This is a genomic window from Cytobacillus spartinae (assembly GCF_042865285.1).
GTDB classification, from domain to species: Bacteria; Bacillota; Bacilli; order Bacillales; family Cytobacillaceae; genus Robertmurraya_A; species Robertmurraya_A spartinae.
This window is the reverse complement of record NZ_JBIACK010000009.1, coordinates 1-57671: the sequence shown is the minus strand read 5'-3', so window position 1 is coordinate 57671 and position 57671 is coordinate 1. Positions and strand designations below refer to the sequence as shown.

60 protein-coding genes, 1 other RNA gene and 1 pseudogene (1 of these 62 running past the window's edge) are annotated in these 57671 nt (G+C 37.2%); 12 read left to right on the top strand and 50 right to left on the bottom strand.

Annotation, left to right across the window (positions count from 1 at the left end):
- A protein-coding gene (locus ACFYKX_RS17020; protein ID WP_389362270.1) for a spore coat protein crosses the window boundary here: on the top strand, positions 1 to 160 show its final stretch. Its footprint begins 188 nt before the window's first position; 160 of the gene's 348 nt are visible here — the last part of the coding sequence; the start codon falls outside the window, past its left edge; it ends in the stop codon at positions 158 to 160.
- A gap of 55 nt (positions 161 to 215) precedes the next feature.
- On the opposite strand, the gene ACFYKX_RS17015 is transcribed toward ACFYKX_RS17020, so the two are convergent.
- The 6 genes from ACFYKX_RS17015 to ACFYKX_RS16990 all read right to left on the bottom strand — a co-directional run bounded on the left by ACFYKX_RS17015 (position 216) and on the right by ACFYKX_RS16990 (position 5565).
- Complete coding sequence (locus tag ACFYKX_RS17015; RefSeq protein ID WP_389362269.1) at positions 216 to 470, bottom strand: YusU family protein; 255 nt, start codon at positions 468 to 470, stop codon at positions 216 to 218.
- Complete coding sequence (locus ACFYKX_RS17010; protein ID WP_389362268.1) at positions 460 to 1254, bottom strand: IucA/IucC family C-terminal-domain containing protein; 795 nt, start codon at positions 1252 to 1254, stop codon at positions 460 to 462. Before ACFYKX_RS17010 ends, ACFYKX_RS17015 begins: the two co-directional genes overlap by 11 nt.
- Positions 1247 to 2059: an ABC transporter ATP-binding protein gene (locus ACFYKX_RS17005; protein WP_389362267.1), complete on the bottom strand. Its 813-nt coding sequence runs from the start codon at positions 2057 to 2059 to the stop codon at positions 1247 to 1249. The genes ACFYKX_RS17010 and ACFYKX_RS17005 overlap by 8 nt, the downstream gene beginning before the upstream one ends.
- Positions 2060 to 2785: 726 nt before the next feature.
- Positions 2786 to 3964 (bottom strand): FtsW/RodA/SpoVE family cell cycle protein, encoded by a 1179-nt coding sequence (locus ACFYKX_RS17000; protein ID WP_389362266.1) that lies wholly within the window; start codon positions 3962 to 3964, stop codon positions 2786 to 2788.
- Positions 3965 to 4322: 358 nt separating this feature from the next.
- The gene (tsaA, locus tag ACFYKX_RS16995) at positions 4323 to 4787 is read right to left on the bottom strand and encodes a tRNA (N6-threonylcarbamoyladenosine(37)-N6)-methyltransferase TrmO (RefSeq protein WP_389362265.1); all 465 of its coding nucleotides are present in this window, start codon (positions 4785 to 4787) and stop codon (positions 4323 to 4325) included.
- Positions 4788 to 4797: 10 nt separating this feature from the next.
- Positions 4798 to 5565, bottom strand: coding sequence for a DUF4931 domain-containing protein (locus tag ACFYKX_RS16990; RefSeq protein WP_389362264.1), 768 nt, complete (start codon positions 5563 to 5565; stop codon positions 4798 to 4800).
- 349 nt (positions 5566 to 5914) lie between these two features.
- On the opposite strand from ACFYKX_RS16990, the gene ACFYKX_RS16985 reads away from it, so the two are divergent.
- The 4 genes from ACFYKX_RS16985 to ACFYKX_RS16970 all read left to right on the top strand — a co-directional run bounded on the left by ACFYKX_RS16985 (position 5915) and on the right by ACFYKX_RS16970 (position 9260).
- Positions 5915 to 6829 (top strand): substrate-binding domain-containing protein, encoded by a 915-nt coding sequence (locus tag ACFYKX_RS16985; RefSeq protein WP_389362263.1) that lies wholly within the window; start codon positions 5915 to 5917, stop codon positions 6827 to 6829.
- A gap of 40 nt (positions 6830 to 6869) precedes the next feature.
- On the top strand, positions 6870 to 7751 hold the full coding sequence (locus tag ACFYKX_RS16980) for a substrate-binding domain-containing protein (RefSeq protein WP_389362262.1): 882 nt from the start codon (positions 6870 to 6872) through the stop codon (positions 7749 to 7751).
- 82 nt (positions 7752 to 7833) lie between these two features.
- On the top strand, positions 7834 to 8532 hold the full coding sequence (locus tag ACFYKX_RS16975; protein WP_389362261.1) for an ABC transporter permease: 699 nt from the start codon (positions 7834 to 7836) through the stop codon (positions 8530 to 8532).
- Entirely contained in the window at positions 8529 to 9260 is a 732-nt protein-coding gene (locus ACFYKX_RS16970; protein WP_389362260.1) for an ABC transporter ATP-binding protein, read from the top strand. The genes ACFYKX_RS16975 and ACFYKX_RS16970 overlap by 4 nt, the downstream gene beginning before the upstream one ends.
- A 142-nt stretch (positions 9261 to 9402) precedes the next feature.
- Here the strand turns inward: ACFYKX_RS16970 and ACFYKX_RS16965 are convergent, their stop codons facing one another.
- The 3 genes from ACFYKX_RS16965 to ACFYKX_RS16955 all read right to left on the bottom strand — a co-directional run bounded on the left by ACFYKX_RS16965 (position 9403) and on the right by ACFYKX_RS16955 (position 10953).
- Positions 9403 to 9894, bottom strand: a complete 492-nt coding sequence (locus ACFYKX_RS16965; protein WP_389362259.1) for a spore coat protein — start codon at positions 9892 to 9894, stop codon at positions 9403 to 9405.
- 21 nt (positions 9895 to 9915) lie between these two features.
- On the bottom strand, positions 9916 to 10194 hold the full coding sequence (locus tag ACFYKX_RS16960) for a hypothetical protein (protein ID WP_389362258.1): 279 nt from the start codon (positions 10192 to 10194) through the stop codon (positions 9916 to 9918).
- A 282-nt stretch (positions 10195 to 10476) separates the two neighbouring features.
- On the bottom strand, positions 10477 to 10953 hold the full coding sequence (locus ACFYKX_RS16955; RefSeq protein WP_389362257.1) for a GNAT family N-acetyltransferase: 477 nt from the start codon (positions 10951 to 10953) through the stop codon (positions 10477 to 10479).
- Positions 10954 to 11161: 208 nt separating this feature from the next.
- Here ACFYKX_RS16955 and spoIIP point away from each other — a divergent pair, with 208 nt between their 5' ends.
- The 3 genes from spoIIP (at position 11162) to ACFYKX_RS16940 (ending at position 13311) form a co-directional block, all read left to right on the top strand.
- On the top strand, positions 11162 to 12298 hold the full coding sequence (gene spoIIP / locus ACFYKX_RS16950; RefSeq protein WP_389362256.1) for a stage II sporulation protein P: 1137 nt from the start codon (positions 11162 to 11164) through the stop codon (positions 12296 to 12298).
- Positions 12291 to 12485 carry a hypothetical protein gene (locus tag ACFYKX_RS16945; protein ID WP_389362255.1) on the top strand — a complete coding sequence of 65 codons (195 nt, stop codon included), beginning with the start codon at positions 12291 to 12293 and terminating at the stop codon, positions 12483 to 12485. The genes spoIIP and ACFYKX_RS16945 overlap by 8 nt, the downstream gene beginning before the upstream one ends.
- Positions 12486 to 12561: 76 nt before the next feature.
- A complete protein-coding gene (locus tag ACFYKX_RS16940; protein ID WP_389362254.1) occupies positions 12562 to 13311 on the top strand; it encodes a (S)-benzoin forming benzil reductase in 750 nt (249 codons plus the stop codon).
- Positions 13312 to 13359: 48 nt separating this feature from the next.
- Here the strand turns inward: ACFYKX_RS16940 and ACFYKX_RS16935 are convergent, their stop codons facing one another.
- Positions 13360 to 13995, bottom strand: a complete 636-nt coding sequence (locus tag ACFYKX_RS16935) for a histidine kinase (RefSeq protein ID WP_389362253.1) — start codon at positions 13993 to 13995, stop codon at positions 13360 to 13362.
- Positions 13996 to 14266: 271 nt separating this feature from the next.
- On the opposite strand from ACFYKX_RS16935, the gene ACFYKX_RS16930 reads away from it, so the two are divergent.
- The 3 genes from ACFYKX_RS16930 (at position 14267) to ACFYKX_RS16920 (ending at position 16078) form a co-directional block, all read left to right on the top strand.
- Complete coding sequence (locus ACFYKX_RS16930; protein ID WP_389362252.1) at positions 14267 to 14413, top strand: hypothetical protein; 147 nt, start codon at positions 14267 to 14269, stop codon at positions 14411 to 14413.
- 367 nt (positions 14414 to 14780) lie between these two features.
- Positions 14781 to 15215 (top strand): MarR family winged helix-turn-helix transcriptional regulator, encoded by a 435-nt coding sequence (locus tag ACFYKX_RS16925; protein WP_389362251.1) that lies wholly within the window; start codon positions 14781 to 14783, stop codon positions 15213 to 15215.
- 2 nt (positions 15216 to 15217) lie between these two features.
- The gene (locus ACFYKX_RS16920; protein WP_389362250.1) at positions 15218 to 16078 is read left to right on the top strand and encodes an SDR family oxidoreductase; all 861 of its coding nucleotides are present in this window, start codon (positions 15218 to 15220) and stop codon (positions 16076 to 16078) included.
- A 46-nt stretch (positions 16079 to 16124) separates the two neighbouring features.
- On the opposite strand, the gene ACFYKX_RS16915 is transcribed toward ACFYKX_RS16920, so the two are convergent.
- The 32 genes and pseudogenes from ACFYKX_RS16915 to secG form a co-directional block, all read right to left on the bottom strand.
- Positions 16125 to 17492, bottom strand: coding sequence for an alpha/beta hydrolase family protein (locus tag ACFYKX_RS16915; protein WP_389362249.1), 1368 nt, complete (start codon positions 17490 to 17492; stop codon positions 16125 to 16127).
- A gap of 159 nt (positions 17493 to 17651) precedes the next feature.
- Positions 17652 to 18290, bottom strand: a complete 639-nt coding sequence (locus ACFYKX_RS16910; RefSeq protein WP_389362248.1) for a response regulator — start codon at positions 18288 to 18290, stop codon at positions 17652 to 17654.
- On the bottom strand, positions 18277 to 19470 hold the full coding sequence (locus ACFYKX_RS16905; RefSeq protein WP_389362247.1) for a histidine kinase: 1194 nt from the start codon (positions 19468 to 19470) through the stop codon (positions 18277 to 18279). The genes ACFYKX_RS16910 and ACFYKX_RS16905 overlap by 14 nt, the downstream gene beginning before the upstream one ends.
- A gap of 145 nt (positions 19471 to 19615) precedes the next feature.
- Complete coding sequence (locus ACFYKX_RS16900) at positions 19616 to 20098, bottom strand: GNAT family N-acetyltransferase (protein WP_389362246.1); 483 nt, start codon at positions 20096 to 20098, stop codon at positions 19616 to 19618.
- 23 nt (positions 20099 to 20121) lie between these two features.
- Entirely contained in the window at positions 20122 to 20667 is a 546-nt protein-coding gene (locus tag ACFYKX_RS16895) for a GNAT family N-acetyltransferase (RefSeq protein ID WP_389362245.1), read from the bottom strand.
- A 16-nt stretch (positions 20668 to 20683) separates the two neighbouring features.
- Complete coding sequence (locus ACFYKX_RS16890; protein WP_389362244.1) at positions 20684 to 21844, bottom strand: acyltransferase family protein; 1161 nt, start codon at positions 21842 to 21844, stop codon at positions 20684 to 20686.
- A 19-nt stretch (positions 21845 to 21863) separates the two neighbouring features.
- Entirely contained in the window at positions 21864 to 22289 is a 426-nt protein-coding gene (locus ACFYKX_RS16885) for an ASCH domain-containing protein (RefSeq protein ID WP_389362243.1), read from the bottom strand.
- A gap of 59 nt (positions 22290 to 22348) precedes the next feature.
- Positions 22349 to 23797, bottom strand: coding sequence for a serine hydrolase domain-containing protein (locus ACFYKX_RS16880; RefSeq protein WP_389362242.1), 1449 nt, complete (start codon positions 23795 to 23797; stop codon positions 22349 to 22351).
- A gap of 175 nt (positions 23798 to 23972) precedes the next feature.
- On the bottom strand, positions 23973 to 24923 hold the full coding sequence (locus tag ACFYKX_RS16875; RefSeq protein WP_389362241.1) for a DMT family transporter: 951 nt from the start codon (positions 24921 to 24923) through the stop codon (positions 23973 to 23975).
- A gap of 455 nt (positions 24924 to 25378) precedes the next feature.
- Positions 25379 to 25996, bottom strand: a complete 618-nt coding sequence (locus ACFYKX_RS16870) for a class I SAM-dependent methyltransferase (RefSeq protein ID WP_389362240.1) — start codon at positions 25994 to 25996, stop codon at positions 25379 to 25381.
- Between the two features lie 140 nt (positions 25997 to 26136).
- Complete coding sequence (locus ACFYKX_RS16865) at positions 26137 to 26478, bottom strand: cupin domain-containing protein (protein ID WP_389362239.1); 342 nt, start codon at positions 26476 to 26478, stop codon at positions 26137 to 26139.
- Positions 26479 to 26737: 259 nt separating this feature from the next.
- A complete protein-coding gene (locus ACFYKX_RS16860) occupies positions 26738 to 28087 on the bottom strand; it encodes an MATE family efflux transporter (RefSeq protein WP_389362238.1) in 1350 nt (449 codons plus the stop codon).
- Between the two features lie 18 nt (positions 28088 to 28105).
- Positions 28106 to 28876 (bottom strand): ABC transporter ATP-binding protein, encoded by a 771-nt coding sequence (locus ACFYKX_RS16855; RefSeq protein ID WP_389362237.1) that lies wholly within the window; start codon positions 28874 to 28876, stop codon positions 28106 to 28108.
- Entirely contained in the window at positions 28873 to 29691 is an 819-nt protein-coding gene (locus tag ACFYKX_RS16850) for an ABC transporter ATP-binding protein (protein ID WP_389362236.1), read from the bottom strand. The genes ACFYKX_RS16855 and ACFYKX_RS16850 overlap by 4 nt, the downstream gene beginning before the upstream one ends.
- Positions 29688 to 30539, bottom strand: a complete 852-nt coding sequence (gene nikC, locus ACFYKX_RS16845; protein ID WP_389362235.1) for a nickel transporter permease — start codon at positions 30537 to 30539, stop codon at positions 29688 to 29690. The genes ACFYKX_RS16850 and nikC overlap by 4 nt, the downstream gene beginning before the upstream one ends.
- A complete protein-coding gene (nikB, locus tag ACFYKX_RS16840) occupies positions 30536 to 31486 on the bottom strand; it encodes a nickel ABC transporter permease (RefSeq protein WP_389362234.1) in 951 nt (316 codons plus the stop codon). The genes nikC and nikB overlap by 4 nt, the downstream gene beginning before the upstream one ends.
- 82 nt (positions 31487 to 31568) lie before the next feature.
- Positions 31569 to 33116 (bottom strand): nickel ABC transporter substrate-binding protein, encoded by a 1548-nt coding sequence (gene nikA, locus ACFYKX_RS16835; RefSeq protein ID WP_389362233.1) that lies wholly within the window; start codon positions 33114 to 33116, stop codon positions 31569 to 31571.
- 26 nt (positions 33117 to 33142) lie between these two features.
- Positions 33143 to 34006, bottom strand: coding sequence for a DMT family transporter (locus ACFYKX_RS16830; protein ID WP_389362232.1), 864 nt, complete (start codon positions 34004 to 34006; stop codon positions 33143 to 33145).
- A gap of 319 nt (positions 34007 to 34325) precedes the next feature.
- Entirely contained in the window at positions 34326 to 34697 is a 372-nt protein-coding gene (locus ACFYKX_RS16825) for a YunG family protein (protein WP_389362420.1), read from the bottom strand.
- Positions 34698 to 34796: 99 nt separating this feature from the next.
- A pseudogene (locus ACFYKX_RS16820) lies at positions 34797 to 35198 on the bottom strand (GNAT family N-acetyltransferase); the annotation flags it as partial.
- A gap of 84 nt (positions 35199 to 35282) precedes the next feature.
- On the bottom strand, positions 35283 to 35627 hold the full coding sequence (locus ACFYKX_RS16815) for a DJ-1/PfpI family protein (RefSeq protein WP_389362231.1): 345 nt from the start codon (positions 35625 to 35627) through the stop codon (positions 35283 to 35285).
- Between the two features lie 186 nt (positions 35628 to 35813).
- A complete protein-coding gene (locus ACFYKX_RS16810) occupies positions 35814 to 37775 on the bottom strand; it encodes an ABC transporter permease subunit (protein WP_389362230.1) in 1962 nt (653 codons plus the stop codon).
- 360 nt (positions 37776 to 38135) lie between these two features.
- Entirely contained in the window at positions 38136 to 38705 is a 570-nt protein-coding gene (locus ACFYKX_RS16805) for a TetR/AcrR family transcriptional regulator (RefSeq protein ID WP_389362229.1), read from the bottom strand.
- 23 nt (positions 38706 to 38728) lie between these two features.
- Positions 38729 to 39355 (bottom strand): HAD hydrolase-like protein, encoded by a 627-nt coding sequence (locus tag ACFYKX_RS16800; protein WP_389362228.1) that lies wholly within the window; start codon positions 39353 to 39355, stop codon positions 38729 to 38731.
- 303 nt (positions 39356 to 39658) lie between these two features.
- The gene (locus tag ACFYKX_RS16795) at positions 39659 to 40552 is read right to left on the bottom strand and encodes an ROK family protein (protein ID WP_389362227.1); all 894 of its coding nucleotides are present in this window, start codon (positions 40550 to 40552) and stop codon (positions 39659 to 39661) included.
- 117 nt (positions 40553 to 40669) lie between these two features.
- Positions 40670 to 40981 carry a hypothetical protein gene (locus ACFYKX_RS16790; protein WP_389362226.1) on the bottom strand — a complete coding sequence of 104 codons (312 nt, stop codon included), beginning with the start codon at positions 40979 to 40981 and terminating at the stop codon, positions 40670 to 40672.
- A 317-nt stretch (positions 40982 to 41298) separates the two neighbouring features.
- A complete protein-coding gene (locus tag ACFYKX_RS16785; RefSeq protein WP_389362225.1) occupies positions 41299 to 41817 on the bottom strand; it encodes a DoxX family protein in 519 nt (172 codons plus the stop codon).
- A 391-nt stretch (positions 41818 to 42208) separates the two neighbouring features.
- Positions 42209 to 42569, bottom strand: a transfer-messenger RNA (tmRNA) gene (ssrA, locus tag ACFYKX_RS16780).
- A gap of 184 nt (positions 42570 to 42753) precedes the next feature.
- Positions 42754 to 43221 (bottom strand): SsrA-binding protein SmpB, encoded by a 468-nt coding sequence (gene smpB, locus ACFYKX_RS16775; RefSeq protein WP_389362224.1) that lies wholly within the window; start codon positions 43219 to 43221, stop codon positions 42754 to 42756.
- Positions 43222 to 43412: 191 nt separating this feature from the next.
- Positions 43413 to 45758, bottom strand: a complete 2346-nt coding sequence (gene rnr, locus ACFYKX_RS16770) for a ribonuclease R (RefSeq protein WP_389362223.1) — start codon at positions 45756 to 45758, stop codon at positions 43413 to 43415.
- 96 nt (positions 45759 to 45854) lie between these two features.
- Entirely contained in the window at positions 45855 to 46601 is a 747-nt protein-coding gene (locus ACFYKX_RS16765) for an alpha/beta hydrolase (protein ID WP_389362222.1), read from the bottom strand.
- 163 nt (positions 46602 to 46764) lie between these two features.
- Positions 46765 to 46995, bottom strand: a complete 231-nt coding sequence (secG, locus tag ACFYKX_RS16760; protein WP_389362221.1) for a preprotein translocase subunit SecG — start codon at positions 46993 to 46995, stop codon at positions 46765 to 46767.
- A gap of 146 nt (positions 46996 to 47141) precedes the next feature.
- Between secG and ACFYKX_RS16755 the strand changes: the two genes are divergently transcribed.
- Positions 47142 to 48119, top strand: coding sequence for a nuclease-related domain-containing protein (locus ACFYKX_RS16755; RefSeq protein WP_389362220.1), 978 nt, complete (start codon positions 47142 to 47144; stop codon positions 48117 to 48119).
- A 216-nt stretch (positions 48120 to 48335) separates the two neighbouring features.
- Here the strand turns inward: ACFYKX_RS16755 and eno are convergent, their stop codons facing one another.
- The 8 genes from eno to rpoN all read right to left on the bottom strand — a co-directional run bounded on the left by eno (position 48336) and on the right by rpoN (position 57398).
- A complete protein-coding gene (eno, locus tag ACFYKX_RS16750) occupies positions 48336 to 49631 on the bottom strand; it encodes a phosphopyruvate hydratase (protein ID WP_389362219.1) in 1296 nt (431 codons plus the stop codon).
- A 26-nt stretch (positions 49632 to 49657) separates the two neighbouring features.
- Positions 49658 to 51193: a 2,3-bisphosphoglycerate-independent phosphoglycerate mutase gene (gene gpmI, locus ACFYKX_RS16745; RefSeq protein ID WP_389362218.1), complete on the bottom strand. Its 1536-nt coding sequence runs from the start codon at positions 51191 to 51193 to the stop codon at positions 49658 to 49660.
- Positions 51186 to 51947, bottom strand: coding sequence for a triose-phosphate isomerase (gene tpiA / locus ACFYKX_RS16740; RefSeq protein ID WP_389362217.1), 762 nt, complete (start codon positions 51945 to 51947; stop codon positions 51186 to 51188). Before tpiA ends, gpmI begins: the two co-directional genes overlap by 8 nt.
- A gap of 99 nt (positions 51948 to 52046) precedes the next feature.
- A complete protein-coding gene (locus tag ACFYKX_RS16735) occupies positions 52047 to 53231 on the bottom strand; it encodes a phosphoglycerate kinase (RefSeq protein WP_389362216.1) in 1185 nt (394 codons plus the stop codon).
- Between the two features lie 320 nt (positions 53232 to 53551).
- Positions 53552 to 54559, bottom strand: coding sequence for a type I glyceraldehyde-3-phosphate dehydrogenase (gap, locus tag ACFYKX_RS16730; RefSeq protein ID WP_389362215.1), 1008 nt, complete (start codon positions 54557 to 54559; stop codon positions 53552 to 53554).
- A 47-nt stretch (positions 54560 to 54606) separates the two neighbouring features.
- Positions 54607 to 55626, bottom strand: coding sequence for a sugar-binding transcriptional regulator (locus ACFYKX_RS16725; RefSeq protein ID WP_389362214.1), 1020 nt, complete (start codon positions 55624 to 55626; stop codon positions 54607 to 54609).
- Positions 55627 to 55751: 125 nt separating this feature from the next.
- Entirely contained in the window at positions 55752 to 56003 is a 252-nt protein-coding gene (locus ACFYKX_RS16720) for a glutaredoxin family protein (RefSeq protein WP_389362213.1), read from the bottom strand.
- A 63-nt stretch (positions 56004 to 56066) separates the two neighbouring features.
- Entirely contained in the window at positions 56067 to 57398 is a 1332-nt protein-coding gene (gene rpoN / locus ACFYKX_RS16715) for an RNA polymerase factor sigma-54 (RefSeq protein ID WP_389362212.1), read from the bottom strand.
- Positions 57399 to 57671: the final 273 nt, after the last annotated feature.

Below are 57671 nucleotides of genomic sequence, written 5' to 3'. Positions count from 1 at the left end.
GACACAAAACGCTCAAAGAGATTTTTATAATCTAATGTTTCAAAAAGGATGGTACTCTATTGAGCCTGCTGAACAACAAAAATTGCAACAAACATATCAGCAATTTCAGGGGTACTCTTCGCAATTCCCTTACAATAATGGGAATAAACCTATTCAGTAGATAGCCAAAAAAACAAAAAGCCGTTTTGACGTATTTACAATCAAAACGGCTTTTTTTATTCTTTTTTACTAGCTAACCGGTGCTTTTCGTTAAGTTCCTTAATTTCCATTATTAACCTTTTCATTTCCTCTTTTGCATCGGGATATTCCTCGTTCCAATGTTTTGCTAAAGGTGGCATAGACTTGCTTATATGGGTATATAGTGACCAAATCTTCACCTTTTCCACTAGTTCAGGGTCTGTCTCGCCGATGAGCAGTTCTGAATATTTAGTAAGCAAACCTTCAAATTGAGATAGAAATTTATCCTCCAATGGTCACACCTCCTCTTTTCGGTATGTTGCACGTTTGAGGACAAATTTTACATTTGTCTGAACTTCCCTCTAACATATACGAAAAACAGCAGGATGTTCTCACTCGGACTTCCTCTTGAAGATGCTCAACATAACTTTTCTGATGGAAGTGCCTTTTTAAAGGATTGTTATGATATTTTCCAAACAAACATCCAGGAGCTTCATTCATTATATAGTGAAAATCTTCAGAAGCCCTATTCTTCAGTTCGTCATCGTCAACTTGAGTAAATACACTTTCATACAGCCAAAAGATATAGATGGCTATATTTTCCCACATGATTAGCTTGGATTGTTTTGTATGCAAAGATAATGCGCTAAGCACTATGGATAAATGGTTTGAGAAGAGGTTTTGTAAGCATCGGTCTCTCCATTCGTTCCTTTCACCCATCATAGCCTCTACTTCCGCCTTTTTAAAATAGAAGGACGGAAGCCAGTGTTCATCGTCTTCTTTTGTCTGAAGGGATATACGATCAATCGATATATCTAAGCTTTTATTCCACTTGGTCATGCTATATAAATAAATAACTGCTAAAAAGGCATACCTCTTTACAAAAATAGAAGCTGTCACTTTTAAGTTTGGAGACCCTATTACTTTTGACAGTTCTTCCATATAGTTCAGTAAACTTTGCTCATCTTTCAAAAGCTCTACCAACTCAATTGTGCTGTCGGTTGGTTTACTCTTATTTGAGAACCTGTAGTTACTTAACTGTTCAGTTTCCTCATTAGTAAGTAGAATCTTAGGCATTAGCCAGACCTGCCTGTTTAATAATACATCTTCCTTTTCCATAAGGGATACATAATGGCGTTCCAAAAAGTGGATCCATAGTTACTTCACAATCCATTCCGAAAACGTTTTTAACAAGGCTACAGTTAATTACATATTCCGGTTTACCTTGTGCAAATACTTTTTTATCTTTAACTGCAACAATATTATGAGCATAGCGGCAAGCTAGATTAAGATCATGGAGAACCATTACAATTGTTCTTTTTTCCGTTTCGTTCAGTTCAAATAGAAGATCTAATATCTCGATTTGATGCGTCATATCGAGATATGTAGTCGGCTCATCTAAAAGAACAATATCGGTATCTTGGGCTAATGTCATAGCGATCCAAGCTCTTTGTCGCTGTCCGCCTGACAAAGAATCTACTGGGCGGTCCTTTAACGCTTCAATACCGGTAGCTTTTAAAGCATTATTTACTTTCTCTTCGTCTTCTTCCGACCACTGCTTAAGCCATGTTTGATAAGGATAACGCCCTTGTTTGACAAGTTGTAAAACCGTTAATCCTTCTGGAGCTACAGGCGATTGAGGCAGGATTGCCATCTGTTTTGCCACTTCTTTCGTAGGCATTTTAGCAATCGCTTTACCTTCTAGTAAAACGGCTCCTGACTTCGGTTTCAGCAATCGAGCAATAGAACGAAGAAGTGTCGATTTACCACACCCATTCCCTCCAATAAAAACAGTGATTTCTCCCTTTGGTATTTGCAGATCTAGTTGATCAATTATGAGAGAATCCCCGTAAGCAAGACTTAAATTTTGCGCTTCGATCATGTTTGACCGCCCCTTTTTCAATATTTAACCAATACCCCTATTTATCGTTCGATTCTTCTTTGCACTGTTAATTGTTAGACATTGATTTTGTTACAGGCACCTGCTTCCTTGGTGAGACCAGTAACTAGCATCAATGCTTCTCTTATGTTAAGGATTAAAATCATTTTTTGTATAAAAAGCCTATAATTCAGGATAAATAATTTCATATTTATACTTATAGTTACTAAGGCATATGCTAGTTTCATGACCATTAAAAGGTAGTTGACTAAGAAGAGGTCATAAAAAATAAACTAAACCAATCATGATTTAGCATTTTATTTTAGTCTATAAAATGAATGAACTACTGTCAATGAGTTTGAAAATCATTTTCATTAGTATTTGCTACCGTTCACAATTTAGTCATTGAATATGAAAATCAATATCAATTAGTGTTGACAAAAAGAGCAAATAAACTTATGATTAAGTTGTACTTGAAAATGATTATCATTCTTCATTGAGTGATAACTACCTAAATTGTGATTAATTTCCTAAATACAGATAAATGAAACATTGCTCTCTTTATTCCCCCTCTTTAATAAAGCGAGCATCCCTCATCCCCTAAAAAAGGAACCTGCTGGTACGGCAGGTTCCTTTTTTTGTTCTATTTAAATATTGACCTCACTAGGCTATCAAATCTAAAAGAAGCAAAGAATTTTCCCTGCTTCCGGTATTTATATCCCTTCTCCCTTAATCATCACTTGAAAACATATATTTCTTATGATGATATCGGATAGAGAAAATCAAGCTTATCGCTAACATATTCCCCATTAAAGAACTTCCACCATAACTGATAAATGGTAACGGGATCCCTGTGATTGGAAGAAGTCCCACTGTCATACCGATATTTTGAAAAACGTGGAACGTAAGCATACTTATAACACCTACACAAATATACGTATAAAAGTCGTTTTTTGTCTCCATTCCCACCTTTGTAATATGGTAGATCAGTAAGAAGAATAAACTAATTAAAATACTAGCCCCGATAAACCCAAATTCTTCTCCAACAATACTGAAGATGAAGTCTGTATGACTTTCTGGTAAATATACCTCTCTTGTCCCATATCCTTTTCCAGTTGTCTCACCAGAACCTATAGCCAATAGGGAACGCGTTAGCTGATACCCCGCTGAACTCTGATAATTATAGGGATCAAGCCAAGAATAAATTCTCCCGAACTGATATTCCTTTACACCAAGGAGCTTTTCCAATATATCTGGGTGCCAAAGAACAAAATAAAAAATCATTCCAATGAAAGAAACTCCAGCTCCGAAAATGGGAAAAAGAATCTTCCATGATACTCCTGAAATAAAAATCATTCCAAGCATAATAGAAATATATACCAAGGAGGTTCCTAAGTCTGGTTGCTGCATAACTAGAACAAGAGGAACAAACGTAACTGCAATAATTTTTCCAAGTAGCCATAGATCAGTTTGGACTGTTTTTATTTGGTGCTTTTGATGATGATCCACAATGACTCGGGATATAGCTAATATAATAAATACCTTTACAAACTCAGCTGGTTGCAATGAGCCTATCCCTGGAGCGCGGAACCAGCTTTTTGCACCATTTATAACTGGAGCAATGCTAGTTGGAGCTACAATCAAGAATCCTAACAAAAATATGCCAAAACCGTATGCGTACCAGGAGAGTTTTTTTAGCTGATCCGAATCTAACGTAACTACGGCAACGATAATCCCTGTTCCAATGACATACCAAACGATTTGCTTAATAAGAAAGTTTTCACCATATTGACCAGTAGATTGCGCACTATAGATGGCGACACAACTTGTTAGAAACAGAAGTAAGAGAATTAAGATCAAACTAAAATCGACTCTAGATGTTGAAACATTGTTATTATTTGAAGTCATGCTCATTCTCCTTTGATGATCAGAAAAGCACAAGGTCCTGTTCAGCGACGACTTTAAGGGCAGGCACTGACTGAAATAAAGAGAACACGAAGAGTGTTTGCCTTATTGTACATGAAGTACATTTAGTCGCTGGGATCTTATGCTGGACAGTTATCTAACTTCAAAAGTTTATACCTTCTTAACTTGTCCAAAACGAAGATTGTGTACAATTCTTCATTATATTTTTATTGAGAACAAATCACAACTTTTCTGTGAAGAATGGGTATTATTACATGATGTTTTCCTTATTATGTATTCCACTTAGTACGATTTCAGTTAAGCTTAAAGAGTATTCTCCCCTTCAATTACCTTTCTACTATTAAAAATAGCCTTTCATTAATTCAGTAGCCCACTCAGGCTGTCGGACTTCTCCATTTGATCCAAACTCAGCCATATATGGTTTTATATCCAACACGGGAGTACCATCAATAGCATCTAAATTTTTTACAGTTAACGTTACGCCATTGATCTCTTCAATTTCACAAATGGTAATTCCAATTTGATTCGGTCTATTTTTTCCTCTTTGACTAAAAATTCCTACCTTCGGCCAATCAGGATTGTTTCTAGGATGCCTTGCTTTTGTCTCGATTTTTTCTTTATTAACATTATGCATATAAAATGTAACGATTACGTGAGAAAAGTCCTCTAATCCATATAGCGCTTCTTCAGTAAAAAGGGCTCGATCTAATTGAATAGAAGCTTTCTCCAGACTCCACTGATCATCCAACATCTCTTTTCGTGTACTTTTAACAAACCCTATTGGTGTCATAGAAATACTCATCATGAACCTCCTATTATAAATGACTAAAATACTTTTGAATGATATCCTTTTGCATCCATTCTAAGTTGTCCGGAATCTGCGGAATTGAATATCCCATATATATTGGCGTTGTTATGAAACGAGGAACAATTTTTGCATATATCTCATCGTTGATTTTGTAGAAGAACAGATTGTAGCTGTTACATCTAAATGGAAACTCATTTAATATGTAGTGTGCTGCCGCCTGTATATAAAGTGCGAACTGCTCAACCTCGTTCATTCCTGTCATTTTTACATTGAACTCATAGAACCCGATTTTCGGTTTCGTTGATAGGGTGAAAACAACATTGTTTTGCTCCGCGATTTTCAAACCTAGAAAGTGTTCCTCCGATACCTTATCCAAATAATCAATGTTATTTAAACCAATGATTTGCATGTGAGGATGAGCAAGAGTTCCTCCTGATAAAGGCCCATGGTTCTTAAAAAAAATAACAGATTTATATTTTCTGCTTTCTTCCATAGAAATCCAATGATTTAAACCAAAGGTTATTAATGTTACTAAATGCTCCCTCGTATAGAGTGAAAGTTCGCTTAGACAATCATCCGTTTCGATCAAAACGGTTTGAAATGTATTTTCTAATACTGGAAATTTATTTTTCAAGAGCATGATTGAGTCTTTGACATCAATAATATCGGTTAATTCCTCTCTTTTACAAAAAGGACAGCTTTGATCTTTATTTCGTATATTTTCAGGCTTTTTCACCCCGATTGCTGTGTTAAAAAAAAGATGGGTACTGTTCATGTAATCCCCCTAATTCATCATTTCCTAAATTTTACTCTAACTTTATTATTCAAAATATCTAAACGTTTTTCAATAAAATAATTTGCATTTATAAGCACGTCTCGACTCAATCAACATACCTAGACAGCTAGCTATCTCTCTACTATTTCAAGTTGGATATCGGACTATTTCTGTTTTAAAGATGAAGTTTGTACTGAAATTCTATTAACTCTTTGTTATCTTGTGTCGTAATTGTGACTTGGCTAAACGAAACTTAACAAAACTTAACGATATGTAACATAAATCACATTTAAAAAGGAGTAAATGATTTATTTTTAACTAGGATCCAAAAGTAAGGAGGACACAAAGCTTGAATGGATATACCTATACACCAGATGAAATTGCTAAACTATTTAAAATTTCAAAGCATACCGTATATGAGCTAATCAAACGAGGGGAACTACAAGCATTTAAGGTTGGAAATAAAATGCGTGTTGAGGAATCAGAAGTAGATCGCTTTAAACAGAACATGGTGAGCTCTCCATCTAAGAATTCCCCTAAAGTCCAAGTAAACCCGTCTTCATTACGTTTGTCAGGTAGCCATGACTTTCTTGTTGAATATTTAGTTAAGTATATTACAAAAGAAGCTGATATTCTTTCCATCCAACCCACATTTATTGGCAGCTTAGAGGGTTTAATGATGCTACATAGGGGTTCTGCTGATATAGCAGCCATTCACCTACTAGATCCCGCATCTCACGAATACAATCTCCCTTTTATTAAACAAATATTTGTGCACGAAAAAATTACAGTTATGCGCTTAGCTAACCGCGAACAAGGGTTAATTGTTGCCAAGGATAATCCCAAGCAGATTACGGGATTTAGGGACCTTATTCGAAAAGACATATGCTTTGTGAACCGACAAAAAGGATCTGGAACCCGCTTCTTATTAGATTCTTTGCTAGCCAAAGAAGGAGTTGGACCGGAATCAATAAAAGGGTATGAAGTAGAAGAATGGAACCACCTATCCACTGCTTCTTATATTAGCCGTGGGGACGCAGATATCGCATTTGGTATTCGCTCTGCAGCAAGCCAACTCAATTTAGATTTTATCCCTATTGCAACAGAGCAGTTTGATCTTGTTTTTCGGTGGACACCTCAAAATGAGAGCAATCTTCAGCATTTGATTGATATGATCCAACTTACGACCTTCAAAGATCATGTATTAAAGCTCGATGGTTATGATGCAAGTGAATTAGGAACTATTATTTATGAGCATAGATGATTACTAACTATTAGTAATTACATTCAGGGGGAACAAAAGTGTGAGAAAGAATAAACTACTATTTTCTAGTTTAATTGGACTCCTTTTTATATCTCTAGTTGCATGTTCAAGCACAGCACCTAGCACTAAAGTAGAGTCTACAAATAGTCAGTCTAAAGAAGAAAAAATGGAAGTAAAAGATTTAATTTTGGCAACAACAACGAGCACTCAAGATAGTGGATTACTAGATATACTTATTCCTTTGTTTGAAGATCAGCATCCATCTATAAATTTAAAGACGATTGCAGTTGGAACAGGTCAAGCTCTTGAAATGGGGACAAAAGGTGAAGCGGATGTATTACTTGTCCACGCACCAGCCACAGAGCAGGAAATTGTTGATAGTGGAGATGCCATAAATCGCAAGCGCGTTATGTACAACGACTTTATTATTGTTGGACCTAAAGCTGACCAAGCAGGAATTAAAGGCATGGAAGTAAATGTGGCTTTCCAAAAATTATTTGATGAGAATAGCGTATTCGTTTCAAGAGGAGATGATTCAGGAACTCATAAGAAAGAACTATCTATCTGGAAATCCTTAAACATTACTCCAACAGATAACACTTCATATGTTGAAACTGGTCAAGGAATGGGACCTACTCTTCAATTATCTGCTGAAAAACAAGGCTATGTTTTAACAGATAGAGCGACTTTCTTAGCACAAGAAAAGAATTTATCCGATATGGAAATTACCGTTGAGGGTGACGAGGCATTATTAAACATCTACCACGTGATGCAAGTAAACCCTGAGAAACACGATAAGGTCTATAGTGAAGGTGCTGAGCTTTTCGTAGAATTTATGGTGAACGAAGAAACACAAAAGGTGATTGAGAAGTTTGGTAAAGAAGAATACGGACAATCCTTATTCTTCCCTTATACAGAGTAGAAAATCGTACCACTACCTATGAAGGGTTCTTTCTTATAGCCGATTAGGATATGGAAGAACCCAACAGAAAGCTGGAGGAAGCATGGAGCTTTTAATAGATGGATTAAAAAGGGCAATATACATGATCGCAACTGGGGACAGCGAGATATTTCACGTGACTTGGCTTACGTTAAGAGTCTCGTTAACTGCTGTATTAATAAGTACACTCATTGGTCTACCTACTGGAATTTTCCTCGGTTTAAAAAGATTCCCTGGCAGAAGAATTCTTCTAGTATTTATTAATATTGGCATGGGACTTCCCCCCGTTGTGGCGGGCTTATGGATTACCATGTTGTTATGGCGATCTGGACCGTTAGGAGATCTCTCTCTATTATTTTCTCCCACAGCTATTGTCATGGCCCAAGTTCTTGTGTCTCTACCCATTGTAATCGGGTTAACAAGCTCAGCCTTTCAGCAAATTGACTCAAAAATGCTTCTTCAAATTAAAGCGCTTGGTGCAACAAAGGGGCAATCTATTCTTCTCTTACTAAAAGAAACACGAATCGCTATTCTGGCAGCCATTATTGCCGGTTTTGGAAGAGTGATAGCAGAGGTTGGAGCTGCCATGATGGTTGGTGGAAACATTCGTGGTGAAACAAGAATCCTGACTACGTCGATTGTAATGGAAGTATCAAAAGGGAATTTTGATATTGCATTAGCCCTGTCTTTTATATTAATGACTATTGCATTCCTTATCACATTTTGTTTAACGTTTTTACAGCAAAGGAATCGAAGAATATGAGTATATTAATGAGATTAGAAAACATAAAATACGATGTTAAAGACAAGAGAATCCTTTCAATCTCTTCCCTATGTATCCAGAAAGGTAATATAGTTGGTATAATGGGGCCAAATGGCGCTGGAAAAAGTACTCTATTAAAGCTTTTATCTTTTCTTGATCAGCCGAGTTCAGGAAATCTATTTTACGAAGAACGTGAAATTTCAATGAGGACCATTACCATTGAACAACGGAGAAAGTTCGCCATAGCGCTTCAACAATCACTGCTCCTTAATACGACTGTTTTTAATAATGTTGCAGTGGGCTTAAAGCTTCGTAAAGAGTCAAAAAAAGTGATTAAAGAAAAGGTCTCTCATTGGTTAGATGTCTTTAAAATTTCTCACCTGGCAAAAAAGCATGCTTACCACTTATCGGGCGGTGAAGCACAAAGAGTCAATCTAGCAAGAGCCATGGTATTACAACCAAAAGTACTATTTTTGGATGAGCCTTTTTCAGCACTAGATTTTCCGACCAAAATGAAATTACTAAAGGATTTGAAAAATATATTAAAAGACACCAGCACAACAACAGTGTTCGTAAGCCATGACTTAATGGAAATTAAATATTTAACAGACGAATTATTGATTGTTATGGATGGTGAAATAAAACAATCAGGCACTACCAAGGACGTTACACACTCCCCGAACCGTATAACCGCACCTTTTCTAAATGAATGGAACATTACAATTTAACATATGACTGAGAAAAATACAGAATATACTAGTTTTTATACAGAGAAAAAGTAGCATATAGGGCTCCCACCTATATGCTACTTTTATATTTAATAGGAGGTTAGGGTTGTTAGAAGTTTAACGTACTTGTTACTTTAAATCCTTACAGAATATCTACTTCAACCAGAAGTGCTAGCAATAGTTGAAGCAATAGTTGGATAGACACTGCTACATCAGTATCTGTTGTAGTGATATTAACATCACGAGAGTTCTCTACATAGATGCTCTGACGGTTAACTTGTTGAATTTGAGAATATTGTAGTAACTCTTGAGTTACCTTTTCAGCTTGATCACTATCAGCAATTGTAATATTTACTACTAGAGCAATTGCTACCTGTAGTGCAGCTTGTAATGATACAGCTACTTGTGTTTCAGTTGAAGTAACATTAATGTTTAAGCTATCTTTAATAACAATCTTTTCACTTGAGCGTTGTTCAATATCAGATACTTGATCTGCCTCTTGTACAATGTCAGCGTCATCACCCGTAAACGGGAAGTTACTTGCAGGGTCTAGTGCAGTCCATCTTCTGTGACAGTCAGTAGTTGTTCCAAACACTTCCCCTCTTGTTTCACAGCGGTTTTTTCCACTTAACATAAACGTATCTCTCCTTTTCACTTAATTTTTATTTTTGCCCAACTTATCTCTTAAAGTTGTGCGAACCTTCTTGGCCTTCTCTTCAGCTTCTTCCAAACTTTCTGCTGCTTCTTTCTTTGTTTTCTTCACAAATTCATTCACTTGCTCTTCTAAGTCATGGAATAACTTCTTAATCTTTTCTTTTTCTTCTGAAGAAAGATCTCTTAGTTTTAATCCTTTGTTTTTCTTAACTACATCCTTCACGTGTAGCCCAACAAGATTTTTCGATAACTCCCTTAGCTTATCGTTTAGTTCTCCCAACACCTTTCACCCCCTTGACTCTTATACTATTTACATATGATTTTAAATCTACTAGGTGAGGGCTATTCCCTAGTCTAGTAAGAAAAGGCATTTTCATCAGTAGATTCGCCCTGTAGCAAATCCCTAATTTATTGGCCTTTTTACTACTTTTATATGGGATAATTACTATAAAGTGAGGGCTTTTCCACTAATCTAGTTATAAAAAGGCGCATGTCCTAGTAGATTCGTCTAATTCCAAATAAAATAAAAAAAGTGCCACCATAAATGTGACACTTCCCCTTTTTAACTATTCTCAAATCTTTGTACAGACCTTCTTTTATCATCATAAAATTCACTGAACTGATTATTCGTATATTCCTTAATGACACTCCGCCAAAAAGCTTGGGCAGGATAGTTCGTTTCTGTTTGGGTAATCTGCCATTTTCCCTTGTATAAATTGAATGCCTCAGTGGCTGCTTTCTTTCCGAACCCTTTCCCATTGTATTTTTTTAAAATGAAGAACTGTTCAATGCAAAAGTTAAAATCTTGGTCATTCAGTTCCTTAACAATGACAAACCCAATAAGATGCTCGTTATGTTTAATAAAATATGAAGAATATTGAGGGTCTGTAACGTATTCATCTACCAAGGCAAAACCATATTTCCCTTCTTCATTTACATCTATGTCTAAATATGGGCTAAATTCATAGACATAGTATTCCAATAAATTTTCAAGCACTTGTCGTTTCGTTTCATCAATTTTTTCTAAATTCATATCCATAGGAATGCTCCTCTTTGTATTTAAAATAGTTCAACATTAACACTATCTTCGATGCAACATTCCAATTTCCTTTAATTTTACCCTCACAATGTCCCCCCTGTAAGGCGCTCTCTATAGGTTTTCACCTCACAAAGTTAGCTTATTTCATAAACCCTTGTCTTATTTTTATAACTAGGTTCATATATTTGTATTTATGGAGGGGGTTTATATGAGAAATATAAAAACACCTATTGTTTCTGTATGGCTTTATATAAATGGATGGTTCCTTAGCATTATAATGGCATTTGTTCTTGCTGGCGTAGTTAGTACTTACTCTACTCCTTTTACCTCTGATACGATCAAGCCGTTGATTAAGGATTTGGATGCAGGGGAATTATTTATAAACCTTTTAAGGTCAGAGAACCATTATTTTTATACAGCCGGTGAAGATACTGATATTTACACTTTTTCCGACCTTGCTCTGAAACTGGCAACTAACATCCAACCTACTGATACGAGAACTTTTCTGGGAAGTGAATTACCTGGTTTTTCTATTTTTGATACAGAGATTGTGGTAGCTGGAGAAGGAACTGATTTTACCACTTTACCAATTGAATCGGCACCCCCAATGGATGTGCTTTTGAAAGAAAGAGAAATTGCCAATGAAATGCTGAAGGAAGAGGAGGACGAAAGCTCACCTCCGATGGTAACAGGCAAAAAATCTGTGTTTATTTATCATACTCATAGTTCAGAAGCCTTTATCCCCCTGTTAAAGGGAGTAACAAAAGCGAACGAGGCATTTAGTACAAACGAGAAGGTAAATGTTGTTGCTGTTGGGAAGCGGTTGGCAACTGAGTTGAACAAACATGGGATTGGAGTAGAGCTCGATACAACAAATATGACGGAAGAGCTCCAGAAAAAGAGTTGGACGTATGGAAAGTCCTACTCAGCATCTCGAAGCATTGTCCAGGAAGCGATGGCGACAAACGAAGATCTCGATTTCTTAATTGATATTCATCGAGATGGTCAACGGAAAGATATCACGACGAAAATGATAAACGGAAAACCATTTGCTCGATTGTTTTTTATCGTTGGTGAAGAAAATAAAAACTACGAACAGAACCTGAAAATAGCCAGTGAACTTGAAGTGATGCTTGAACAGAGATATCCAGGGATTAGTAGAGGGGTTTTTGTAAAAGGAAAAAGTGAAGGCAATGGAGTCTATAATCAAGACTTATCAACGAGAGCGCTCCTTGTAGAATTTGGAGGGGTTGATAATGATTTAACAGAGCTATATAACACCGTAGAAGTGTTTGCTGAAATATTTAGTGAATATTACCGGAAGGCTGAGATGGTAAATGGCTAAGTACTTAAAAGAACCTCATATATGTTTATTCATAACATTTATAAGCACGGTCATTCTTTATTACTTTATCGACCTAACCATCATAACGATATCCTGGTTTTTGGCAGGGATTATTTTATCTGTTATTCACTTTGTAAAAGATGAATTAATAAAAGGTGAGTTAAGTAAAGATATTTCCTCCGATTAGAGACTGAAAATTTTCTAATTTACTTTTTAAATACTATAATGGCAATAGTATGAAGAAGTATTAGGAGTGAAAAATATTGAAATTCGCCATTATAACAGGGGCTTCAAAAGGACTTGGAACATCTATTACAAAACGAATGATCGAGGAGCAGATTGGAGTTATCACAGTATCTAGAACTGAAAATGAGGAAATGAAAGCTCTAGCCACTTCCAGTAATTTGTTTTATCAACATGTTCCTTGTGATTTATCCAATATTGAACAGATTGAAGAGGCTTTTACAAAAATTGTTGAACTACTTGCTACCGAAAATCCTGAAGAGGTGTTTGTCTATAATAATGCCGGTATGGTTGAACCGATTGAAACGGTTGGCAAACTTCCTACTGAGAGAGTGGTAACAAATGTTCAGCTAAATTTGTTAGCTCCTATGATTATTTCGAACTTATTCCTGGAAAGAGCAAGCTCTTCAAAACTAACCATCGTAAATATTACATCTGGTGCAGCTGAAAGACCTATTCAAGGTTGGAGTACGTATTGCAGTACAAAAGCCGCTCTAAATATGTTTACGAAAACGGCAGCATTAGAGCAACAAACAGCTGGATCTGAGCATGTTATTATTGCATACAGTCCTGGGATTATGGATACAGAGATGCAGGGAGTCATCCGTTCATCTTCTCAAGAAAGCTTCCAGGATGTTGAAAAGTTTAAAGACTATAAGGAGCAAGGCTTGTTACGTGACACAGATACTGTCGCCAATGCTTTAATTGATTTGTTGTTAGCCAATAAAGCAGAAAGCGGAGTTGTGTATAACGTAAATGATTTGCTATAAAAGGCTTTTAAAAAGCAGCGATATCATGAATCGCTGCTTTTGTTTGTATTAGGATTGATCCAAGTCTGAAAGCTGAACGACTCCATTACGAACACGGACTACCTGATGTTCATTCTCCTTTTGAATAACAAAGAAACCATTTGAAAAATTAGTCGATAGTTCCCTAAAGAATATCCCGTCCAGGCCCTCTTCCTGTGTATCATCGAATACAAGGTAATATTCAGAATCTTTTTTTACAATCTGAGAGTTGATTCCTCTATCACAAAATTCAGATTGGTTATGAACTTCACGGTTAACTTCAACGACGTGTACATCTACTCCCTCTAGCTGTTGGAAAAGCTCATTGATAATCGACTGCTTCATAACAAGTTCAAGCTTTGATTGTACTGCTTGTCCAATTACGATTTGAGTGATATTTTCTTCCTTTGCTGTATCAGCTATTACAATAGAGACCTTTTTCCCTTCTGAGCATTTAGATAACATTTTTACATCATATTTTTCAGCTAATGTTTGAAACATTAACTTCGTTTGAAGCTGGTTAAAATCTAAATCATCATCCATATGATTTTTGTGGACTGAAAGGACAAGGCAACTACCACCAAATGCCTCTGCTAATAATCTCCCTCTCTGAATCAGTCTTTCTGCATGGTTAGGGTGACTGACACAAACTAAAATATTTTCCATTTATTTCACCTCAATATCCGTAACACAATTTACCAATATTATAACATAATGCAGGAAATTAAATTCCAGGATACACCCGAGGAATCAGATGGGGAATTTAATCATTTTTTTGTAAGCTTGTTTAAAGACAACGAAAAGTGGCTAAAATGCTACTACAAGTGTAATTCCCCCTTTGTTGGCCTCCTATTGGGAGGTCTTTTTCTTTTGTACATACTTTGGTCATTAGATGACAAACTATAGTTGATATATGTTGAAAAGGAGATTTGATCTAATGACGAAGAAATTCAATAAGGGTAGCAAAAACCAAAACTCTCCGAAAGCAGGTACAGAAGAGTTCGCCTCAGAAATAACTAGTGGCGATAACAGCAAGGGGAATAAAAGAAACAAAGATCAAAATGATAAAACAGATATGGATTAAGGATCGTTTACCACCTTGTCTTAATGGCATAGGTGGTGTTTTATTTTAGAGTAGTGACTAGTTTTTATTGATATGATGAAAATTAGGTATTAATAAACTTGTTTAGTACACAAAATTCGTACAATCTACAAAAATTGTGCACTAATCTCTTGCTTTAATACCAAATTCCTTTTCATTTTATAAAAAACAAGCACTAATAGTGGTTCTTAATGCACGAATATCAGTAAAACTATGAAAAACTGACATTAATCTATGCGAACTCCCTTTGAACATTTTATGAACTCTAACACCCGCATATTGATTAGTACACTAACTAATTTTATAATATAGTTAGTATGCCAAACTATATTACAAAAGAGGATCTACTATGAAGAATCTAGGTTACCTACTAAACTCATCTGCCAAGTTAATAAAATACCAGTTAAACAAGAGACTTGAAGAAGAAAACTTCACCGCAACTCAATGGGCTGTGATAAAAGATTTACAAATGCTTGAAGAACAAAAAGCCCATGATAATCAGTATATGTCTGTATCTATTGCCGGGCGCCTCGATATGGATAAACCAACCATTTCAGGTGTAGTAAAGCGACTTCTTGAAAAAGGCTTTATTCAAAAGCTCCCACACCCCACTGATAAAAGAGCCCATATTCTTCAGCTAACTGAACAAACGAAAGAAATTTTACCGACTTTGGAAAAGAAGAGTGAAGAGACGATTTCGGTTGCTTTGCAGGGGTTTTCGGAAAAGGAAATCAGCGAATTAACCTCCTACTTAGTAAGAATAAATATGAATTTAAAGGACTGATCATGATGGAGAAAGTTCTCGTAACTGGCTCAACAGGTAATATTGGTTATTACGTAGTAGAGCAACTCGCAAAGCGAGGAGAACAAGTAAAAGCAGGAGTATTTACAGTTGAAAAGGCAAAGGATATATTCTCCGAACCGGAAGTAGAAATCGTTCCATTTGACTTTCAAAACCCGGAAACATTTGAACATGCCTTACAAGGAGTGGACAGGGTTTTCTTAGTCCGCCCCCCACAGCTTGCGAATCCGAAAGAGGATATGAAACCATTCTTGGAAAAAGTGAAAGAAAAAGGGATTAAACAAGTCGTATTTGTTTCATTAATGGGAGTTGAAAAAAATCCTGTTGTTCCCCACCGTAAAATTGAGGATATGATTAAAGAACTACAAATACCTTACACATTTTTAAGACCTAGCTTCTTCATGCAAAATCTAAATACAACGCATAAAGAAGATATAAAGTTACGTAATGAACTATTCATGCCTGTCGGAAAAGCTAAAACGAGTTTTATTGACACAAGAGATATTGCAGAGGTCGCAGCCGTTTGTCTATCTGAAGAAGGTCATATCGGAAAAGCATACACACTCACTGGAAATGAAGCACTAGACTACTATGAAATTGAAACAATCCTCTCTGAGATTCTTGGTAGAAAAATAGAGTATAAGAATCCAGGTGTATTTGAGTTCAGACGGACCATTATTCAACGTGGAATAAGAAAAGATTTTGCAAATGTCATGACCATGCTTTACTTAGTAACAAAAATGAAAACAGCTGAAAAGGTTACAGAAGATACGGAGTACCTTTTAAAAAGGAAACCTATCTCGTTTAAACAATATGCTCTCGACCATAAGGAACACTGGATATAAATGCCAGTTGAAACAAGGCTGATTGAGTAGAATCAGCCTTTTATTCCTAAAAATTATCCTTTAAAAACTCTACAATATTTTTACTAATCATTTGATGTTGCTGGTGGACATTTACCTTGTCTGATATGGCAAGATACGGGCTAAACAAGTAGTAATCACTGAAACTCATGTGTGTTCCATTGATTTGAACCATATCACTTGCATACGTTTCAAACTGTTTTTTACGGTTTTTGAGCTCCTTAGACAACGTGACGAACTCTTCGTTTGTCATTCCTAGCATCTTAAGTGTGTTTTTATCAGGCGTTTCTGTTTGGTCAGATATTTGGCCCGCATCTACAGTCATCCATAAAAATGGCTTATACTGCGCATCAGTTCTGACCTTCTCCCCAAAAAATGTTCCATCCATATTAATGCCAAGCTTGACTCTATCATCCTGAATCAATGTTTGAAACGCAGTTGCTCCACCAAAGGAGTGCCCCATTACCCCTATCCTTTCTAGATCTAACTTTCCTTTATAAAAAGGATCTGAAGCAAGGTCCTCTAGGAAATCTAGTATGAACTGATGATCTTTTCCCCAAACAGATGCAATCAACTCATCCCAAGCTTTTAGGTCTAAAGGTGAAGGAATTTTATCATCCAAATATGCACTCTTTCCATCTGGAAACACCGTCAAACTCGAATGGTAGGAGTGATCTATACTTATGACAACAAACCCTTGACTAACCACTTCTTCAATAAGGGTTGTATACATAAATCTAGTTCCTGGAAATCCGTGTGAAAAAATGATTACCGGAAACGATTCTTCTCCTTTAGCAATCGCAGCATTTTCATGTCCGTTTGTTTGAATTTCTTTCAGGTATTGAAGAAAAAACGTAGGAATACCCGTTTCTTTATTAATAGCTTTTAGAAATGTCCCGGCATTTTCAATATAACTAGCGGATGGGTGATGACTTGCTCTATCGATTGGATATGATATTGAAACCATAAGCTCCCTATAATCCCCGCTTTCTTCCGTAAACGTCTCTTCTCTGCTATAATCCGTTAAATGAAGGGAGCTCCTACCAACATCATAAGGTCCTGTAGGAATTGTAAAACTAAATACAGGGAATAGGACTGGCAATATTAGTGAAAAAACAGAAATTACTACAAAAGCAGTGATCCCTTTCCACTTCAGCCTTAATTGCAGCTGATTTATACTTAACTTTCTATAGATTATAAGAATAGTAGTGATCGCCATAAAATAAGTCGGAATCATTTGCCAACGGTAACCTTCTACTAGAAAGTGAGTTAAAAATATACCCATTAAAAGAAAAGCAAGAGTCCTTACCAAACGACAATTCTTTTGGATTCTTGCAAGTAGAAGAATGAAAGTCAGACTACTAATAGAAAACAATGCTAATTCAAATATTCGCATTACTTCAGCCTCCTTCTTTGACCTTATTAATAATTTATCAACAATAAGTCAATAGGAAGTAGTGAATGAAGTCATCATTGAAGTCATAATAAGGAAGAATAAATGGACAGCTGTAGAAGCGTTAGTAAAAAGAAAAAAGCTCATGTCAAAGACACAGCTTTATTTTTCACCTTTTATCTTATTAATGGCATCCAATCTGTTTGTAACATCTAACTTTGCGTATAGTCTTGATACATAATTTTTAACCGTGCCCTCAGTTAAGTAGTATTTTTCTGAAATCTCTTTGTTGCTTAGTCCATTTGCAATACTCTTTAAAATGTCTCCCTCTCGTTCAGAAAGGCCATATTTTTTGTTTAAAGTTTCTTCCGCTTTTTCATCAGGAATGGATGATAATAATTGTCGTGCTAACACTTGAGATATTAACGTTTCTCCTCTGTTAACGAGACGTATACTTGATGCTAAATCGTTAGGATGAATGGCTTTCAACAAGTATGCCTCTGCACCATTTTTTAACGCATCTTTCACGTAATCGACTTCTTGAAAAGTGGTTAAAATAATTATTTTCACATCTGAATATGATTGTTTAATTAACTTTGTTGCTGTAATACCGTCCATAACAGGCATGTTAAGATCCATTAGAATAATATCTGGCCTCATTTTTATAGCTTGATCGTACGCTTCTTGACCGTTTGATGCCACCCCAACTAACTCAAAATCTTCTTCCATTTCTAAAACAATCTTCAGACTCTCTCTGATTAAATCTTGGTCATCTACTAAAAGCAATTTAATTTTCTCCATGACTCATCTCCCTAACTGGAACATAACATGTTACCGTGGTACCAATGCCGAGTTCCGTATGTACTTGCAAATCCCCTTGTAATGTGGAAAGTCTATCTCTCATTCCTTTTAACCCAAATCCAAATGAAACCTTCTCACTACCTTTTCCATTGTCAGATATAGTTAGAATTATTTCGTTTGATTTAAACTCTAAGTTAACCTTCATTTCAGTTGCTTCTCCATGCCTTTTCGCATTGGTCAAACTCTCCTGCAAACACCTTGAGAGAACCAGTTTAGCGTGTTTTGATACCTTATATTCGTTCCCCTGTACATTCCAAGAAACTTCCGTGCTTGTATATTCTGCAAACTCCACCTTGATATGCTCCAGTACAGATGAAAGAGAGAGTTCCTGTTCATCAACTGCAATTTCATGAATTTGCTGTCTAAAATTATCTAATCCACTCGCAGTAACATTTCTTAATAGAGCTAATTTTTCTTTCGCTTTATTTGGGTCACGGTCCATTAATAAATTTACTGCATCCATTCCAACAATCACTGATGTAAGAGTATGACCGATTGTATCATGCAACTCTCCTGCTAAACGGTTCCTTTCTGTTTGGAGGGTAAACTCTTCTATCTTTTTTGAATATTGTTCAAGAGCTCTATTTTGTGTTTCAATTAGCTTATTTTTATTTTCATTCTCGGCAAGGAGTGTTCTAATCTTTTGCTGAGTGCTTAACATTTTATTAAAACTAAACCCGAAACCGTACATCATAATAACAAGAAAAAATTGAGTCAAATAATCCATTACGGCGGTGTCATGCCAAAACATACAAAGAGATAAAGCAAATAACGTTACAGGCACCAAAATAACTGTTTTTTTAGTTGCTAAGTGTCCCGTTACTAATGCAGGCATAATTAAAAACGAGGCTTGAGTTTGAAGTTGTAAATAGAATGTGAAATAGAAATATAAGCTACTAGATAGGAGTAACTCGGTGATAATAAACCATTCTTTATGTACAGTGCCCGGTCTCCAAAAAATATGTGGAACTAGCATACTAATGAGAATCCATAGTACAAGCACTTCCGTTCTACCGCCAACATCTTCAGGGGTTGCAATCACATAAACAATGCATTGAAACAAGAAAGCTATTCGGAAGATAGCTAAAACATAATCAACCCAAGACCATTTTATTTTCATCCTCTTAACTCCTATGAGAGTATTAACAACCTAAAACATTTTTTCCTTTTTTTACATTTTTCACCCTTATCATAGCAGTCTATTAGTATATTTTCTATATATTTTGTAACAAAAAATCGATGCCTAAAGACATCGATTCCACATTTTATATGTTAATGTTAAGTCCCTCATTTATTGCTTCCCAATCAAGAGGTCGTGCTAGCCTGTTTTCGATTTTCGTTAGCGGTTTAAACCCATATTTTTGATACAAGGCATGCGCATCCTCTGTCGAAAGGTTAAAGCTAGTACCTTTGAGCTGTGGGTGTTCAATGATGATGCTCATTAACCATTTGCTCAATCCCCTTCCACGGTATTCCGGAAGGATAAATACATCACCTAACCAAGAAAAGCGAACTAAGTCAGAAACAACTCGTGCAAATCCTACTAACTTTCTTTGTTCGAGCGTTCCCTCGTACACTCCATAACATAAAATCGAATTTCTAATAGCCTCTTCTACTAGGTTCCGATCAATCCCTTTAGCCCAGTATGAGTCATGGTGCAAAAATCTATATATTACTTCAAGTTCTAACAAACTTTTATCCGTACTGATAAAAAAATCATCGTGAGTCCAGATAGTCTCTTTTATCATCTTAATTCTCTCCTAATACAAAGTCATACATTTATTTGATAAAATCGATACCCATTATGCTCTTCCAAATCCCCCGTAAGACCGTCTAGATCTTTCACATACTCCATTCCTAATCCTTCAATAATGGCCCTAGAAGCTAAGTTATCTGGGTGAACGGTGGTAACGATTCTCTTTAACCCTATTCTATTTATTCCATATTCAAAAATTGCTTGTGCCGCTTCTTTTGCAAAACCTTTGCCCTGGAATTCCCTAGTAATCTCATAATATAGTTCTATTTCTCCTTCTTTCACATCACAAGGACCCAGTCCACAAACGCCTACAAATTGGCCTGTTTCCTTTAATAGAACAGCAAGATTAAACTTATAAATTTTTTCAGGCGTGTTTTTTTCGTTACATTCTTTTGACCACTGAATAAGACGCATAACTTGCTGAATGGATGTAGGTAGTTCATCCGGAATATATTTGTAGTGGTCAGGAACTTGCAACATCTGAAAAATAGGTTCTGCATCTTCATCGATGTATGGACGAATGATTAAACGATCGGTTTCAATTTTCGCATTTACAAACATATAAAATTCCTTCTTTCTAAGCACTTTTTGAAGCGCTTTTATTTATTTTTGGCCTTGAATCTTGCTTTACACCGAATAAAAACTGAATAACCCCAACTTTTCTTACTATTAAGTGATAAAGTCCTATTGTAAGTACAAACGAAACCAAACCCACCATTAAAAACTTTGCGAATGGTGCTATTGTTAACTCTCTCGTTAGAAACACTGTGATTACGATAATAGGTTGATGCAAAATATAAAAAGGCATTAAAGCCCCACTACTATATTTTAACAATGAGTTATTAAAGTTTATAAACTTACCAATGTAGAATAGGCTTAATATCCAAAACCAGCAATTTGTGGTCCGAACAGTACCGAATAGGAGGTAGTCCAGTTGACCAAAGATAGGAAAACCCTTCATATAAATATGTAAGATCGATAGTAAAGATGTACCTATAGCAATTCCTAGATAAATCTTTCCGTATTTATAGACCACTTTTTTAAATGACGGGTTTGGAATGAGGATAAAACCGATTAGTAATATGGCTAGATAGTAAAATACATTCCATCCTCCGAGATCCTGAATGCCTAACCCATCAGGGTCTAAAAAGGAATGAATCATCGTTAATGGACCAATCGGTAGGATAACCCATATGGACATAAACCTACTTTCTTTCAACCATCCCTGATTTTTTACTAGTTGAATAAAAAGAGGTAATAGAATAGTAGAAAACAAAGCTAATACAAGCAAAAACCAAAGATGTAACCCCATCCACGCGAAATTACCACCAAACCCGTAAAAACCTGAGAAATAACTGGGAATAAACTCTAAAAAGGAACCTTGGAAATCTCCATTTGTTACTCTCTCTATATATACTTGAGGTGGTGACAATAGAAATATACCAACTAGTAGAGGAATGACTAATCTAAAAAATCGTTCCTTTAAGAATGCTCCGCTACTCCTTGACTTTAATGAGTAATAAATACTTATAGCAGAAGTGACAAAAAAGAGCGGCATAATCCATTGATTAAAGAACAGACTGAAATAATCAAAACCTTCTTCTACAGGGTGATTTTTCACATGCCAGCCCCAAGTATTAAATGCCATCGACACATGGAATACAAATACAGCGAGCATGGTAATCGTCCGAATCCAATCGATCGAATAATCTCGACTAGTTACTAACTTTTCATTCATCTTTCTTCCTACTCTCAGATTAATCTCTAGGTTCATATGCTGGGATCCCACGATAGTCGATATAACTCTCTACTAACCGAAAATGCTCGACAATGATTCTCGTATCCTTACCAAACCCATATCCTTGTTCGTTAAGTGGTTGTTCCCAAGTAAATATATGATCCTTAATATATTCGTCTAATGTACTATTTTCACCTTTAGCTATTTTCTCTCCAACTTCACCTTTAATATCACCGAACGGAATTTCATATACTTCAGTAATTTCAATCAGGCAAGCTAATTCTCCTAGTTTTGTATAAACCTCGAACAGATCTCCTACGTAGGACATTTCCTCTTCTTCCATCCAAACCTTTGGAGTACAAGTCGCTGTTTTTAATCCACTCATACATTCCACTAGTAATCTTTCATCCGTATCTTCACGACCCCAAAATGTCATTGTTTTCATCCATTATTCTCCTTCTCATTCGAGAGGCCTTTCATAATGACCGACCTCTCTTATAAAGATTACATTTTTTCATTTGTTACAGCCGAAATATTTTCAGCCTTTTTTATAAATGGCTGTAAAGCAGCTAAGGTTAAAAGTATAAATAGAGCTACAAGTACATTGACCGCATCTGCCCAAAATGGGGCAACTAGAAATAGAAGCCTGCTAGGAAAGAGCATATCTAGTGCAAATCCTGGTAATATCGGAGCAAGGAATAGAATAATCCCGATAATTTGTAATAGAACGGTCTGAAACACCACCCTGTACCAGCGTGCTCGTTGAAGCTTCCTTGTACCTCTGTACAATCCAACCAACCACTTAACTAAAATGATATAACTCCATAGTAGGATCACGTACAGCAGACCCGAAACCAGATACCCTAGATATGAATTTTCTGCTCGATAGCTGAAATCCTGTAGCATACTTGGAAGCATTGGCAGTATACTATCATGCATATTAGAAAGACCAATAACAACCAAATCCGTTTCTGTATCCCGAAAAATGTTTGAACTAAAACCATCAATATAACCGGGATGGTACATTTTCTCTTCATCTATTACGTATACACCATACCCATAAGCCTGACCCGGCATTAATGTAGCTCCAGTATATGATTGACTAAACATTAATTTCTTGCTGTTTTCAGAGAGGATTTTATTTCCTTCTAACGCAAGGGTCCATAAGTATAAATCATGTAGGGTAGAGGATAAAGCTCCTCCAGCATGGGAAAACGTTGGATGAACAAAAGGTGCTACCTCATACTTGTCACTCATATAGCCAATTGCCTTAACAGGCTGCGTACTTTCGTTGTAACCAAAGTCCGTTTGAGACATGCCAATAGGGGTTAAGATATGATCCTTTATATATTGTTCATAACGTTCACCCGTTACTTTTTCAATAACTCCACCAAGTATGACATATCCAAAGTTATTATATTCATATTTTTCTCCAGGCTGACTCTTGGCAGGTTTATCTTGTACCGCTTTAATAATATCGTCAGTCTTCCACTCTCTTCCCTTCGTATCATCGTTTTCAAGATAGTCAAGGTACTCTGGTAAACCAGATGTATGTGTAAGAAGCTGATGAATGGTAATGTTCTCTCCATTTGGGAACTGTGGATAGTATTGATGAACCGTGTCTGCTACCTTCAACTTCCCCGCTTCCTGAAGGTGTAAAATGCTAGCTGCTGTAAATTGTTTTGTGATCGACCCTAAATAAAAGGCTGTTTCAGGTGTGTTCTTTACTTCGTTTTCCTTATCTGCGTATCCATACCCTTTTTCAAAAATGACTTCTCCCTTATAGCTAATTAGGATCGTACCATTGTAGCTTTCTTGTTTCAGGTACTTATCAAGTGCTTTTAGGTTAAGCTCTGTGTTTAAGGGTACTAGAAATTGAAAATAGATTGTTGTACCTAAGCTAATTAATAATAGTAATACAAGATATATAGGTAAAAGTACTTTTCTTTTCATTTTTACACTTCCTTTTTTGAACATGTTATCTACAGTTCTAATCATAAGGAAGTTTAGTCATCTACAAATAGTTACTGCTTTCACTAAATTAGTCATGACCTTAATCATCAAAATTAGTTTCTCTCCAACAAAAAACTCCAGAACATCTTTGCTCCGGAGTTTAAGATGGAATCCCTTAATTTACACTGACTCCCTTTTTAATAACAGTTGTAGGGGTCTTGGCAAGGCTATGGAGAAGCATCCCAACGATAATGCACATAATTCCGCCCCAAGTTACTAGGCTCGGTAATACCTCAGATAAAAATAGGATTTCTCCGAACATAACAAATAGTACTTGTGTCGATTGAGTTGCTTCTACGGCGGCTAATTGACTACTATTATCTTTCGCGAGCTCAGTAGCAAAGAAAAATAAAACCGTAGCTATGACTCCTGAAGAAACAGCAACCATAAGCGATTGAACCACTTGATCTGCGCTAGGTGGACCTGCTTCAACATATCCTATAATGGCAAGCGTAATCCAGAGAGGCATTGAGGCAATCGTCATCCCGCATACCCTTTGAAACGTATCAATCTTATTTGAATAATGCTCCATCATTTTTCGATTTCCAATCGGGTAGGCAAATGCTGCAATGATTACGGGCAACATTCCTTTAAGAAATACCTCCAAACTAAAAGCCGAACTCGCATTTTCTAATTGAATGATAATAATACCTATAAAGATTAAGCATGAGAACAGCAAATTCTTTAGAGGCACTTTTTTTCTATTGCCGTCTTTTTCTCTAAATAGAGGTGTTAACAGCACTCCAGCAATAATTGTAAACTGCCAAGTACCCGCTACTAGCCACCCTGGTCCAGAAGATGCTGCATAGGTTAATGGCGCGTAAAATAATCCGAATCCGACCGTACTCCAAAACATCCAGAGTTGCCAGTTTTTCATGACTTCTTTTAAAAGACTAAACAATGTGCCCCGCATGTAAAGAATAATAAATAAGAAAGGAACCATGAAAAAATATCTCAGGGATGAACTCCACAACCAGCTTCCACCTGCTAGCTCCATCGATCGGTTTAGAATAAACGTTACCGCAAAAAAGACTGATGATAATACACCAATTAGGATTGGTTTCAATGTTCCCTCCCCCTTCCTTATATTAAATGTTTATAGGATTAATAAAATCACTTCTAAAGGAATTGAACAACTCGAATTCTATATCTTGATTGGCAAATTCGTCATATGTCTACCTATAATATCTAAAAATTCAGGATTAGTATATATTTCCTTTTTCCTTTTTTCAAAATTACTGCCGACAAGCAAAGTGAAAGCTCACGTACTTATACAAATAAAAATAGACCTACCCTTATGGATAAGTCCTCAATCGAATTAGCATTTGCAACGTATGGATTCATATGCTCGTTCAAAACTGTTAAAAGAAATGTTTCCTCTATAGGTTTTATCATTATTAAACAATTTTCTAAAAATGTACGTTCTTGCCTCCACCGAATCGTATTCAAGTGAACTCATAACAAGTTTAAAATACGCTTGAAAATATTCTACAGAAAGATTTCCCGACTTGTTCATTGTCATCATACGACGCTCCTTTTTAGAATAATTTTTCTATAAAGACCTTTAAACATGACAGGTTGATTATCAATGATGGCTAAATTCCCATCACTCTTTTTTAGTACATCAGAAAAATCTAGCCCGATATCTGTCCCTAAAAAACGAACGATATTTCGTGCTACCTTTTTCAATAGTGAAGTTTTATGGCTCTCACTAAACTTATCAAAAATAACAATTTCCCCGTCACTTTTTAAGACGCGATTCATTTCTTTTATAGCTTTTACCGGATCAGGTACAACCGAAACAATTAAACTAGAAACAATTACATCAAACGTTTCATCTGAGAAATCTAGATTCATAGCATCCATTTCTTTTAAAATAACAGTCTTACTAAATTTCTTTTTAGCTTGCTCGAGCATATCCTTTGATAGGTCAATTCCCGTTATCTCAAGGTCATTTAGGTTAATTAACTCTAAATCTGCACCTGTTCCAACTCCGACAAATAAAACTTTTTGTCCCTTTTTAAATGGATAATCTTGAAACACTTTCTTCCTAGCCTTTAGAAAAGCACCACTGTTAAAGAAGATATCGTAAATCTTAGACCATAATTTGTAAATGATTTTATTCCACTTATTATTCATTTTAACTAACATCCTTATTTGAGATAATCAACTAATGAATATTTATTTATTAACCATTCATTGACATTATACGTTCTATTAGTTGCAAAAATCAACTATTTTTATTTTTACTTTTACAATTTCCCCTAAATTCTAACCAATTAATCAACTATCACTCGATCTCCTCTAGTTGCTGGTTGGGAGATTACTAAAAACTCCAAGTCCATATCTGTTTTATTAAATATTTGATGAGGAACTAGCGGGGGAACCTCTATTCCCTCCTGTGGAAGCACAATAAAGAACTGACCATCAAGCTCCATGGTCGCTGTACCCGAAAGAATAAAGAAAAATTGGCTTGCCTTGCTATGATAATGTCTTCTTTCACTAGTATTTGCAGGCATTTTTTCGTGAATCACACTTAAATTGTCGTTCTTTAACAAATGCCAACCATCACATTGGTTTCCCCAAGTGTAATGCTCTGCAGAACTTTTACTGATTTTCATAGAACCTCCATGTGAATCTTTGTTTATTAATTGATGATAGCCTATAATCCAGCCTCCGTATTAAACGTCTTAGAACAATTCGCTAAACATATTTTCTTTTCCTTTTGGCACAAAAAATAAAAGCGCAAGCTAATTTGCATGCACTTTCATAGAATTGAAGTATTTGATATCTTTTAATGCTGCTCTACGGTTTGAATTCAGATATGTAATTCTTTTATGGTTTCTACATTTCTTACTATATTTCATTCATTCTTAAAACCTATCCAAATTTTGCTCGCGTTAGCTTAGGCACAAACAGGGACAAGAAGAATGAGCGGGATAGACTAAATAACAAGAACGCAATCCATAAACCATGATTATTAAACACCGGAACTAGTAACCAAAGGGCTATTAAGAAAATAAATAATGCTATTGCAATCGAGTCTCTAACCGCTCCTGCCTCTGTTGCACCAGAATAAATTCCTTCTAGCATCAAACCCCAGAACCCGACAATCGGAAATATCAGGATCCAAATTAATAGTGTTATAACCATTTCTTTTACTTCTGTATTGATCGTGAAGAAGGTTACGATTAGTTCTCCACAAAGAAGCATAAACACAGACATTATAATGGCAGAAGCAATTCCCCACTGTGCAGATAACGAGAATACCCGTTTATATAAGGCTCTGTCATTTCCTCCAATTGCTCTTCCAACTAAAATACTAGAAGCATTAGCAAAACCACCAAATAAGTAAGCCATTATATAATGTATTTGCAATAAAATGGCATTGGCTGCTAGCGTAGTTTCTCCCATACTCGCACCCTTTGAAGTAAAGAGACCTGTCATCACGAGCAGACAAACCGTTCTCAAGAATAGATCTCGGTTAACCTTTAACATTTTTATAAGAGGTTCTGTCTCTAGTATCATGTTAGGTTTGATTTGAGAAAATTTGCCACCAATTGAGCGAAAAATAAACCATGCTCCGAATAACACAGCACTAACCTCAGCCACGAGTGTAGCATAAGCCACTCCAGTTACTCCCATACCGAAGCCTAAAACCAGCACAAGGTCTAGGACGATATTTAATACATTCATTCCTATTTGAGTAGCTAATGCTAACCGAACCTTCCCCCCTCCAATAAGCCATCCAATTATTACATAACTAAATAAAATAAAGGGTGCACCCCAAATGCGGATTGAAAAATAAGTTTCTGCATAGTCAGAAACCGCCTTACTTCCACCCATAAAGGTTAATGCAAAGTGAATAATTGGCTTCTGAAAAATAATAAAGAGAAGACCAAAGAGCACAGCTAAAATCATAGGTCGGATGAAAGATAACATGATTTCTTTTTCATTATTTGCTCCTTCAGCCTGTGAGGTAAACCCGCTAGTACTTACTCTAAGAAATTCAAGGAGCCAATACATGGTATTAAAAATTACTGCCCCTATTGCTACTCCGCCAATGGAAGCTGGATCAGGTATTCGTCCAACTACAGCGGTATCAACAGCACCTAATATCGGAGTAGAGATACCAGAAATAATAAGTGGGATTGCAAGGACCAAGTACTCCTTATGGCTAAAAGCCTTCCCTTTTTTATAGGGTATAGAGGCTGTTTCAGTCCTCATCATCGTTCTCCTTCACCTTCGTTATTCAAGTGTTGCAGCCTGGACTAATGCTTTCGTATATGGATGGCGTTCATGATGATAAAGTGCTTCTAGGCTAAATTGATCAACCAATGTACCATTCTTTAGAACCATCACTTTTTCACACAAGTAAGTTACTGCCCTAATATCATGAGAGATAAATAGAATGGTCATATTGGTTGTCTTCTGAAGTTCCTTTAAAAGTTGTAGAATTTGAACTTGAACCGTAACATCTAAGCTTGCCGTTGGCTCATCGCAAATTAGCAGAGAGGGTTCAATACTGATTGCCCTTGCAATACTCACCCGTTGCTTTTGCCCGCCACTTAATTCTCCAGGGTAACGATCGGCCATATGTTTTTCTAACCCAACGATTTCTAAGAGTCCTTCTGCCACTTCTCTTCTATTATTAGTTTGTAAAGGAAGAAAAGAAGGAGTAAGCTCTTTAAAATTATCTAACGGCTCCAGAACACTTTTCCAAATCGGTAGCTTAGGATTTAAAGAACTAGTAGAGTCTTGGAAAATCATTTGAACGCTCTTACGGTATTCACGTAATTGAGAACGACTCTTGGGGGCAATCGGTTTCCCATTATATGAAATACTGCCTTCTTTATACGTTTCTAGCCCTAGTAGAACTCTCGCCAAAGTACTTTTACCACTTCCACTTTCACCAACAATCCCAAGACATTCCCCTTCTTGAACAGAAAACGATAAGCCGTTCAGAGCTTTCATATTTTTGCTGTATCTTTTCGAGAGACCTTCGACGACTAGACTCATAATGCTCCCACTCTTTCCTTTTGGAATGATTGGTCTTCAGGAAGAGCAAGCAGACAGGAGCAAAGCTTCTTTGTATATGGGTGCTTATGATTACATCGAATCTCTTCTGGCAAACCTTCTTCGACAATGGTTCCCTGGTTCATAACATACATCCGATCTGTGCGCTTATATGCTAGAGCAAGGTCATGGGTAATCATCAGGACCGCACATCCTGTTTGTTGACGGACTTGATCAATGTAATGTAACACCTTTTCACCATTCATCACATCAAGTGCTGTTGTGATTTCATCGCATATTAGTAACGATGGCCTCAATGCTAAAGCCATCGCTATAGAAGCACGTTGAACTTGACCTCCACTTAACTGGAAAGAATAACTTCCAAATACCCTTGCTGAGTCTAATCCCATTTCCTCAAGTACTTGCAGAGCAATGTTCTTCGCCTCTTTTTTACTTACCGGTTGATGTGTACATAAAGTTTCAACTAACTGTTTACCAATTTTTATAAAAGGAGTAAAACTACCACGATAATCCTGAAAAATCATGCCTATTTCACTTCCTAGCAATTTACGGTGATCTTTTTCAGAAAGTGTTAAGATATCTCTCTCTTTATAAAAAATTTGACCACTTGCACTCAGATTCATCGGGAGTAAACCCATAATTGATCTAGCTGTTAAACTCTTACCACTTCCACTTTCTCCAATAAGCCCAATGATCTCGCCCATATATACTTTAATATTAGCGTCATTAACTAATGACTTTTGGTCAACTTTACGATTAACCTGCAAACCTTGTATCGAGAGTATTGGCTTTCTCAAAAATGATCACTCCCTTTTCGAATATCAAAATAGCTTTTCAACCCATCGCCTAGTAAGTTACAACATAGAACTGTTAGCATAATAGCCACTCCTGGATAAATCATAAGAGAAGGGACTACTTGAAAGAATGCTCGACCTTCATTTAACATAGCTCCCCATTCAGGAATAGGAGGCTGTGCACCTAACCCAATATAGGAAAAAGCAGATATAAGCAATATAACCTTTCCTACATCAATAGCAGCCATAACAATAATATCTGGCATCACCTGAGGTAATAGGTGCATTCTAATCGTTTTAAAAGAGCTAGAATAGGAAACTTTTGAAACTAAAATATAGTCTTTTTCTTTTTCAGCAAGAACGAGACCTCGGACTACTCGTGCATATACAATCCATCTAACTAAAATAATGGCAATGATGACATTGGTTAAGCTAGGACCTAGTATTCCAGCAATGGCGATTGCTAAAATAAAGTCTGGAAACGACAAGATTCCATCCACGATTCTCATTAGGAACGCATCTGTTTTCCCGCCGATATATCCTGATAGTAGTCCTATGGGAACACCGATCAAGATAGCTATAATGATTGCCAGCAGACCTAATCCTATTGTTAATTTTGCACCATAAACAATTCTCGAGAATACATCACGTCCCATTTGATCCGTCCCTAGCCAGTGTTCCGCAGAAGAGGGTTGAAGCCTGTTTCCCATATTAATTTCAAAAGGATTATGAGGAACTAGGACTCCTCCAACTAATGTAATCATGGCTAGAAAAACAGCAATAATTAACCCAAAAGCTAGATTGGGATTACGCAGAATTCTACTAGATTTAGCTAATACAGCCTCCATCATCCTACCTCCTTTCCTTGCTTAATTTGAGGATTTATCACTAAGTACACTAAATCAACCAATAGATTTGTTATCACTACCATGAAGCCAACAATGAGGATATAGCCTTGAATAACAGGATAATCACGTTGCATAACAGAACTTACAATAAGTTCCCCCATTCCTGGCCAAGAAAAGAGAATTTCAATAACTGTAATTCCCCCGAGAAGGCTTCCAATACTTAGTCCGAACATGGTTACTAGGGGGATTAGACTTCCTCTCAGCGCATGAAAAATAAGAATTCGTTCCTTACTGATACCCCGGGCTTTGGCTGCCTCAATATACGGGCTTTGTAAAGTAGCAATTAGACGCTCACGAAGTAACCTTATATACATGGGAGCCATAGCAATTCCTAAAGTAATAGATGGTAAGACAAAGTGGGCAAATGTCCCTTTTCCCATAACAGGTAGAACGTTGAGCTTTAATGAGAAGACATATATGAATAGCAAACCGAGCCAAAAACTAGGTATAGACGCTCCTAACAGAGCCACCCATCTACTTAAAAGATCCGGCCAACGACCTTCATAAACAGCTCCTAGAACACCAAATGGAATGGCAATCAAGAACAGGACTAGCATCCCTCCTAGTGAGAGGGCAATGGTAGCTGGTAATCTACTCATAATCATGTCTAATACTGGTCTTTTCGAAATAATAGACTCACCCAAGTCAAATTGTGCGACACCTGAAAGCCACTGGCCATATTGGATAAGGATCGGCTGGTCAAACCCATATTCCTTCTTTAACTTCTCTTCATCAGCAGTTGTTGATATTACATCATCCACTTTTAAGAGATCGCGAATGGGATCACCTGGTGTGATTTTCATTAACACAAAGGTAACAAACGAGAGGACTAGAACCATTACAAATAGTTGGACAACTCTCGAAGCTATAATAGATAAGATTTTTCTCATACCCTCACCTCACCTGCCATCTTATTTATTTGAATAACCAACAAGAAAAGTGAAAGTATCCCAAGATACTTTCACTTTCTCGCTATTCCACATCCATTTTATTGGTAATCAAATAGTATTCTTCAGACCCCGGGACCCAATTCTTTACACGCTCATTAACTCCGACAATAATATGAGGATGTAAGATAAACGATTGTGGAACCTCTTTCTGAATAATACTTACAGCTTTCTTTTGGAGCGAGATCCGCTCTTCTGGATTTGCTGTCACATTAAGCTGTTTCGTTATATCATTAAGTTCAGTAATGTTAATTTGTCCGGGATTTAATGATCCTTCAGGTGAATAGGCCACATTTAAGAAATAGCCACCGTCGCCTCTAGGTGCTGTAAGATTTGAATAGGTTACAAGGTCCCAATCATCTTGTTGCTCCCATAGGAATGTATCGACGTCTTCAACCGTTATAATATTTATATCAATCCCTAGTTTCGCTGCTTCCGCTTGTAAATATTGAGCCATTAACGGAAGCTCCGGTCTGCCCTGATAAGTTGCCAATGTTAACTCAAGAGCTTTCCCGTCTTTTTCGAGTTTTCCTTTAGAATTCTTTTTATATCCAGCTTCTTTAAGAAGTTCTTCTGCTAATTCAGGATCGTAAACTTCCGGGTTATTCTCCCCAGAGAATGAGAAGTCTGGGTTGAAAGGTCCATTTGCCGCTGTAGCATGACCATTCATAATTTCACTCACCATTACAGGACGATTTATAAGTAAATCAAGTGCTTTACGGACCTTAACATCCTGTAACGCAGCCTTTTGGGAGTTATATAGAAGGAAATGCACTCGTAAACTTGAAACCGATTCAACTCGTAGGTCGTCACTATTTTCAATGGGATCTAATGTCTCAGGTGGCAAGTGATAAGCAATATCTGCTTCCCCAGATTGAAGGGCAAGTGCTCGAACATTACCATCTGAATTAAACTTAATGATTACTTCATCTAACTTTGCTGCTCCTTCCCAATAATCAGCGTTTCTTTCAAGCTTAACTTCGGACTCTGCTGTGAATTCAACGACTTTAAAAGGTCCTGTTGCAATAGGTCTCTCACTAATGTTTTCTGTATTAACTTTTACAATTGAGGCATTAGTATGAACTAGTTCTGACAGGAAAGCTGGGTATTCTTCCTTTGTAATAAAAGTAATCTCTTGACCTGTCGCTTCCATGGATTCTATTTTCAAGCTAGAAGCGATTGCATTATTTACAGATATTACTCTTTCAAACGAGGCTTTAACGGCTTCTGCATCCACCGGTGTTCCATCGTGAAAAGTAATCCCCTCTCGAATGGTAAAAACCCATGTTTTTCCATCAGGTTGAGTCCATGACTCGGCTAGCCATGGTTGGATCTTTAAGTCCTCATCAATTTTCACTAATGTTTCTGCTATCCCAGCACGAACTCCCATCCAATCCTGATGAGGGTCAAGCGTCTTAGAAGCAAAACTAAATAACAATGTTAATGACTTCTTTTCATGCTCAACTGATTCTGTTGCTACTGGTGACTCATTGCCTTTTTCCTGACTGTTACAACCCGTAACAATAATCAGTAACATGGAAATCATCATGAAATAAAGATATTTTTTAACCATCTATTTCAACTCCTAATTATGATTTTTTAAACTGCAGCACGTTTTATTGATACAGGCTGACTTTTTTGCTTTGATAAAATGATAGATGCTGCAATAATTAACGCACCACCTGTGATGGAGAAAACACTTAAACCTTCTCCCCAGAATATAAATCCCCACATCACATTAAAAAAGATTCCTATGTATCGAACAACTTCAACCACTATAATATTTTCATGAGTAAAGGCACTCGTTAAAAAGATTTGCCCTACCAATGAGACAACACCAATACATATTAGATAGAACCACTCTGTGAAAGAAGGTATTACGAATTCATTCCACATCAACGGGATTGAAACAATTGTCCCTGCTGCCAAAAAGTAAAACACAATCTCATATTTGTGATGTGTTGCACTAAGAAATCGGATTGAAGTAGATGCACAGGCAGCAAGGAATGCGCTTAAAATCCCTATAAGTGCGTAAACGGAAAAGGAATTATAACTAAAAGGGTTTATTAACAGCACAGCGCCTACAATAAAGAATGGAAAAAGCAAATACATCTCTTTACTCATTTTTTCTTTTAGGAACAAACTTGAAAGAATAATAGCAAAGAAGGGTGATAGATGGGCTAATATACTTGCGTCTCCAAGAGGAATATGTGCAATGGTAAAAAAGTAAGCGATCAGGTATAAAGCACCGAATGTACCTCTCAGTACAAGCATTGGAATACCATTCTTTGAAAACGAAACGTTTGACCTTTTCATTAATAAAAAGATAATCAATGCACCAATGACACTACGAAAAAAAACGATTTCAGACACTGGAATGGTTTCACTAGCTGCTTTTACAAAGACGTTCATAATGCTGAATGTAAATGATGAAGCGATCGCAAGAATAATCCCTTGTTTCACTCTTAATCCTCCCGTATAAGATAGAACTTCCAGTCTGACACTTAGTTTTCATCCTTGTAAATTGAAATCGTTACGATTTAAACCTCAAAAAAACACATCTGTTTAAAACGTAATAATTCTTATTTACACCTTAATTAATATACATAATCACAAAACGTCCGTCAACATAAATCGTAATAATTCTTATTTTGGTACTAATTCCCCAGTTTTTTGAAAAAAAGAACATGTATTTAGCAATAAATACATGCTCCATTTTCTTAGAAAATTAAACATTAGACTAATTTATGACTCAGTTTTTCTATCTATGGAGAGTGGTGTTTTATATTTCTCCATTTTGCTTATTCATTAACTTATCAACTTTACTTTTTAAATATTGATACTGCTCTTCATTTGTGTCTGAAAATGCTTCCTCCCTGCTCGAGGGGATGTTCATGTATGTGATCGGTTCAGAAAATTGAGAAGCGGTTAGGTCACACACCTTCCCATCAATCTGATTGTAATAATGCCACGACTCCTCTATTCTTGTTCTTAAGACTTCCCCACCTAAAAGGTCATTAACCACTAAAGAGGTGACTCCACATTGGCCTTTTGCTGGGTTATTAATACTCCATTTTGAACTAGATTCTATCGACCACGCGTTAGGAAGAATTTGTTGTAGCTGGTGAATGACTGACTCCTGTTTATCCTCTATATGGCCCCGGTATTTTTCCTGTAGATCTATTCCATTCAACTGAAAGATACTAATAAAATAATCTTCCTCAGGAAAATCTCCTACATACGTAAATCCATTTCTCAAGTAAAACGTTTTTAACTTTTCGTTTCCAGCCCAACAATCCAAGTAAAGTGCCCTTCCTATACTCCCCGCAAGTAATTGTGCAAAGTCAGTGATTTTAGCACCCAGACTTCTACCTTGAAAAGCTGGTAATATCGCAATTTTACATAAATAAAGACTTTGGGAGGATATCGGTAGTTCGCTTAGTTGATTAATAAAAGTGATAAAAAATGTGCCGATTATCTTTCCTTGTGAATGTAAGATATATGCTTCGTTTTCCTCTATACTCTTTTCTATTAATGTTCCATCCCATGGGTAGGACCACTGATTAACTCCTCTGTTATGTAACTCCAGAGTTGCTTCATTAAGTATATGTAATATTTGTTCAGAATCTTTATTAGTTGCTAATCTAATGTCCATCCCTTTTAGCCCCATCTGTATTTTTTGTTTAACTAATACTCTTCCAAAACTCCCGCTTTTACTTTTTTACATATTATAACATTTTCACGTTCCCACCGGTTGAATGGTGGTAAAGATGGTGCTAGCCATTTTTTCACCGTATAAAGTAGAGATGATCCAATACGTTAAATCTTGTGCAGCTAAACATCCAGCTGCCGTGACTATATTCCCCTGCTGTACAAAGCTTTCTTTTACAACATTTACCCCTAACTTTCTCAATTGATTAACAGCCGTTGGGTAAGTAGTTGCCTTTTTACCAGTTAGTAGACCTAATCCGCCTAAAAGCAGCGCTCCGGAACACATAGAACCTATTAATTGCCTGGAATTATCTACTTTTAACCTTGATAAATAAATCTGTTTTGAGAGATGCTGTGCAACAAGAACTGACATTAAATCAATTTAAAATAGACAAGATCATAGAAGAGACCCAGATATCTATGGTAACTAGACCTGCTGAAAAGATTCAGTCAAGCTTGAAATTATTCTTAACATACATGAATAAAGGAGTGTAGGAATTCTACACTCCTTTTGCGCTTATCCTAGAGTCACAGGGTAGATTCACTTTGAAACATAAACTTACTTAACCTCTAAAGCTTTTGGCTGATTCTGGCTAATCATACTTGTAGAGGATTCTCCTTTATTATAACTCTCTGAAAATCTCTTTTTATGTGCTCTTTTCTCTAAGAAATCTTTAAGGCCATACCCTATTAGATTAAAGGTGAGGATACTTAAAGCGATACAGCCTGCAGGGAAGAATGAAATCCAAGGAGCGTCACGAATATCTAACATTGCATCTGCTAGCAAAGTCCCCCATGAAAAAGACAAATTGACTGTATAAGTGGAACCCGTATCTGGATTTAGAACAAAGATTTGCGATAAGAACACCTGCATAATTCCTAATCCACCTAGTAAAAACATGACTCTTCCAAGATCTGAAATAAAAATAAAGATGACCTTTTGATATAGATTTGGAATGTAATAATGTCTAACCAGCTGGAAGCCATTACTACCGGCTGAAATCGCAGCATTTATATAATCATTTTTATTAATTTTTATAAATTCCTGTCTAAATACTTCACTTATTCTTCCTACTTCTAAAAGTGCTATTAATACAATCAGTACACCATGCCTTATATGTGATTCTTGAATGGATGGTATGCTTCCTACTAATATCACTAATATAATGGTAGGTAAAAACGATAAAACACTATTACTTAATCCAAGGAATCCATTCGCCCCTCTATGAACAGATGCAAAATATCCTAGAGGGATACTTATACAGAATCTGATTAAGGTAATGACAAGGACCTCTGTTAAGGTTTCCTTTGCTCCTAAAACGAGCAAATTCAACATTGGCCTACCTGCTCGATCAGAACCAAACAGATAATATTCCCCTGGCGCAAGAGGCGGGAATAGTGGCTTTCCATCTATCCATATAAACTTTGGTGAATCAAGCTTTGTATCTTCTAATAGAAATGGTCCAATAAATGCTGTAAACAATAAGCCACCTAATAAAAAGGAACCAATCATTAAGGCTGGATAAAGTCGAAACCATTTAACCGTAAGATGATAGGCATGCTTGTAAGGAAATTCTTTTATAAAGTAGAAAATTCCTTTAAGTAACCGGAATTGGTTCGCACGCGCAATCGTTCTTGATTCTAGTTCATTCTCTATATCAACTGGGACTAGAAAAAACTTTACAATGTCCGTTAACCAAATACTAGTAAGCATAAGGAGTAAGAAAGGTAGTAGGAATCCAATTACAAGATTCGTATCACCTGCTTTAATAGACATAATGAGTTCATTTCCGGCACCTTTATAAAAGCCTAATTTCTCAATTACAGGCAAGCTTGTAAGAATAAAAAGCATGACAGTCTGTGAATAACTTAATACAGTGCCCCACGAATTCCACAAAAGATGGGTGAAAATAATTTTGGTGTCACTTGTCCCTTTTCCTGCAGCAGTGCGGACAAAATCCTTCTTAACATCTTCTAACAAAGAGTGGAACGTAATATTTGAAATATACAGTGTTGGAGCTATAGTGAGGATCGTTAAAGGAAACACTACATTAAACCAGTTTTCATGGCCATAGAGGTCTAACTTTGGGAACCCCATCCTCATTAGTAGAATTAATCCAAACTGAATAGCAATAAATAGGAAGAAGTCTGGAATCGTCCCAAAGAGCATCTCTTTTACTTTCCAAACCCTTCCTATCCTTTTTTCTCGATAAATGAAACTGAAAATCCCTAGTATGACGCCACCAACCATACTAATCAAAAACGCAGGAATAACCAGCTTCAAGCTTCTAAGAAAATAACTCTCAACATGCTCCCATACTGGAAAGCTGTATCGGTTTTCTGCACCTTCGATGTAAATCTCTTTATAATACTGGTAAACTCCCTTTAATACCTCAATTTCATCGCTTTTAATAGCATAAAAATCAGCATCCGTCGCGATAAGAATTGCATATGTAATCACAATGGATGCAAGTAATAAAATGATAAAACTCCTTAGCATTTTGCCAAACAGTGCTATCAAGAATATACCCCCTTTGCACGTAACCCTCTGTGAAAAGTCCCTAATTAAATATCAATTTAATCAGATTTAGGCTGTTATTTTTTTCTGTTTCTATTTATTTATTGGCACCTTGATGTTTTATAAAATACAGCTTCAGCAAAAAGTGTATTTACAAATTCGTTTAGTTCCCCCCTTTCGATTCACAGTTATGTATAAAATTACCATTCGTAAAATAGATTTTCAATATTATTTTAGAAAAATTTTACAAATATTAAGAATTTTTAAGTTAGAGAAAACTTAAAATAGCCCCTCGGATACAACAAAAAAACTGCAGGCAACTTGAATATCATCAAGAATGTCTACAGTCTTATCTAACAAAAATCACATATAACTTCTAAATACAAAGGTTATGTAATCTGTAACACTCGTATTAATTTCACCCTTATCAGTAGATGTTCGTAAAATCTCTAATAGTCCTGATAACAATCCTACTGCGACACTTCTAGCCAATATGTCCCCGCTTTTGTTATCGGGAAAACCAAAGTTAGGCAAGAACAGTCGTATATTAATGGTGATCATTTTAATTATCTCTTCTGTTGTGTTCTCATACTTTGTACCGGCTGAGGCATCCGTAAGGAGTAATATCTCATCACGATAATCACTCATTAAATGTGCAAACTCAAGGATATCAAAAGGCGCATCAGCTGCATGTATCTTCGTTCTAGTTGCTTTTTCCTTTATATAGTCATATAACCCTTCTTTAGCGGTAGATACTAGATGCTCAAATAATACTTCTTTACCTGAAAAATATTTATAAATATTCCCGCTAGTAATATTTGCGTTTTTAGCAATCCTTCTTATGGATGTTTGCTGGAATCCATTTTCAATGAACTCTCTTTTTGCTTCTCTCAAAATCGCGTTTTTTATCTCAGGTTTTTGCACTTGAACCATTTTAACCTACACTCCAAAGTTCGTTATGATACGATCTGAATGATGTCTTCTGGGGAATACACCGTATAGTCCGGCCCTTCTGATTGGACAGCCTCTAATGCATCGTAACCCCATCCAACCCAGATTATTTTTACATTACTTTTTTTACATGCTACAACATCCCTATGCTCATCACCAACATAGATAACTTCGTCTGCCTGTAGTCCGTGAGCTTTCAAGAACTTCTTGATAACCTTATCTTTCCCAAAGATTCTTTTAGCGGAGAGTACCTCTGTAATAACCTCCTCCATCTCATTTCTCTTTAAAAAATCTTTAATATTCTCTACAGAATTAGACGAGATAATGGCAAGTTGATAGCCCATCTTTCTCAATTCGCTTAACATGTCTTTTATGCCGTTAAATAGTGTCATTTCATTTATAGAGTCTCTTAACATGGCAATTAGTTCTGGCATGACAATCGGAATTTTATAAAATGGGAAATTTAACAACTTACTTCTCTCATTAATCGTTAATTTCCTCAAGGACTCTAGCTCTCCAGGTTGAACTTTCTTGTAATTATGCTTATCCGCTAAACCATTCCAAACTGAAACGAATGCACTCCTTGAATCAGCAAGAGTACCATCAAAATCAAAAATTATATACTTTATCATCTTGTTTTCTCCTTATAATCAAAAATGGAATTAAATGGATGTGTTTATTTTAACGAAAATACAAGCAAAAGTAAACAATTGATTACTTTTAAGATAAATAAAAACCTTCCTGCCCCTTGAGGCCTGGAAGGTTTATGTTAATGCTATCGATACAATTATTCTTGCAAATTCAGCAGATATTTGAAGACTATGGGCAGTATTATCGCCAATTAATATTAATAACGAAAAAAGGAATTGGGAAGGTGAAGTCCTGATACCTTTTGTTGACATCTAAGAACAGTAATTTGCTGTCTTTTTTGCCGATTACTTTTCACTTGTGATTAGGTTATAAGTCGCTCCAATTAAATTGGAATCATTTAAAAACTCGCACCTTACTACTTCAGCTCTTGGAATGTCTTCATTAAAATGTACATAGATTTTATTAAGATTCTTTTTAATCAAGTCTATAAGTAAGTCTTGCGCGCTGATTCCGCCGCCAATTGCTATTTTCTCCGGATCATAGATACATTGGAGATTGTATATCTGAGTTGCAATTCTTTGAGTAAATCTATTTAAAACCTCTAGAACTTCTCCATCCCCATTGTTGGCCATTTCAAAAATCTTCACACCATCTAGCTCATTTACATCCATGTTCTTTGCCTGTGCAACTTCCTTATTAAGAGTCGATGCTCCATTCTGAAGAGCCCAACGGTATTTTGAATCAAAAAATGCATCAATGTTTGTGCCAATAAAACTAAATTCTCCGGCAAAGAAATTTTTACCTTTATGTACTTTTCGGTCCTTAATAATTCCTCCACCAATCCCAGTCCCTAGTACAATGACGATTCCATCATCACAATCCTTTAAACTTCCTTTCCAGGTTTCAGCGAGAGCAGCACATTTGCCATCGTTCTCAATCGAAATATTCGTTGGACATCTTTTATGTAACAATTCTTTTATATTTAGATTACTAATATAGGTCAAAGCCCCTCCAGTCAATGCAATCCCATTTTTACTATCAATAATCCCTGGCATACTAATAGGCATCCCAACAATTTGTTGCTCATATTTATCGTAAAGATATCCAATCGCTTCGATTAAAGCCTCGATCCCTTCATAAGGTGTCTTTACAGATCCTCTTTCTAAGATGTTCGTGTTTTGATCCATCAAAGCATATTTTATAAAAGTACCGCCAATATCTATCGCTAAGTATTTCATAAGCCGATCTCCTCTTGAAAATTATTTGGTTTTTTCACAATAGAAAAACGGAGCCTCTCATTAGATAGCTCCAAATTCCTTACCACTCACTCTGACGTTAAACAAATACATTCACTTTTAACGGTTCTGAAGATAAGTTTCCATAATATTTTTGACTTTCTCTGAATCATCCGACTTAATCATATAATGATCCCCCTCTAATCGTCCAGAAACATCCTTCACACCCTGGACCTTTAAAAAATCTAATACATCATCAATCTCTTCAGCTTGTGTTAACAATACCTTTTGACCAATATACTCGTCATTTACATAAACATCATATGCATCATGCGCATTTTTTAAGCTATCGCCATCAGCAGTCGTTTCAAAAAATGGGAAAAAAGGGTATCCTGAACCTGTTCCGCCATTATTACTATTAAATATTTGCATTAAGGTCACCTCTATTGATTTTTATACTAGATGCGAGAAATTTAAACTCTGTTTCTGTCTCAAAAAAATTTTAACCAAAACCCTTCGCTCTAGTGTGGTTATTTTCCTTAGGAAGATGATTTTAGCTTTTCCTAGTAATTGTAAGAAATGCATGCGGCTTTCGCTTAAGATAAAATAGCTTGTAGTTAAAACACTGTTCTTTTAATGACACCATCTCTCTCTGGGAGCTAGTAAACTAATTACAGTCAAAAATAAAAACCCTGCAACTGATGTAGTTTAAAACTACATCAGTTACAGGGTAGTATTAATTACGAATGTTAAACATTTTCAGAAGCAATTTTAACTTCTTTGCTATCTTTGTTCATTAATTTACGTACATATGGAATCACCCAGCGGTCTAAACCATAGTAACCAGCGTTCATTCCGGCAGCTAGGATAATGAAACCTAAGAAAATGTCAGTAGGGTTGTGAGATACAGTTCCCGCTAAGAAGAAAGAGAAGTTCATTACTAAGCCAAAGAATGCAGCTGCAGTAGTTAAGCAACCTAGAATCAATCCAAGACCTACTAGGAATTCACCCCAAGGAACTAAGAAGTTAAATAAGCCCACATTCGGGATTGCTACGCCCTCTAAGAAAGATACGTACCAGCTGTACACCATGTTACCATCTGGACCTTTTACCGGATTAGCTACCGCATTACCTAGATAACCTGAAGCATCAAAACCACCTGTAATTTTACCCCATCCTGCTGTCATCCAAGCATACCCTAGATATAAACGAATGACTGTTAAAATACCTGCCGCAATCTTGTTTTCTCTTAAAAATTTGTTAAACATAAAGCATTCCGCCTTTCAAAAATCCGAATTTGTAAACGAATTCTTCAAAAAACGAATGGGATTTTAAGAAAAAGGATAATTGCTCAGCTACTCTAAACTTTAGTAGTTCTTCATTCGTTTTATTTAATTATCTCGTCTACAATTAAAATATAAACCATTCGTGGCTAGAATAAAATGGGTCTGTGAAGTTGTTCACAATTTGTTAAAAGCTTGTTGACAGAATGATGAACAAAGGGTGTTTACTATGTCAAATCTAAATTACTAGGTCTGCTGTTACGAAATTGTAACTATATCAATACTCTTCGCCAATTTTGGAAACAAAAAAGGGGCACTAATTTTAGTGCTCCCCCATTATCTCTATATAAAATAAAAAACCACCAAATATGTATTTTGGTGGAGACGGTGGGAGTCGAACCCACGTCCAAAGATATCGCCACTTAAGCTTCTACGAGTGTAGTCGATATATTCGTAATTCGTTGCAACATCTGCCTACCGACGGGCGCCCGAGCAACTAGTCTGGTTGTTCTCTTCCTTCATCCTCAGACGGTGGAATCCGGCGTAGCCCACTTAGAGTGAGTCCGCTACCCTACCACATGGGCGATGGAGGGGCGAACAGCCTTGCAGGTTATTAAGCTGCGAAAGCTAAGTTGTTGTTTTGTTTGCCAGTTATAGGCTTTGACGTTTTAACGAGGCCGATCCCCTCGACTCGCAACCCAAGCTCGAACTACCCCTGTCGAATCCGTAACGTCCCCTTCATATAAAGGTCCGCTGTGGTTTTTCACACATGCGTACGTTAGGAAAAGCTCTTTGAATAGATGAGCTAAAGTATCGTGTCACTCTCTGTGACACTTATGATTATAACATAGATCTGTCTCTTTTCAAAATGTCAGTTTCTGCTTCCATAACCATCTGTACTGTCAGAAAAAGCAGAAACCTCTACATCTTCTGTCTACCTCGGAAAGCACGTTCAATTTCGCGTTTCGCTTCTTTCTTTTTCAAGTCTTCACGCTTATCGTAATTTTTTTTACCTTTTGCAAGACCAATTAAAAGTTTTGCAAAACCATTTTTAAGATATAGCTTTAGTGGTACAAGAGAATATCCAGCCACTTTTGTTTCACCGATCAGCTTGCTAATTTCTTTTTTATGAAGAAGTAGCTTACGCGTTCTTTCTGGGTCATGATTGTAGCGGTTTCCTTGCTCATACGGACTTATATGCATTCCGACTAAGAATACTTCACCGTTTTTGATCTGTGCATAAGAGTCTTTTAAGTTGACTCTCCCTCCACGAATCGACTTTATTTCTGTTCCTTGAAGAACAATTCCTGCCTCATAGGTTTCTTCTACAAAATAATCATGGTACGCTTTCTTATTTTGTGCGATTGTCTTACCTGCTCCTTTTGGCATTTAGTGTCCCCCTTCCCTAGACGTTTCTCTCTATTTAGTCATTGCTTTATTTTAACAAATTTCTTGTTCTCTCACAAATCCGAGCTTCGTAATGGAGCAAAAGAGAGCCAATTGGGTACTGCACCCCGAAAGTTAGAGTAGATATCTAACTTTATAGGGGCACTACCTTGGGCTCTCTCTTTTTATCAAGATTAACGCTTCTTTTTACGCTTTGCTTTAGGTGCATTCTCAAAATGCTTTTTCTTCTTTTTACCTGGTCCGCTTCCATTACTACCGTTTTTACCTTTTGAACCATTACGACCGTTCTCTGATGGCTTCCCTTTTCTTGGCTTTCTTTCTGTACTACCTGTTTTGAAAACCTTTGGTGCTCCTTCAGATTCCCGTGGTCGGCGAGTCCCCTTCATACCGACAATTTCAAAGTCGATAGAGCGCTCCTCTTTGTCTACCTTAACGACGCGAATGGTAATTTCATCACCAATTCGATATACATTTCCTGTTCTTTCGCCAATCATTGCATAGTGTCGCTCATCATAACGATAGTAGTCATCTGTCATATAACTTACATGAACTAAACCTTCAATCGTGTTAGGAAGCTCTACAAACATACCGAAGTTTGTCACTGAACTTATGATTCCATCGTACTCGACACCAACTTTGTCTTCCATGTACTCTGCTTTTTTGAGTTCATCTGTTTCACGCTCTGCATCTACTGCACGACGCTCCATTTTAGAAGAGTGCTCAGCGATTTCAGGCAACCTTGAATCCCATTTCTCTCTTGTTCCTTGGTCGAGCTTTCCTTCAATTAAGTAAGTTCGAATCAAGCGGTGAACAATCAAGTCTGGGTAACGACGGATTGGCGACGTAAAGTGTGTATAGAACTCTGTCGATAACCCAAAGTGTCCTAGACTTTCTGGATCATACTTAGCCTGTTGCATCGAACGAAGCATTACGGTCGAAACAACCATCTCTTCTGGCTTTCCTTGAACCTCTTCAATGATTTCTTGAAGGGCACGAGGATGCACATCGTTCGCAGTTCCTTTTACGATATAACCAAAATTCGTAATAAACTCGAAAAATCTTCTTAGCTTATCTTCTTTTGGTTCCTCATGGATACGATAGATGAACGGAACATCTAACCAATGAAAATGCTCTGCTACCGTTTCGTTCGCTGCTAACATAAACTCTTCAATAAGTCGTTCTGCCACGGAGCGCTCTCTTAGAACTACGTCGGTCGGCTTCCCTTCCTCATCTACAAGCACTTTCGCTTCTTTAAAATCAAAGTCAATGGCTCCGCGAGTCATACGTTTGTTACGCAGAATTGCTGCAAGCTCCTCCATTAGTTCAAACATTGGAACCAACGGCTCATAACGTTGAATAAGCTCCTCATCTTTATCAGTAAGGATTTTATTAACATCTGTGTATGTCATTCGCTCCTTTGTTTTAATCACACTTTGGAAAATCTCGTGCTTGACCACTTGTCCTTCCGGAGAGATTTCCATTTCACATGAGAGTGTCAGGCGATCTACCTTCGGATTTAACGAACATATTCCATTTGATAATCGGTGTGGAATCATCGGAATCACTCGATCCACTAAGTAAACACTTGTGCCCCGGTCAGCCGCTTCTCGATCAATAGAAGATTCTTCCGTTACATAGTAAGTCACATCCGCAATGTGTACGCCAAGCTTATAGTTTCCATTCTCAAGCTTCGTAACGGTAACGGCATCATCTAAATCCTTTGCATCTGCACCATCAATGGTAACAATCGTTTGGTCTCTTAAATCACGACGGTTTTTAATTTCGTCTTCGTTGATGGTATCTGGTGTATCATTTGCTTGTTGAATAACTTCATCTGGAAATGGACCTGGCAAGCCATGCTTATGTATGACTGAAAGGATATCCACACCTGGATCATTTTTATGACCAAGGACTTCGATAACTTCCCCTTCTGCACTTTTCCTACCTTCAGGGTAAGTTGTTAATTTTACAACGACCTTATGCCCCTCTACTGCTCCTTTTGAAACTTCCTTAGGGATAAAAATATCACTTGCAAATTTTTTATCATCGGGAATCACAAAGCCGAAATGCTTACTTTCTGTGTAAGTACCAACGATTTGGGTAATCCCACGTTCTAAGATTCGAACAATCGTACCTTCTCTTCTTTGCCCTGATGTCTCGGAAGCTACCCGGGCTAAAACAATATCCCCATGCATCGCATTATTTGTTTCATTTGGTGGAATAAAAATATCATCCACACCTGGCTCATCTGGTATGACAAACGCAAACCCTTTTGCGTGGCCTGTTAGTTTCCCTCGAATTAAGTTCATCTTTTCCGGTAGACCGTATCGATTACTTCGGGTTCTTACGACTAGCCCCTTTTCTTCCATGACAACGAGAGCTTTTACAAAATCCTTAAAAGCAGCAGAATCTTCAATGCCGAAAGCTTGCTCTAATTCTTGAACAGTTAGCGGTTTGTATGCTTCATCCTTCATATAATGAAGTAATTTATCAATATGTTGCTGGATATGATTCTCCATAATCTAATCCCTCCTTTTTTTATTGGCAGTTTTTCTTAAAACTTTCCGTACAATAGGTTTCTTTTTGAAAAAGTACAGTTTATGCCCAATTACTTATTATTGTTCCCAATTTAGCTTTTCTAAAAACTGAAAAACATCTTCATGTAGTTGATCCCGTTCTTTGTCCAATGTGATAACGTGGCCAGATTCTTCATACCACTTTATTTCTTTTTCATCGGACTCAACCTCGTTGTAAATGATATTAGCACTATCTGTGTTAATCATATGATCATGGCGAGCTTGGACGACAAAGGTTGGTGCATAAATCATATCCACATGCTCTCGAACATCCGAGATAAGATTTTGTAGAGCTTTTAGCGTTTTCATCGGTGTCTTTTGAAACTCTTCCATCTCCTGTTCAATTTCTTCGTCTGTTTTTCCTTCTCGCTTCTTGTAATCTTTAGCATATTCTAAGATTCCCTGATACATGACCTCTTCGCTTTTGATATACATCGGAGCACACATTGGAACAATTCCCTTTATAGGTACAGTGTAACCTAACTTTAATGAAAATACGCCACCCAGCGAAAGACCCACTGCAGCAATCTCTTTATGACCTTTATTTTTTAAAAACTCATAACCTTCCATTACGTCCTTCCACCAATCAACTGGACCTGTGTGTACTAACTCTTCAGGTGGAACCCCATGGCCCTTATATTGAGGCGCATGACATGTATAACCCTTCTTTTCTAAAAAGCGAGCCAACATTCTGCAATCAGCACTATTCCCTGTGAATCCATGCAGAAGTAGTACTGCTCTATTTCCTCCCTCAAAAGTAAACGGCTTAGGTGCTACAAACTTCATAATAAAACTCCTTTAACTTATCTATGCTTATGTTGTTAGTTTAAACAATCGGATTATGGACAATCCAATAAAATGACTTCAGGTATCCGCTTAATGTTATTTATTTCCAATGTGTAAAAACACAAAAAAACCTGACCCGCTGATGTAGGTCAGGTTGATATTCTTATAGGAAATAAGCAACGATGATCGTTAAAATAAAGAAAACTACAGATAAAACGATTGTCGCACGGTGCAATACTAAGTCAAGTCCACGCGCTTTTTGTTTACCGAAAAGTTGCTCTGCTCCACCTGAGATGGCTCCGGAAAGACCTGCGCTTTTACCAGATTGAAGAAGTACCACAACAATTAGAGCGATTGATACGATCACTAACAAAGTAACAAATAATGTATACATGAGTCCACCTCCTGAACGACGTACATTATTACAGTATTTTTAATGTACCACATATTTGGGTGGGAGACAATAGTTTTTGGGTGTTGGAGGAGATTTCGCTTATTTAGAGAATTTGTTAAGCAAACAAATTAGGGAAGTGATACAAGTTGATTGTTAAAGAATTGTCTGTTCGAAAAAACATAAAAAAGGCTGAAGCTCTTTTGAATCGTCTCCCCGAAGAACACCCTAAGGTTTTGGACATTAAACAGGATTTAGTAAAAATGTGGTCCGGTCAAAAAGGTGAACGTGCAGTGTCCTACTATTTAGACTACCTACCCGAAAAGGAATTCTTCTTTTTACACGACATCCGTCTCCCCCATGGAAAATACCATTTTCAAATTGACTATTTCATAATCTCCTCTCGTTTTATTCTGATCCTAGAATCGAAAAATTTCTACGGAACTTTATTTTTTGATAACTCCTTTAGACAACTCATTCGCACAAGCAATGATCAAGAAGAAGGCTTCCCTGATCCAATTTCACAGGCTAAGTGGCACAAAGTTCAACTATGTGGCTGGCTAGAAGAACAATTTGGATGTAAGCTTCCGGTTGAATATCTGGTTGTCATTAGCCATCCATCTACCATACTTAAGACAGACCCACGTAATATTGAAGTCAAAAAGCATGTGGTCCATGGTCAAAGCCTGTTGGAGAGGATTGAAGAGTTGGGGTCTAAATATAAGGAAGATTGTTTGGATGTAAAGCAGATTAGGAAGCTTTCGAAATTATTGTTGAAGAGTCATGTGGACGAGGATACTGATATTTTGAAGAGATACGGTATTTTAAAAGATGAGTTAATAAAGGGAGTACAGTGTCCGGGGTGTAAGAGATTTGCTATGGTGCGGGAGAAAAGGAAGTGGTTATGTCAAAGTTGTGGGAAATTTGATAAGTTAGCACACTTTGAGGCAATAAAAGATTACTTTTTACTAGTAGGAGAGACGATAACTAACCAACAATTCAGAGACTTTGTTGGTATAGCATCTGTGGATATGGCATCTAAACTGTTAATTAGAATGAAATTACCTTCATCCGGCACAAATAAAGGAAGATACTACTATTCTTCTAAAGATTTTTTCAGCGGATGACTTTATTTCGAAGGTATATTCGCCGTTACGAAACATATATTGGACAACACTCTAAATATATTCGCCGTCGTGTTAATTTTATTGGACAAAGTAGACTTTATATTGGACAAACTCATATTTTTATTCGCCAAAGCACCTTACCACAACACCCTTCACCACCGCAACAAAAAAGGCGACCACCCAACAAACCCGGCGGTCACCCCCACAAACTCAATATTACTTCTTCAAATTATAAAAACTCTTCAACCCATCATACACCGCTAAATCGCCAAGCTCGTCTTCGATGCGAAGAAGTTGGTTGTACTTCGCGATACGGTCTGTACGTGACATTGAACCCGTTTTGATTTGTCCAGCGTTTGTTGCAACTGCGATATCAGAGATGGTTACATCTTCAGTTTCACCAGAACGGTGAGAAACTACTGCTGTGTAGCCAGCGCGTTTCGCCATTTCGATTGCTTCGAACGTTTCTGTTAATGTACCAATTTGGTTTACTTTGATAAGGATTGAGTTACCTACACCTTTTTCGATCCCTTCAGCAAGCTTCTTCGTGTTTGTAACGAATAGATCGTCACCAACTAATTGTACTTTTCCACCGATACGCTCAGTTAAAAGCTTGTGGCCATCCCAGTCGTTTTCATCTAAACCGTCTTCGATTGAGATGATTGGGAATTCGTTTACTAGCTCTTCATAGAAGTTAACCATTGCTTCTGAAGTTAGACCTGTACGGCCTTCACCAGCTAAGTCATACTTACCAGTTTCTTTGTTGTAGAATTCAGAAGAAGCAACGTCCATAGCAAGTAAAATATCTTTACCTGGCTCGTAGCCTGCATTTTTAATAGCAGTCATAATAACTTCTAATGCTTCACGGTTTGAACCAAGGTTTGGAGCGAATCCACCTTCGTCACCTACAGCTGTGTTTAAGCCTTTTTCAGAAAGAACTTTCTTCAAGCTATGGAATACTTCTGCACCCATACGGATTGCTTCTTTGAATGTAGGAGCACCTACAGGCATGATCATGAACTCTTGGAAGTCCACGTTGTTATCAGCGTGAGATCCACCGTTAATGATGTTCATCATTGGAGTTGGAAGTTGCTTCGCATTGAATCCACCTAGATAACGGTATAATGGAAGACCCACAAATTCTGCTGCTGCATGAGCACAAGCCATAGATACACCAAGGATAGCGTTAGCACCCAATTTACTTTTGTTTTCAGTTCCGTCTAGTTCGATCATTGTACGGTCGATTCCAGCTTGGTCTGTTACGTCCATGCCGATGATCTCTTCAGCGATAAGCGTGTTCACGTTCTCAACTGCTTTTAGAACACCTTTTCCTAGGTAACGATCTTTGTCACCATCGCGAAGTTCTACTGCTTCGTGCTCACCAGTAGATGCACCAGATGGAACGATTGCGCGTCCGAAGAAACCAGACTCTGTTATTACTTCTACTTCAACTGTTGGGTTTCCACGAGAATCAAGTACTTCACGAGCATATACATGTTGGATATATGGCATTTAAAATCTCTCCTTATTATAAAAAATTATTTTTTAAGTAATGTCGTACCAGTCATTTCAGCTGGTTTTTGCAAGTTTAGAAGGTCTAGCATGGTTGGGGCTAAATCTCCAAGAATTCCATCTTGTCGAAGCTCAGCACCTTCACGCGTCACAATCACTGGCACAGGATTAGTCGTATGTGCAGTCATTGGATTTCCTTCAAGTGTTACTACTTCATCTGCATTTCCGTGGTCGGCCGTAATGATGGCTGTTCCACCCTTTGAAACGATTAAATCAACCACTTTGCCTAGACACTCGTCGACCGTTTCAATCGCTTTAATGGTCGGCTCTAGCATTCCAGAATGTCCTACCATGTCTGGGTTTGCGTAGTTTAAAATAATCGCATCAAAGTTATCGTCTTGAATCTCTTTCAATAGTGCATCCGTTACTTCATAAGCACTCATTTCAGGCTTAAGATCATATGTAGCAACTTTTGGAGAATCAATTAGAATTCTTTTTTCACCAGGAAATTCCGCTTCGCGACCCCCGCTCATAAAGAACGTTACATGTGGGTATTTCTCTGTTTCTGCGATTCGTAGCTGACTAAGACCATTTTGAGCTAACACTTCACCAATGGTGTTGTCTAGGTTTGTTGGTTTGAACGCAACATATCCATCAACTGTTTCACTAAAATGAGTCAAGCAAACGAAATGTAAGTTTTTCGGGTGCTTAGGTCCACGATCGAATGAACGGAAATCCTCATTTGTAAATGTGTTAGAGATTTGAATCGCACGGTCTGGACGGAAGTTATAAAAAATAACCGCATCGTTATCCTGAATCGTTGCAACTGGCTCTCCATTTTCTTTTGTGATGACTGAAGGAAGGACGAATTCGTCAAAAATTCCGTTACGATAGGAATCTTCCACTACTTCCATTGGGCTAGAGTATAATGGACCATCTCCATAAACCATCGCTCTATACGCTTTTTCCACACGCTCCCAGCGCTTATCGCGGTCCATTGAGTAGTAACGTCCAGAGATGGAAGCTAGTTCCCCAACTCCATATTCCTTCATTTTTTCCATTAGTTCCTCAATATATGTCCCTGCTGATTGTGGACTAACATCACGGCCGTCTAAGAATCCATGAACGTATACGTTTTTCACACCTTCTTCAGCAGCTAGGCGAAGAAGAGCATATAGATGATGAATATGGCTATGAACACCACCATCAGATAATAATCCGAATAAATGAAGATTTGTGCCATTGTTTTTTGCATGATTTATTGCATCAAGGAAGGTTTCATTTTTCTCGAATTCCCCTTCACGAATCGCAATATTCACTTTTGTTAAACTCTGATAGACGATTCGACCTGCACCGATGTTTAGGTGACCAACTTCCGAGTTACCCATTTGACCTTCAGGAAGCCCTACCGCTTCACCAGAAGCAACTAAAGTCGAATGAGGGTAGTGGTTCCAAAAGCGTTCATAATTCGGCTTGTTTGCTTGAGCGACTGCGTTTCCGGTACGCTCTCCTCTTAAAGCAAAGCCGTCTAAAATAATTAAGGCTACTGGAGCTTTACTCATTCTTGCCTGCCTCCAAAAGCTGTAGGAAGGATTGTGCTTCTAAGCTTGCTCCACCAACTAGTGCACCATCAATATCTGGTTGAGCCATGTATTCAGCAATGTTTCCTGGTTTCACGCTACCACCGTACTGAATACGGACTGCATCAGCCACATCTTGTGAAAATTGTTCACTAATCACTTTACGGATGTGTGAGCAAGTTTCATTTGCATCTTCAGCAGTTGATGATTTTCCAGTTCCGATCGCCCAAATTGGTTCATAAGCAATAACAGTTTGCTTCACTTGATCTTCAGTTAGGCCTACAAGAGCTTGCTTGATTTGGCCACCAACAAAATCGTTCGTTTCTCCGTTTTCTCGCTGCTCTAGTGTCTCCCCACAGCAAACAATTGGAGTTAGATTATGTTTGAAAGCAGCCAATGTTTTTTTGTTTACAGAGTCATCTGTTTCATTAAACATTTCACGACGCTCTGAATGTCCGATAATGACATATTTAACACCTAAATCTGCTAAGGCAACTGGACTAATTTCCCCAGTAAAAGCACCGCTTTCTTCAAAGTGCATGTTTTGTGCTCCGATTTCTACATCATAATCTTTTGAACTTTCCACTAATCTTTCTAAAAATAATGCCGGCGCACAAACTACTGAATCTACTTGATCTTTAGAGGGAACCAACCCATTAACCTCTTCTAAAAAGCTTTTTGCTTCAGAAATCGTTTTGTGCATTTTCCAGTTCCCTGCAATGATTGGTTTACGCATGCTGCTCATTCCTTTCATGCCATTTTTCAAAAGCCGTTTTTACTCTCTCTGCCTAAACCATTTTTTAGACAGCTGGTTATGCGTGTAAGCCTAAGTCTTTTACTTATCGTTTAATGCCACTACTCCAGGAAGTGCTTTCCCTTCCATAAACTCTAGAGAAGCGCCTCCACCTGTAGAAATGTGACTCATTTTATCAGCAAGGTTGAACTTTTCAACTGCAGCTGCTGAGTCTCCACCACCGATTACTGAATAGGTTCCTTGAGATTCTGCTAGTGCTTCTGCAACCGCTTTTGTTCCACCAGCAAACTTCTCCATTTCAAATACACCCATCGGTCCATTCCAAATCACTAGCTTTGACTCTTTAATGACACCACTGTAAAGTTCAGCTGTTTTTGGACCAATATCAAGTGATTGCCAATCAGATGGTATTTCTTCTATAGAAACAACCTTTGTGTTAGCAGTTTCTGAGAATTCGTCAGCTACAACAGCATCAATAGGCATATAGAATTTTACGCCTTTTTCTTCTGCTTTTTGTATGAACGATTTAGCTAAGTCAATTTTATCCTCTTCTAGAAGGCTTTGACCGATTTCGTGACCTTGAGCTTTAACAAACGTATAAGCTAAGCCACCACCAATAATTAGGTTATCAACTTTTTCTAAAAGGTTTTCAATGACACCGATCTTATCTTTAACCTTTGCCCCACCAATGATGGCTGTGAAAGGTCTTTCTGGATTCGATAATGCTTTCCCAAGAACATCAAGTTCTTTTTCCATTAGTAGTCCAGAAACTGCTGGTAAGTGGTGAGCGATCCCTTCTGTTGAAGCATGAGCACGGTGAGCTGCACCAAACGCATCATTCACATAAACATCCGCAAGTTCTGCAAAAGCTTTTGCTAATTCAGAATCGTTCTTCTCTTCACCTGGATAAAAACGAACGTTTTCTAAAAGAAGAACCTCGCCTTCGTTTAAAGTTCCGATTTGAGATTTAACAGACTCTCCATAGGCTTCGTCTGTTTTTTGAACATCCTTACCTAAAAGTTCAGATAAACGTTTCGCAACTGGAGTAAGTCTCATTTCTTCTACAACAGAACCCTTTGGGCGTCCAAGATGGCTAGCTAAAATAACTTTTGCCCCTTGATCCATTAAGTATTGGATTGTAGGAAGGGCAGCACGAATACGTGTTTCATCGGTTACTTGTCCATCCTTCATCGGGACGTTAAAATCGACACGACAAAAGACTCGTTTCCCTTTTAAATCAACGTCTTTTACACTTTTTTTGTTCATTGCTAAGGTCCTCCTTAATTATGTAAGGCTGAAAGTGACAAGGCTTTTCCGTGTATATACCACCCGAAAAAGGCCAAAAAACATAATGAAAGGGAGGGGGAAATTCCCCGCTCCCCTTTTTTAAAACCTTATCCTGTTCCACCAATTAATAAACTCTACTATGAGTTTTAATTTAACGAACTTGATGCAGTTTATACACTTGGAATAATTGTCCTTCCAAGGAAAGTTTCACCTTTTTTATTATAGTCGTTCATGATTTTAGAATCCATAAATTCCATGAACAAATTTAGGATAATTTTATCAGCATGAACTACTTGTCATTAAAGACCTTTTTTAGCAATGAAGTCGATTAAATCAACTACACGGTGAGAGTAACCTGACTCGTTGTCATACCAAGAAATTACTTTTACCATGCTGCCTTCCATAACCATTGTTGAAAGAGCATCAATTGTTGAAGAGTAAGGGTTACCGTTATAGTCACCAGATACTAATGGCTCTTCACTGTATCCAAGAATTCCTTTTAATGGACCTTCTGAAGCTTCTTTAAATTTAGCATTAACTTCTTCAGCTGTTACTTCTTTATCAAGCTCAACAACTAGGTCAACTAGGGAAACGTTTGGAGTTGGAACACGCATTGCCCCACCATTTAATTTACCTTTTAACTCAGGTAAAACTAATGATACAGCTTTAGCAGCACCAGTCGTTGTTGGGATGATGTTCTCAGCTGCTGCACGAGCACGACGGTAGTCTTTGTGTGGTAAGTCTAGAATTTGTTGATCATTTGTGTATGAGTGAACAGTTGTCATCATACCGCGCTTGATACCAAAGTTTTCGTGTAAAACTTTAGCAAATGGTGCTAAACAGTTTGTTGTACAAGATGCGTTAGAAATTACGTGGTGGTTCGCCGCATCGTACTTGTCATCATTAACACCCATAACAATCGTAATATCTTCATTAGATGCAGGAGCTGAGATAATTACTTTTTTAGCACCAGCTTCTAAGTGTTTAGCAGCATCTTCGCGTTTTGTGAAGCGACCAGTTGATTCAACAACTACTTCTACACCAAGGTCTCCCCAACCTAATTGAGCTGGATCACGCTCTGCAAGTACTTTCACTTTTTTACCACCAACAACTAGTGAATCACCATCAACCGTAACGTCTTGGTCAAGTTTACCGTGTACAGAGTCATATTTTAAAAGGTGAGCAAGCATGTTAGCGTCTGTTAAATCGTTAACTGCTACTACCTCTACGTTAGGATTGTTTAATGCTGCACGGAATACAATACGTCCAATTCTACCAAATCCATTAATACCAACTTTTACTGCCATGTTTATTTCCTCCTTTAATTATGTGTAAGGATATTTTTAATAGGGGGTTACCCTTTTAATAACTGTTTCGCTGCACCTTCATCTGTAATTAAGACTGTGTTAGTTGGTGCTTGCTTCATATAAGCTCTAATTGCTTTTTCCTTTGATGAACCACCAGCTACCGCAATAACATGTTCGACATTTACTAAATCATCAAGTTGTAGTCCTACTGTATGTACTTTATGAACCACTTCCCCAGCTTCATTAAAATAATAGCCGAATGCCTCACCGACAGCTTGTGCATGTTGGATTTTTTCAATATCCTCTCGACTGGTTTTTCGACGCTCCGCCATTGTTATAGCGTCTCCAATCCCATGCAAAACCATGCTCGCAGACTTAATTAAACTTAAAACTTCTTTAATATTAGGCTCTTTTAAAATTGTTTTATATGTTTCACTGCTTACTTGATCAGGAACATATAGAACTCGGTGCTTCGAATGGGTCTTTTCTGCCATCAAGGCACAAATCGTGTTGGCTTGGTTTTTAACATCCTCTCCGATTCCACCTCTTGCAGGGACAAACAGTAAATCATTAAGTTCAGGGGTTAACATTTCTGCTACTGCAGCCATCGTGGAGCCACCAGTAACTGCGATGATATTTTTTCCCTTAAGTGATGCTTTCATACAATTTGTACAAGCTCTACCCAATTCACTTTTTACCCAAGGTGATTCATCACTATCACCGGAGACGATGATTACTCTTTGAACACCTAGTTGTTTTTGTAACTGATCTTCCATTTTGTCTATTCCCGTAATCTCTCTCATTACACCTTCTAAGCTTTCAAGAAGTTCGGTTCCCTCAGTGGTTAGGCTCATTCCAATACTCTCGACTGAAATTAGGTTCTGGTCCTTTAAGAAGGTAACCTCTCCTCGAAGCACACGCTCCGTTACACCTAAACTCTGTGCAAGACTCCTTCGTCCAACCGGCTCCATCAAACTTATAAACTGTAGGATATGGAATCGTTTTTGCATAACAAACAGTAGATCAGGTAATAATCTTTTCTGAATATCAATTAGTGAATAGGCCATAATTTGCTCCTTTAATCATCTTGGTCATAATAAGTCCCTTATGGTCATATTATGTCCCACGAACCACAAAAAAAATCACCCCTGTTTACAAGTTCATTCTAACAGGAGTAATTTTATAATTCAACTTATAAAGTGCGGATTTTTTTTGTAAGCGCTTCGTTTATGAACATTTTGTCAATTTGCCCGAATTGCACTTCTTCCCCGTCTATTTCGACAACCGGAACCATGAGCCCATACTTCTCCGTAAGCTCATCGCTTTCGTCAATATCAAACTCTTCATATTCAAAATCATACTCTTCTTTTAGTTCCATGACGATTGTTTTTCCTTTGTCACATAAAGGGCAGCGGTTTCTTGTGTAAAATTTTACTGAAGGCATGTTGAGACTCCTTTTCTAACTTTGATTTCCATTTCAGCCGTTGATATTAATCGTAAGCGAATACTATTCATACCGTTTCCGTTTTGAAGAGGATGCTATTCCTAGCTGATCTCGGTATTTGGCTATTGTTCTTCGCGATACGATGATTCCTTCATTTTCTTTTAATAGATGAACAATTTCCTGGTCAGATAATGGCTTTCGCTTATCCTCGTTTTTAATTAACTCAGATATTTCATTTTTCACTTGTTGTGATGATGTATTTTCGTCAGATGTTGTTTGGATGGTGCTGCTAAAGAATGATTTTAACTCAAACGTTCCAAAAGGTGTCTGTACATATTTTTCACGCACCGCTCGACTAACAGTAGATTCGTGTATTTCTAGTTCTTCAGCAATATCTTTCATAACCATCGGTTTCAAGTAAGATGGTCCTTTTACAAAAAAATCCGTTTGCTTTTCAACAATTTTAATGGCTACTTTTGTTAAGGTTTCTTTTCTTTGCTCTAAGCTTTTCAAAATCCATTGATAGTCTTGTTGTTTTTCTTGTAGGAACTTGTTTACTTGTTGATCATTATAAGAAGTGAAGCGCTTATGATATTCCTCATTAAAGCTGATTTTAGGTATGGTTTCATCAAAAATACTTATCGAGAATGAATCGCCTTCCCATTTTACAACTACGTCGGGAATGATATAAGCAGCCTTATCTGGTTGAAATTCGGATGCAGGTCTAGGATTCAACGTTTGAACTTGGTCGAAAATCTCCTGTATTTGAGTTAATTTTATACCAAGTAACTTAGAAAGTTCTTTCCACTTTTTTTCCGCAAAAAGCTCGAAATGCTCTGAAATAATCAATTCTGCTAACTCATTCTTCTCATCGAGACGCAGAACTTGAAGGTATAAGCATTCTTGAAGATTTCTTGCTCCAATCCCCGCCGGTTCTAAGTCTTGAATGATTGCTAATAGCTTTTCTAATTCCTCTATCGATGTGTTTAATAAAATTGATAACTCTTCTAATGTTGCACCTAGGTAACCGTTTTCATCTATATGTTCGATTAATGTAATTAATATTTTTTCACTATGCGCATCTAGATGCTTTATATTAATCTGTGAAAGTAAAAATTCATCCAGTGTCGTTATCTTTGAACCTATCTGTTCTATCCAACTTTGCTGGTCCTTCTCTACTCTTTTTCGAGTCTTTTTCGTTCGATCGGGACGAGGATCCATCGCCTTAATATTCCCTGACTCCAATTGAATAAGGGGATTTTCAAGCGCTTTGTTCTCAAGGAACGATGTTAGCTCTTGAGTAGAATACTGTAAAAGCGCAATGGCCTGAGTGAGCTCTTGAGTCATCGTTAATTTTAAAGTTTGCTGTTGCCATAAACCAGCCTTTAAATTCATCTCACATTCCCCCTACTTTCATTTTACAATAACGCATGTAAATGTTGAATGGAAATATATTGGCATGATAGAAACTGACCATTATTTTGAGAGCTTAAAATCCGATTTAGAGTTATTACACATATGTATTAATCAGTAAAACTTATATCGAGTAGGAGGAGGTGACGAACCTCCGACCTCTCACACCACCGTACGTACGGACCCGTATACGGCGGTTCAATCTTATACTAAGCATGTACTTTATTGTAATGTTGAACACAAGAGATTAGTCCG

Excerpts from the sequence above, each read along its gene's own strand:
- ACFYKX_RS16975 (WP_389362261.1), top strand. The coding sequence starts at position 7,834 with ATGGAGCTTTTAATAGATGGATTAAAAAGGGCAATATACATGATCGCA.
- ACFYKX_RS16890 (WP_389362244.1), bottom strand. The coding sequence starts at position 21,844 with ATGAATGAAAAGTTAGTAACTAGTCGAGATTATTCGATCGATTGGATT.
- ACFYKX_RS16880 (WP_389362242.1), bottom strand. The coding sequence starts at position 23,797 with ATGAAAAGAAAAGTACTTTTACCTATATATCTTGTATTACTATTATTA.
- ACFYKX_RS16720 (WP_389362213.1), bottom strand. The coding sequence starts at position 56,003 with ATGCCTTCAGTAAAATTTTACACAAGAAACCGCTGCCCTTTATGTGAC.
- rnr (WP_389362223.1), bottom strand. The coding sequence starts at position 45,758 with ATGGAGAATCATATCCAGCAACATATTGATAAATTACTTCATTATATG.
- ACFYKX_RS17000 (WP_389362266.1), bottom strand. The coding sequence starts at position 3,964 with ATGACTTCAAATAATAACAATGTTTCAACATCTAGAGTCGATTTTAGT.
- ACFYKX_RS16795 (WP_389362227.1), bottom strand. The coding sequence starts at position 40,552 with ATGAAATACTTAGCGATAGATATTGGCGGTACTTTTATAAAATATGCT.
- ACFYKX_RS16865 (WP_389362239.1), bottom strand. The coding sequence starts at position 26,478 with ATGAAAATCAGTAAAAGTTCTGCAGAGCATTACACTTGGGGAAACCAA.
- secG (WP_389362221.1), bottom strand. The coding sequence starts at position 46,995 with ATGTATACATTATTTGTTACTTTGTTAGTGATCGTATCAATCGCTCTA.
- ACFYKX_RS16990 (WP_389362264.1), bottom strand. The coding sequence starts at position 5,565 with ATGAACAGTACCCATCTTTTTTTTAACACAGCAATCGGGGTGAAAAAG.
- ACFYKX_RS16910 (WP_389362248.1), bottom strand. The coding sequence starts at position 18,290 with ATGGAGAAAATTAAATTGCTTTTAGTAGATGACCAAGATTTAATCAGA.
- ACFYKX_RS16970 (WP_389362260.1), top strand. The coding sequence starts at position 8,529 with ATGAGTATATTAATGAGATTAGAAAACATAAAATACGATGTTAAAGAC.
- ACFYKX_RS16855 (WP_389362237.1), bottom strand. The coding sequence starts at position 28,876 with ATGAGTCTAGTCGTCGAAGGTCTCTCGAAAAGATACAGCAAAAATATG.
- nikA (WP_389362233.1), bottom strand. The coding sequence starts at position 33,116 with ATGGTTAAAAAATATCTTTATTTCATGATGATTTCCATGTTACTGATT.
- tpiA (WP_389362217.1), bottom strand. The coding sequence starts at position 51,947 with ATGCGTAAACCAATCATTGCAGGGAACTGGAAAATGCACAAAACGATT.
- ACFYKX_RS16915 (WP_389362249.1), bottom strand. The coding sequence starts at position 17,492 with ATGCGAATATTTGAATTAGCATTGTTTTCTATTAGTAGTCTGACTTTC.
- ACFYKX_RS16920 (WP_389362250.1), top strand. The coding sequence starts at position 15,218 with ATGATGGAGAAAGTTCTCGTAACTGGCTCAACAGGTAATATTGGTTAT.
- ACFYKX_RS16965 (WP_389362259.1), bottom strand. The coding sequence starts at position 9,894 with ATGTTAAGTGGAAAAAACCGCTGTGAAACAAGAGGGGAAGTGTTTGGA.
- ACFYKX_RS16785 (WP_389362225.1), bottom strand. The coding sequence starts at position 41,817 with ATGTTTAACAAATTTTTAAGAGAAAACAAGATTGCGGCAGGTATTTTA.
- gap (WP_389362215.1), bottom strand. The coding sequence starts at position 54,559 with ATGGCAGTAAAAGTTGGTATTAATGGATTTGGTAGAATTGGACGTATT.
- ACFYKX_RS16900 (WP_389362246.1), bottom strand. The coding sequence starts at position 20,098 with ATGATAAAAGAGACTATCTGGACTCACGATGATTTTTTTATCAGTACG.
- ACFYKX_RS16765 (WP_389362222.1), bottom strand. The coding sequence starts at position 46,601 with ATGAAGTTTGTAGCACCTAAGCCGTTTACTTTTGAGGGAGGAAATAGA.
- ACFYKX_RS16735 (WP_389362216.1), bottom strand. The coding sequence starts at position 53,231 with ATGAACAAAAAAAGTGTAAAAGACGTTGATTTAAAAGGGAAACGAGTC.
- ACFYKX_RS16905 (WP_389362247.1), bottom strand. The coding sequence starts at position 19,470 with ATGAAAATAAAATGGTCTTGGGTTGATTATGTTTTAGCTATCTTCCGA.
- ACFYKX_RS17005 (WP_389362267.1), bottom strand. The coding sequence starts at position 2,059 with ATGATCGAAGCGCAAAATTTAAGTCTTGCTTACGGGGATTCTCTCATA.
- ACFYKX_RS16815 (WP_389362231.1), bottom strand. The coding sequence starts at position 35,627 with ATGTCAGTTCTTGTTGCACAGCATCTCTCAAAACAGATTTATTTATCA.
- ACFYKX_RS16895 (WP_389362245.1), bottom strand. The coding sequence starts at position 20,667 with ATGTTTGTAAATGCGAAAATTGAAACCGATCGTTTAATCATTCGTCCA.
- ACFYKX_RS16935 (WP_389362253.1), bottom strand. The coding sequence starts at position 13,995 with ATGGAAAATATTTTAGTTTGTGTCAGTCACCCTAACCATGCAGAAAGA.
- ACFYKX_RS16800 (WP_389362228.1), bottom strand. The coding sequence starts at position 39,355 with ATGATAAAGTATATAATTTTTGATTTTGATGGTACTCTTGCTGATTCA.
- gpmI (WP_389362218.1), bottom strand. The coding sequence starts at position 51,193 with ATGAGTAAAGCTCCAGTAGCCTTAATTATTTTAGACGGCTTTGCTTTA.
- ACFYKX_RS16860 (WP_389362238.1), bottom strand. The coding sequence starts at position 28,087 with ATGATGAGGACTGAAACAGCCTCTATACCCTATAAAAAAGGGAAGGCT.
- ACFYKX_RS16945 (WP_389362255.1), top strand. The coding sequence starts at position 12,291 with ATGGCTAAGTACTTAAAAGAACCTCATATATGTTTATTCATAACATTT.
- ACFYKX_RS16790 (WP_389362226.1), bottom strand. The coding sequence starts at position 40,981 with ATGCAAATATTTAATAGTAATAATGGCGGAACAGGTTCAGGATACCCT.
- ACFYKX_RS16925 (WP_389362251.1), top strand. The coding sequence starts at position 14,781 with ATGAAGAATCTAGGTTACCTACTAAACTCATCTGCCAAGTTAATAAAA.
- nikC (WP_389362235.1), bottom strand. The coding sequence starts at position 30,539 with ATGATGGAGGCTGTATTAGCTAAATCTAGTAGAATTCTGCGTAATCCC.
- ACFYKX_RS16725 (WP_389362214.1), bottom strand. The coding sequence starts at position 55,626 with ATGGCCTATTCACTAATTGATATTCAGAAAAGATTATTACCTGATCTA.
- ACFYKX_RS16930 (WP_389362252.1), top strand. The coding sequence starts at position 14,267 with ATGACGAAGAAATTCAATAAGGGTAGCAAAAACCAAAACTCTCCGAAA.
- tsaA (WP_389362265.1), bottom strand. The coding sequence starts at position 4,787 with ATGATGAGTATTTCTATGACACCAATAGGGTTTGTTAAAAGTACACGA.
- spoIIP (WP_389362256.1), top strand. The coding sequence starts at position 11,162 with ATGAGAAATATAAAAACACCTATTGTTTCTGTATGGCTTTATATAAAT.
- eno (WP_389362219.1), bottom strand. The coding sequence starts at position 49,631 with ATGCCATATATCCAACATGTATATGCTCGTGAAGTACTTGATTCTCGT.
- ACFYKX_RS16805 (WP_389362229.1), bottom strand. The coding sequence starts at position 38,705 with ATGGTTCAAGTGCAAAAACCTGAGATAAAAAACGCGATTTTGAGAGAA.
- ACFYKX_RS17010 (WP_389362268.1), bottom strand. The coding sequence starts at position 1,254 with ATGCCTAAGATTCTACTTACTAATGAGGAAACTGAACAGTTAAGTAAC.
- rpoN (WP_389362212.1), bottom strand. The coding sequence starts at position 57,398 with ATGAATTTAAAGGCTGGTTTATGGCAACAGCAAACTTTAAAATTAACG.
- nikB (WP_389362234.1), bottom strand. The coding sequence starts at position 31,486 with ATGAGAAAAATCTTATCTATTATAGCTTCGAGAGTTGTCCAACTATTT.
- ACFYKX_RS16870 (WP_389362240.1), bottom strand. The coding sequence starts at position 25,996 with ATGAATAATAAGTGGAATAAAATCATTTACAAATTATGGTCTAAGATT.
- smpB (WP_389362224.1), bottom strand. The coding sequence starts at position 43,221 with ATGCCAAAAGGAGCAGGTAAGACAATCGCACAAAATAAGAAAGCGTAC.
- ACFYKX_RS16955 (WP_389362257.1), bottom strand. The coding sequence starts at position 10,953 with ATGGATATGAATTTAGAAAAAATTGATGAAACGAAACGACAAGTGCTT.
- ACFYKX_RS16885 (WP_389362243.1), bottom strand. The coding sequence starts at position 22,289 with ATGAAAACAATGACATTTTGGGGTCGTGAAGATACGGATGAAAGATTA.